The sequence below is a fragment of the Paenibacillus sp. N3.4 genome (assembly GCF_008017805.1).
Lineage (GTDB): Bacteria > Bacillota > Bacilli > Paenibacillales > NBRC-103111 > Paenibacillus_E.
Genome location: NZ_VRTT01000059.1, coordinates 1 through 44903 on the forward strand (window position 1 = coordinate 1; position 44903 = coordinate 44903).

39 protein-coding genes and 4 pseudogenes are annotated in these 44903 nt (G+C 43.8%); 35 read left to right on the forward strand and 8 right to left on the reverse strand.

What is annotated here, in order from left to right; translation table 11 throughout:
* Positions 1–247: 247 nt before the first annotated feature.
* A pseudogene (locus FU659_RS24630) lies at positions 248–1230 on the reverse strand (aldo/keto reductase).
* A 154-nt stretch (positions 1231–1384) separates the two neighbouring features.
* On the opposite strand from FU659_RS24630, the gene FU659_RS36495 reads away from it, so the two are divergent.
* Genes FU659_RS36495 through FU659_RS24645 form a run of 4 tightly spaced genes read left to right on the forward strand, consistent with a single transcriptional unit; the run spans position 1385 to position 2167 of the window.
* A complete protein-coding gene (locus FU659_RS36495; RefSeq protein ID WP_222708629.1) occupies positions 1385–1552 on the forward strand; it encodes a hypothetical protein in 168 nt (55 codons plus the stop codon).
* An 11-nt stretch (positions 1553–1563) separates the two neighbouring features.
* On the forward strand, positions 1564–1797 hold the full coding sequence (locus tag FU659_RS24635; RefSeq protein ID WP_261808025.1) for an MASE4 domain-containing protein: 234 nt from the start codon (positions 1564–1566) through the stop codon (positions 1795–1797).
* A gap of 41 nt (positions 1798–1838) precedes the next feature.
* Positions 1839–2039 (forward strand): MASE4 domain-containing protein, encoded by a 201-nt coding sequence (locus FU659_RS38975; RefSeq protein ID WP_187274369.1) that lies wholly within the window; start codon positions 1839–1841, stop codon positions 2037–2039.
* Positions 1955–2167: a PAS domain-containing protein gene (locus tag FU659_RS24645; RefSeq protein ID WP_147949988.1), complete on the forward strand. Its 213-nt coding sequence runs from the start codon at positions 1955–1957 to the stop codon at positions 2165–2167. Before FU659_RS38975 ends, FU659_RS24645 begins: the two co-directional genes overlap by 85 nt.
* Positions 2168–2319: 152 nt before the next feature.
* Here the strand turns inward: FU659_RS24645 and FU659_RS24650 are convergent, their stop codons facing one another.
* Together FU659_RS24650 and FU659_RS24655 are read right to left on the reverse strand one after the other, a co-directional pair.
* Positions 2320–4110: a PAS domain S-box protein gene (locus tag FU659_RS24650; RefSeq protein WP_315971354.1), complete on the reverse strand. Its 1791-nt coding sequence runs from the start codon at positions 4108–4110 to the stop codon at positions 2320–2322.
* Positions 4002–5192 carry a sigma-54-dependent transcriptional regulator family protein gene (locus FU659_RS24655; RefSeq protein ID WP_147949990.1) on the reverse strand — a complete coding sequence of 397 codons (1191 nt, stop codon included), beginning with the start codon at positions 5190–5192 and terminating at the stop codon, positions 4002–4004. Before FU659_RS24655 ends, FU659_RS24650 begins: the two co-directional genes overlap by 109 nt.
* 465 nt (positions 5193–5657) lie before the next feature.
* Here FU659_RS24655 and FU659_RS24660 point away from each other — a divergent pair, with 465 nt between their 5' ends.
* The 9 genes and pseudogenes from FU659_RS24660 to FU659_RS24700 all read left to right on the forward strand — a co-directional run bounded on the left by FU659_RS24660 (position 5658) and on the right by FU659_RS24700 (position 16197).
* Positions 5658–6107 carry a MarR family winged helix-turn-helix transcriptional regulator gene (locus FU659_RS24660; RefSeq protein WP_187274371.1) on the forward strand — a complete coding sequence of 150 codons (450 nt, stop codon included), beginning with the start codon at positions 5658–5660 and terminating at the stop codon, positions 6105–6107.
* The gene (locus FU659_RS24665) at positions 6104–7372 is read left to right on the forward strand and encodes an MFS transporter (protein WP_261808026.1); all 1269 of its coding nucleotides are present in this window, start codon (positions 6104–6106) and stop codon (positions 7370–7372) included. The genes FU659_RS24660 and FU659_RS24665 overlap by 4 nt, the downstream gene beginning before the upstream one ends.
* A 216-nt stretch (positions 7373–7588) precedes the next feature.
* Positions 7589–9091, forward strand: coding sequence for a sugar ABC transporter ATP-binding protein (locus FU659_RS24670; protein ID WP_147949992.1), 1503 nt, complete (start codon positions 7589–7591; stop codon positions 9089–9091).
* A gap of 16 nt (positions 9092–9107) precedes the next feature.
* Positions 9108–10100 (forward strand): ABC transporter permease, encoded by a 993-nt coding sequence (locus FU659_RS24675; RefSeq protein WP_187274372.1) that lies wholly within the window; start codon positions 9108–9110, stop codon positions 10098–10100.
* Between the two features lie 102 nt (positions 10101–10202).
* A pseudogene (locus FU659_RS24680) lies at positions 10203–11200 on the forward strand (substrate-binding domain-containing protein).
* A 45-nt stretch (positions 11201–11245) separates the two neighbouring features.
* A complete protein-coding gene (locus FU659_RS24685; RefSeq protein WP_261808027.1) occupies positions 11246–12919 on the forward strand; it encodes a response regulator in 1674 nt (557 codons plus the stop codon).
* On the forward strand, positions 12916–14682 hold the full coding sequence (locus FU659_RS24690) for a cache domain-containing sensor histidine kinase (protein ID WP_147949994.1): 1767 nt from the start codon (positions 12916–12918) through the stop codon (positions 14680–14682). Before FU659_RS24685 ends, FU659_RS24690 begins: the two co-directional genes overlap by 4 nt.
* 30 nt (positions 14683–14712) lie before the next feature.
* Positions 14713–15690 (forward strand): substrate-binding domain-containing protein, encoded by a 978-nt coding sequence (locus tag FU659_RS24695; RefSeq protein ID WP_261808028.1) that lies wholly within the window; start codon positions 14713–14715, stop codon positions 15688–15690.
* 108 nt (positions 15691–15798) lie between these two features.
* The gene (locus FU659_RS24700; protein WP_147949995.1) at positions 15799–16197 is read left to right on the forward strand and encodes a hypothetical protein; all 399 of its coding nucleotides are present in this window, start codon (positions 15799–15801) and stop codon (positions 16195–16197) included.
* A gap of 126 nt (positions 16198–16323) precedes the next feature.
* Here FU659_RS24700 and FU659_RS24705 read toward each other — a convergent pair whose 3' ends face one another.
* Together FU659_RS24705 and FU659_RS24710 are read right to left on the reverse strand one after the other, a co-directional pair.
* On the reverse strand, positions 16324–16680 hold the full coding sequence (locus tag FU659_RS24705; RefSeq protein ID WP_147949996.1) for a LytTR family transcriptional regulator DNA-binding domain-containing protein: 357 nt from the start codon (positions 16678–16680) through the stop codon (positions 16324–16326).
* 115 nt (positions 16681–16795) lie between these two features.
* Positions 16796–18532, reverse strand: a complete 1737-nt coding sequence (locus tag FU659_RS24710; protein ID WP_147949997.1) for a sensor histidine kinase — start codon at positions 18530–18532, stop codon at positions 16796–16798.
* 89 nt (positions 18533–18621) lie between these two features.
* On the opposite strand from FU659_RS24710, the gene FU659_RS24715 reads away from it, so the two are divergent.
* The 14 genes and pseudogenes from FU659_RS24715 to FU659_RS24765 all read left to right on the forward strand — a co-directional run bounded on the left by FU659_RS24715 (position 18622) and on the right by FU659_RS24765 (position 34615).
* The gene (locus FU659_RS24715) at positions 18622–19365 is read left to right on the forward strand and encodes an MBL fold metallo-hydrolase (protein ID WP_147949998.1); all 744 of its coding nucleotides are present in this window, start codon (positions 18622–18624) and stop codon (positions 19363–19365) included.
* Positions 19366–19418: 53 nt separating this feature from the next.
* Complete coding sequence (locus tag FU659_RS24720) at positions 19419–20438, forward strand: SDR family oxidoreductase (protein ID WP_187274373.1); 1020 nt, start codon at positions 19419–19421, stop codon at positions 20436–20438.
* Positions 20439–20473: 35 nt separating this feature from the next.
* Positions 20474–20893: an HIT family protein gene (locus FU659_RS24725; RefSeq protein ID WP_147950000.1), complete on the forward strand. Its 420-nt coding sequence runs from the start codon at positions 20474–20476 to the stop codon at positions 20891–20893.
* 683 nt (positions 20894–21576) lie between these two features.
* A complete protein-coding gene (locus tag FU659_RS24730; RefSeq protein WP_187274374.1) occupies positions 21577–26466 on the forward strand; it encodes a cadherin-like beta sandwich domain-containing protein in 4890 nt (1629 codons plus the stop codon).
* Positions 26438–26557, forward strand: a complete 120-nt coding sequence (locus FU659_RS36500) for an S-layer homology domain-containing protein (RefSeq protein ID WP_222708633.1) — start codon at positions 26438–26440, stop codon at positions 26555–26557. Before FU659_RS24730 ends, FU659_RS36500 begins: the two co-directional genes overlap by 29 nt.
* Before the next feature lie 254 nt (positions 26558–26811).
* Positions 26812–28080, forward strand: a complete 1269-nt coding sequence (locus FU659_RS24740) for a DEAD/DEAH box helicase (RefSeq protein WP_147950003.1) — start codon at positions 26812–26814, stop codon at positions 28078–28080.
* 435 nt (positions 28081–28515) lie between these two features.
* Positions 28516–28842 (forward strand): ArsR/SmtB family transcription factor, encoded by a 327-nt coding sequence (locus FU659_RS24745; protein ID WP_222708631.1) that lies wholly within the window; start codon positions 28516–28518, stop codon positions 28840–28842.
* Complete coding sequence (locus FU659_RS24750) at positions 28823–29281, forward strand: SRPBCC family protein (RefSeq protein WP_147950004.1); 459 nt, start codon at positions 28823–28825, stop codon at positions 29279–29281. Before FU659_RS24745 ends, FU659_RS24750 begins: the two co-directional genes overlap by 20 nt.
* Positions 29282–29524: 243 nt before the next feature.
* Positions 29525–29737, forward strand: coding sequence for a hypothetical protein (locus FU659_RS36505; RefSeq protein ID WP_222708632.1), 213 nt, complete (start codon positions 29525–29527; stop codon positions 29735–29737).
* 872 nt (positions 29738–30609) lie between these two features.
* Positions 30610–30951: a hypothetical protein gene (locus FU659_RS37575; protein WP_261808029.1), complete on the forward strand. Its 342-nt coding sequence runs from the start codon at positions 30610–30612 to the stop codon at positions 30949–30951.
* Positions 30930–31880 carry a serine hydrolase domain-containing protein gene (locus tag FU659_RS37580; RefSeq protein ID WP_261808034.1) on the forward strand — a complete coding sequence of 317 codons (951 nt, stop codon included), beginning with the start codon at positions 30930–30932 and terminating at the stop codon, positions 31878–31880. Before FU659_RS37575 ends, FU659_RS37580 begins: the two co-directional genes overlap by 22 nt.
* A gap of 17 nt (positions 31881–31897) precedes the next feature.
* Positions 31898–32536 (forward strand): hypothetical protein, encoded by a 639-nt coding sequence (locus tag FU659_RS37585; RefSeq protein WP_261808030.1) that lies wholly within the window; start codon positions 31898–31900, stop codon positions 32534–32536.
* Positions 32537–32592: 56 nt separating this feature from the next.
* Positions 32593–33266 (forward strand): annotated as a pseudogene (locus FU659_RS24760) (response regulator transcription factor).
* Entirely contained in the window at positions 33263–34615 is a 1353-nt protein-coding gene (locus FU659_RS24765) for a HAMP domain-containing sensor histidine kinase (RefSeq protein ID WP_147950005.1), read from the forward strand. Before FU659_RS24760 ends, FU659_RS24765 begins: the two are co-directional and overlap by 4 nt.
* Before the next feature lie 76 nt (positions 34616–34691).
* Here FU659_RS24765 and FU659_RS24770 read toward each other — a convergent pair whose 3' ends face one another.
* On the reverse strand, positions 34692–34871 hold the full coding sequence (locus tag FU659_RS24770) for a hypothetical protein (protein ID WP_147950006.1): 180 nt from the start codon (positions 34869–34871) through the stop codon (positions 34692–34694).
* 312 nt (positions 34872–35183) lie between these two features.
* Positions 35184–35395: pseudogene (locus FU659_RS37590) on the reverse strand (transcriptional regulator); the annotation flags it as partial.
* A gap of 256 nt (positions 35396–35651) precedes the next feature.
* Between FU659_RS37590 and FU659_RS24780 the strand changes: the two are divergent.
* The 5 genes from FU659_RS24780 to FU659_RS24800 all read left to right on the forward strand — a co-directional run bounded on the left by FU659_RS24780 (position 35652) and on the right by FU659_RS24800 (position 42382).
* Positions 35652–36347, forward strand: a complete 696-nt coding sequence (locus tag FU659_RS24780) for a stalk domain-containing protein (RefSeq protein WP_147950007.1) — start codon at positions 35652–35654, stop codon at positions 36345–36347.
* Positions 36348–36611: 264 nt separating this feature from the next.
* Positions 36612–38348, forward strand: a complete 1737-nt coding sequence (locus FU659_RS24785; protein WP_147950008.1) for an S-layer homology domain-containing protein — start codon at positions 36612–36614, stop codon at positions 38346–38348.
* Positions 38349–38470: 122 nt separating this feature from the next.
* Positions 38471–41608 carry a tetratricopeptide repeat protein gene (locus FU659_RS24790; RefSeq protein WP_147950009.1) on the forward strand — a complete coding sequence of 1046 codons (3138 nt, stop codon included), beginning with the start codon at positions 38471–38473 and terminating at the stop codon, positions 41606–41608.
* 61 nt (positions 41609–41669) lie between these two features.
* Complete coding sequence (locus tag FU659_RS24795) at positions 41670–42173, forward strand: quercetin 2,3-dioxygenase (protein WP_147950010.1); 504 nt, start codon at positions 41670–41672, stop codon at positions 42171–42173.
* Positions 42173–42382, forward strand: a complete 210-nt coding sequence (locus FU659_RS24800) for a recombinase family protein (RefSeq protein ID WP_187274376.1) — start codon at positions 42173–42175, stop codon at positions 42380–42382. The genes FU659_RS24795 and FU659_RS24800 overlap by 1 nt, the downstream gene beginning before the upstream one ends.
* A 129-nt stretch (positions 42383–42511) precedes the next feature.
* Here FU659_RS24800 and FU659_RS24805 read toward each other — a convergent pair whose 3' ends face one another.
* Positions 42512–42853 (reverse strand): winged helix-turn-helix transcriptional regulator, encoded by a 342-nt coding sequence (locus tag FU659_RS24805; RefSeq protein ID WP_147950011.1) that lies wholly within the window; start codon positions 42851–42853, stop codon positions 42512–42514.
* A 208-nt stretch (positions 42854–43061) separates the two neighbouring features.
* Between FU659_RS24805 and FU659_RS24810 the strand changes: the two genes are divergently transcribed.
* From FU659_RS24810 to FU659_RS37600, 3 genes are read left to right on the forward strand one after another with little or no spacing between them, the layout of a single operon-like run.
* Positions 43062–43523 carry a DinB family protein gene (locus FU659_RS24810; RefSeq protein WP_147950012.1) on the forward strand — a complete coding sequence of 154 codons (462 nt, stop codon included), beginning with the start codon at positions 43062–43064 and terminating at the stop codon, positions 43521–43523.
* 40 nt (positions 43524–43563) lie between these two features.
* The gene (locus FU659_RS37595) at positions 43564–43893 is read left to right on the forward strand and encodes a hypothetical protein (RefSeq protein ID WP_261808031.1); all 330 of its coding nucleotides are present in this window, start codon (positions 43564–43566) and stop codon (positions 43891–43893) included.
* Positions 43894–43895: 2 nt separating this feature from the next.
* Positions 43896–44198 (forward strand): carboxylesterase family protein, encoded by a 303-nt coding sequence (locus FU659_RS37600; protein WP_261808032.1) that lies wholly within the window; start codon positions 43896–43898, stop codon positions 44196–44198.
* Positions 44199–44903: the final 705 nt, after the last annotated feature.

Sequence of the window (44903 nt, forward strand, 5' to 3'; positions counted from 1 at the left end):
GATTCAAGCTGTAGCACTGAAAACCTGCTTACAGCAGGAGGAGAAAGGCGCAAACATCGGAAAAGGTGCGCTGTAGCGCTGTTTTTCCGGTCTTACAGACGGAAAAAGCCACAGGATCCCAACTGTAGCGCTGAAAAAAAACTGCGCTTACAGCAAGTGAAAACCGTGCTTACAGCCCCCCAAAACAAAGAAGCTCGCGATTTCTCGCGAGCTTTCTCCAAAACCAGCACGCATAAGCCATGCGCGCTTAGTAAGCCCCGCGAATGTGCTCGTGCACCTCGCTGGCGTACCACGCTTCCAGTCGGCGAAGCTCCGCATCGCTGAAGGAAGCGACGTTCGCGGCTTGCAGGTTGTCGAGCACCTGCGCGGCATTTTTAAAGCCGGGGATCACGCACGTCACGGCTTCGTGATCGAGCAGCCAGCGCAGTGAAGCGCGCGTCATGCTCTCGCGCCTTCGGCAATCCAAGCCAGCTGGCGGCTGAGCTCGAGGCCTTTGGCAAAGCCAAGGCCAGCAAAGGTTTCACCGACGTTGAACTGCTCGCCGTTCTCGTTAAAGCGGCGGTGGTCGTCAACCTCAAATTGTGTTTGCTCCTTGAATTTGCCTGTGAGCAGTCCACTGGCAAGCGGCAGCCTGGCCAAGATGCCTACGCCCTTGGCATGTGCAGCCGGCAGCAGTTCGGCGAACGGCTTTTGCCGGAAAAGGTTGAGGATCACCTGAAGAGCTTGCACATTAGGCTGCTCCAAACAGAACAAGCCTTCTTCCACGGTTTCTACGCTGACGCCGTAATGGCGGATTTTGCCTTCGGCTTGCAGCTTATCCAGAACTTCAAAAACAGCCCCTTGTTTCAAAATCTCAAACGGTGGACAATGGATTTGGTATAAATCAATCGCCTCGCGATTTAAACGTTTTAAACTGCTTTGACACAGCGCGCGGATACTTTTCTCCGAATAAGATTCGGGGTCATGAATGTCTGTGCTGCGGCAAAATTTGGTGGCGATATGGATCTTATCTTCACGTCCAGCGGTTGCTTTGGCAAGCAGCTCTTCACTGTGACCATTTCCGTACACATCAGCGGTATCAAAAAAATTAACGCCTTGCTCCATAGCTTGCTGAAGCGCATGCAATGAATCCGTATCATTCACATTGCCCCATGAGCCGCCGATGGCCCAAGTGCCAAAACTAATTTCACTTACGTTCAAGCCTGTACGGCCAAGTGGTCTGTATTTCATGAATATCCTCCTTGTAAACGCGCGTGCATTCCTGTTTACGATCATAATCCTCCGAGCCATCTCGCGTCAATCTTTCCCTAAAAGTTCCCAACAAACATCCGATATATTGAACAACACAGAGAGAGTAAACGTGTAGTCATGGGGGATGATGCAGATGAATAACTTTGTCAATCATACAGCTAACAAGAAGCATACGAGGTTTGTCCTACCTTTTGCTTTTTTATTAATACTCATTGTGGGTATTACTTTTCCTTATGCGAGGGAGGCAGGAACAACCGTACAGCCTTTTCTGCCTGCTTTTATCTCAGCAGTAGCCATTTGACATTCCTAGGTGTGTTTGCTGAGAAAGGACTGCTGCATGCAGGGAACCAAACGACTGTTTGGTTATGGTTTTTTTGGCATAGCGGGTATCCCGTATTCATTTTTGCGTATACATTAACGGAGAAATTTTTCAGACTGCATCAATTCACGCATAAACAAGCCAACCGCTTCATGCTGGCAGCCATTATTTCCACTATAGGCGTTGGTAAGTTTAGTTTTTCTATTGCGGAAAAAAAGTGTCGTTAATCTCTGGTTAACGTTTGACATTCTAGCTTCTTTTTTTGGATGTGACGCTAACGTTATTTTCAGGCACTCGCTATAGTATAGGTTGGTATGTAGCTCGGATGAACAGCATGATTTCAGCAGCAACGGTGTTGGCTGTATTACTTTATGAGATACGCATTTGTACGACCGGATTGTGCAGCAGGAACGGACATTTCGTACGGTATTTGAATTTGCGGCGGTTGGTATTACGCGAATCGATTTGAATCAGAGGCCGATTGAATCTAATTCCGCTTTCCAACGGATGTTGGGCTATGGCGAAATTGAAATGAAGAACAAGCCGCTATCTGGAATGATCATAAACAGACGAGCCGGGGTAATTATGCTTATATGATTGTCATGAGGGGGCATATGATCAAAAAAAATGTTCTGTAAATAATGGAGTGGATAAAATAAAGAGAGGCGACTTTGAGAAGCCGCCCCCACATATGGTGTACTGTGAGATGCTAACAAAAAAATCACCTAATTGAAAAGTTACTAGTGATTTCATTCGAAAACTGCAGAGCATTGGAGAGGCAAAATAATTTCAACTGTTGTTCCTCTACCAATTTCACTTGTAATTTGAATGGTTCCGTGATGCTCCTTGATAATTTTATTGCAAATCATTAACCCTAGGCCTGTCCCTTTTTCCTTGAGGCTGTAAAAAGGTTCTCCAAGGTGGGGAATTCTGTCTTGCGGTATGCCGCATCCTTGGTCGTGGACTCGAACAGAGACTGATTCCGTGTTCAGCTTGATCATAATTTCAATTTGTCCACCTTGGGTCATCGCTTCTATGGCATTTTTCAAAATATTGATAAACACTTGTTTCAGCTGATTTTCTTCGCATTCAATGAACGGTTCTCCAGATTCCGATTGTATCAAAATCTGCACATTGTGCATTGTCGCAAAAGGAAAGAGAAAAGAGGAAACCTGCCGTATCAAAGCTGCAAGGTTCTTCCTTTCAAGTTTTGCTGTTTGTGGTTTTGCTACGGTCAAAAATTGGTTGGTGATCCATTCCATTTGTTCAATTTCGGATAGCATCACTTCCAAATACCAGATGTTTTTATCAGAAGTTTGAGGCTTCAGTAAGCTAAGGAACCCTTTCAGTGCCGTTAGTGGATTGCGAATTTCGTGGGCAATCCCTGCTGCTAGTTGACCGACAACGGCAAGTTTCTCCGTTTTTCGTAGTAATTCTTCCGTTTGCTTTAGCTCCGTGATGTCACGGCCAATCACGATAAGACCTTTGCGATTACCATCCGCATGATAAATTGGAATTTTAATTACATCGAGAATCGCAGCCCCGCTTGGATTTGGAATGATTTCTTGGGTGCGAATCAGACTGCCTTTTTCCCAAGCCTGATGATCGGACACCATACATTGAAAATAGGTATCACGATAAAATTCATTACACGTAGCGAGTTCACTATCCGTCAATCCCTGATAGTCGGTAGGTTCTAACTGTAAACAAGCTAGTGTATTATCGTTTGCTTCGATCCATCTTCCCTGATCGTCCTTGAACACAACGAAGTCAGGAATGGAATTAATCAATGTCCGCAGTCGTTTTTCGCCTTCTACAAGCCTTTCTCCCATTCGTTTTAGTTCCGTAATATCTCTTGAAATTAACACATGCGCTATGGCATTGCCTTTACTGTCAAAGAGAGGAGAGGCGGAATTGCTGACATCGATCAGTCTGCCGTCCTTGCGCTGTCTAACGGTTTCATAAGGGAGTATATAACGGGAACTCAGCATGGTGTTGAGAATTTCATCGGTTTCCTTTTTTAGATGGCCAGGAATCGTTGGGAGCTCTTTTCCGAGCAGTTCCTGCTCTGTCCAGCCAAATATTCTTTCAAAAGATTTGTTGGCTTTTACGATATGAAGATTAGAGTTTATAACGACAATCGCATCCTCGGTATTATTGAAGTAAAACTCAAGCTGTTCTTTTGTAGTCTTCAAGTCTTCGAGAATTTGTTGGTGGCTTGGTTTAATATTCCGCAAGCTTTCATAGACGCCGACGATTTCATTTTCTACAATGATCGGAAAGCTTTTTAACTCGGCATATAGATGATGCCCCTTCTTATGTTGGAAAGTAGCTTCGCACTCTTGGTGTAAACCTTTCGCTGAATCGGAAAAAACTTTCAATTTTCGTTCTTTGTGTTCTGGGAGAGTTAAGTCTTGTACCTTTATGTTCCTTAGTTCACTCGCATCATAGCCAAACATTCTTTCTGCCGCCGGATTTGCGTCGATAAGAATCCCTTGTAAATTATAAGAGAAGATAGCATCCGGATGATGATCAAACAGCGATTTGTAAAATGATCTTTCGTTGAAACTCCATGAGTTTCAACAGCTTCTTCATCTTTTTTTAGTGGTGATGAGGCTGACTGGGATTGATGAAAATCTGGTGAATATTTGAAAAAGGCAATGTCCGGAGGAAGGACTGTTACAATTGATCCGATTGCCATTCCACCATAATAGTAAGGTGAGAGTTCAAATTGCCACATCTTATGGCTAGACTCAATTTCCCAACTCATTTTTGATGGGAAAAGTTCTCTTTCAGAAGATATATGTTTCATCCGATGATCGGGTAAGATCCAACCTTTTTCAAATAGCAGTTGGGATGCTTTGATGACTCGTCCTCCACGGTCTAGAACAGCAAACGGGAGGGTCGTTCTTTTGGTTAGCTCTACAAAATACTGAGACAGCTGGAATCGTTCAAATTTCAATTGGTTGTAAAGCATTTTCTCAATATCTTGGGTGGCCTCAACAACGGCATCAAGTGATTTCGGATCATTTACCGTCCAAAAGCCAGATAAATCGATTATACCGAGAACTTTGCCTGTCGCGGGATCGCGGATAGGGGCAGCGGAACATGTCCAGCTATGAATATTTTGGCAAAAATGCTCGCTTGCAAAAACTTGTTTCGGTACTCCAGTGACGAGAGCTGTTCCAATTGCATTCGTCCCGGCGCTACCTTCGCTCCAATCTGAGCCAGGTGAGAAGTTAATGTCTTCCGCTTTCAACATTAGGGACATATCGCCGTCATAATAAATCATTTCGCCGGCCGCGTTGCAATACGTTACAAGATAACCGGTATTTGGGGCAAGCTGCTTCAACTTTTTTATTACGGGTTCGACTAATCGAAATAACGGATCAGATGTGATATACTCTCGAATTTGATCCATGCCTAAGGTATAAGAGACGTTACTGTTGAGAGGATCTACCCCTTGTTCTATGCAACGTTGCCAAGAATTTTGCATGGAAGTCCTGATATTAAGCTGTGATGAGCATCCAGACATAAACTTTGCCCACTCACGTTCAATCGCTGCTTTATCCCTTTTTGGAGAACTGATACAACTGAAAGTGTCGAATCTGTTTTTTGGCATTATGCCTCCCAGTAAAATAATTGATCATTACGGCGTTGAGCAAGCAATGGCTTATTACCTTAAAGTTCTCCATTAACAAGATGGCTTAATTATATTAGGAACGAATTCCCACATCAATATAAAAAATGAGTGAAAAGTAAAAAAAAATACTTTGCTGCTTGTACACTGTTGGGCGATGGCAGCATAAGCTTAATCCTGGATGTGCAGAGCCTAATTAAAGAAGGAAATAAAGATCGTTAATCCAATGAGAGGAAGCTTTCGCCAATATAACAACAGAACGTGTGTCATCGTGATCGAAGGAATTGACGTCCGATAATTCGAAGCAGCAGGAAAATTTGGTGAAATGAATTATTAGTTGCATATGCAACTGATCGAGCGTATGCTATTATAGTGGCAAATGCAACCATTATTGCAATGTGCAGCTTTAGTAACCTTAAAATAGTCTCACGTAAAGGAGATATGTTGATGATCGATAATAGAAATTCAATTCCGAGGTGGGTTTCCCTCTTATACCGCTATGGCCAAATGTATATTGGCGAACATTTGAAACAGTTCGATATAGGTAGAGGTCAACATATCTTCATTAACGCTTTGTATAAGGAAGATGGTCTAACGCAGGAAGAAATAGCCGATTATTTGAAGATTGATAAAGGAACAACGGCGAAGGCACTGAAGAAGCTAGAGGAGCAAGGTTACATAACTCGCACTGTCAGTGAAAAAGATAAGAGATGCAACGAAGTCCATCTGACCGAGAAAGCGCTGCTGATCAAGGAGGATGTACGCAAGGTGCTGACGGATTGGCGAGAACGATTGACCTTTGGTTTATCGGAAGAAGAAAAACGATTAGCCTTAACCATCTTAGAGAAAATGGGCGATAATGCCGCCCGTTTTGCAGAGGAGCAGGTAGAACCATGAATATGAAGCTTGCAGGATCGTTGTTTATAGATCGTCATTTTCATGCTTTGACGCATCGCAACTATCGCTATCTCTGGTTCGGCCAATGCGTCTCACTGATTGGAACCTGGATGCAAAATATTGGGCAGTCATGGCTCGTGCTGACGATTACGGGATCCCCGCTCAAGTTGGGAATTGTCTCAGCGTGTCAGTTTCTCCCGATTCTCTGTTTTTCCTTATTTGCAGGTATTATTGTCGATAAATTCCCGAAGAAGAACATCCTTCTTCTCACACAAACTGTCGCTATGCTATTAGCTTTCACTTTGGCTATTCTAGTTTTGACCGACACCGTGAAATACAGCTACATCATCATTCTGGCACTTCTGCTTGGGCTAAATAATACGCTGGATATGCCGACTCGGCAGGCATTTAATATTGAGATTGTAGGGAAAGAGGATCTGATGAATGCGATTGCTCTTAATTCTACAACATTTAATATGGCTCGAATTGTAGGTCCGTCGATTGGTGCGGTAATGATGGCACTGCTTGGTGCCGGATGGTGTTTTTTACTTAATGGTATAAGCTTTCTGGCGGTTTTGTATGGCTTGCTGCATATTAAAGCGGCCCCTTACGTTCGGAAGAAGAGATCAAGCGATGGCATCATGAAAGAAATTAAAGACGGGATTCTCTACATCGCGAGGGACCCGTTACTCGCACAGACGGTACTGCTCGTGACGGTAATCGGTACGTTGGCTTTTAACTTCAACGTATTAATTCCCGTGTTTACCAGAAGTGTCCTGCACATGGGGGAAACCACCTATGGAACGCTGATGTCGTGTTTGGGGATTGGTTCCTTCGCGGGCGCGCTAACGATGTCTTTTCAAAGCAGGCGTGGTCCGAGGCTGAAGTTAAGCATCATTTGCAGTTTAGTTATAGCCGTGTGTCTGATTTTCAATGGACTAAGCAGCTCTGTTTGGATTTGTGGAGCGATGCTGGCTTTAACCGGCTATTTCAATATTTTATTTGCAACGAACAGCAATTCATCTCTTCAAATGCATGCCAAAGAAGAGTATCGCGCGCGAGTGATGAGTGTGTATTCTCTCGTATTTGCAGGCTCGACGCCCATCGGCAGTCTTCTGGCAGGTTTTGTGGCAGATCGCTACGGCGCGAACGGGGCGTTTGTTTGCTGTGGCGTGCTGACAGCTATTCTATGTCTGATTATTATTTGGAAATTTCGGAACCAGCCGAAGCCGAATCTGCTTGAAGAAGTTGGTTCAGACTCTTAATTTGCATTGACTTGCGCGTTTCCCATCAAAGACGATTTCTAAGGTCTAACAGACCGCTGGAATCGTCTTTTTCTATATTTTCATGTGAACTGAGAACCGAAGATCATAGATTTTTCTACTTTTTTACAGAGAATTATCCACTCTCTTTCTTGGGGAGAGTAGATAAAATAAGCACATAACCAAAGATTCATATTGACAAAGCAAGAGGTGAAAGCCATGAACGAAGCTCTGATCCGGATGGAAGGCATTGAGAAACATTTTCCTGGGGTGCATGCCCTCCATGAGTGTAGTTTAGAGCTTGCAGCTGGCGAAGTTCATGCACTCGTAGGTGAGAATGGGGCGGGTAAATCTACCCTCATGAAAATTGTAACAGGGGTCTATCAAAAAGATGCAGGACGAATTGTAGTGAAGGGGCGGGAGGTGGACATTCCGAATACGAGAGCCGCGCAGCAGTTGGGGATCTCGATGATCCATCAAGAGCTGAATCTGATGCCAGATTTGACTGTTGCTCAGAACATGTATATCGGACGGGAGCCGCGCAAAGGTGCTGGACTTTTCCTAGACGATCGTAAGCTGAATCAAGATGCCGAGCGGCTGCTTAGAGAAATGAATCTTCAGCTCGATCCACGAACGAAAGTATCGGAGTTAACCGTGGCCAAGCAGCAGATGGTAGAAATAGCGAAAGCACTCTCTTTCCAATCGGATGTTCTGATTATGGATGAACCAACAGCCGCGTTAACAAATGCCGAGATTGAAGAATTATTTCGTATCATCGAAGAACTGCGCGGACGCGGTGTGGGGATCGTGTACATTTCTCACCGTATGGAAGAGCTTAAGCGGATTACCGATCGAATTACGGTCATGCGGGATGGTCGCTATATCGATACCGTAAAAACATCGGATATAACGATCGATCAGATTATTTCGATGATGGTTGGCAGAGAGTTGTATGTGGTTTCTCAAGAAAAGGCTACACCAGTATCGGACAATAAGGTGCTTGAGGTCGTGGATCTTAATCGAGGATCTGCTGTCAAAGATGTTTCCTTTCATTTGGCAAAGGGCGAAATTCTTGGTTTTGCAGGATTGATGGGAGCTGGGCGAACGGAAGTAGCGAGGGCGATCTTTGGGGCAGATCCCATTGATTCAGGGTTCATTCGCATTCACGGGCAAAAAGTGGATATTCGGGCTCCGCATGATGCAGTTAAGCACGGCATTGGCTATTTGTCGGAGGACCGTAAGCGATATGGACTTATGGTGGAGATGGATGTCAAAACGAACATTGCGGTAGCTTCGTATAAGCAAGCAAGACGCCTGTTTGGCTTCATGCATGATGTCAAAATGGCGAAAACGGCGGAGCATTTTGTGGGAGCACTTCAAATTAAAACGCCGAGTATTCATCAGCATGTTAAATTTTTGTCTGGTGGGAATCAGCAAAAAGTCGTCATCAGCAAATGGCTGCATCGCGATTGCGACATTCTCATTTTTGATGAACCTACAAGAGGAATTGATGTTGGCGCAAAAACCGAAATTTATAAGCTGTTAGATGAACTGGCTGCACAAGGCAAGTCCATCATCATGATTTCCTCGGAGCTGCCCGAGGTTTTGCGAATGAGTCATCGCATCGTAGTCATGTGCGAAGGACGCATTACAGGCGAATTGACTCGACAAGAAGCTACCCAAGAAACCATTATGAAGTTCGCAACGATGCGGATTAGCTAGGAAGGATGAGCGTAACATGACGACATGGCCAGTGACAAAGAAAATAATGCCGATTCATTCTGGAGCGACACAGAAACTGCTTGCCTTTGCCAGTTTGATTATGCTGGTGGCTATCTTCTCTTTAGGCTCAAGTAATTTTTTTCAATTTGATAATATTGTCGCCATTATGCTTTCGACCGCCGTCATTGGTGTGCTGGCACTGGGTTCTACTTTTGTCATTATTACATCAGGGATTGATTTGGCAGTGGGTACGGTGATGACGTTTTCCTCGGTGATGGCGGGCGTCATGATTACGACGTGGCACCTGCCGATGCCGTTTGGCATTATCGGTGGTATCGCGACTGGGGCCATTTGTGGCTGTATGAGCGGATTGCTCGTAGCAAAAATGAAAATTCCACCGTTTATAGCCACGCTAGCCATGATGATGGTGACAAAGGGGCTTTCCCTGGTCATTTCAGGAACGAAACCAATCTATTTCAATGACACTCCCGCGTTTAGTCAAATATCGATGGGGTCTGTTATGAGTTCGATCATTCCAGGATTGGAAATTCCGAATGCCATTCTCATATTTTTTGGTGTAGCGATCATAGCGAGTATTCTTTTATCGAAGACGATTATTGGGCGCTACAATTTTGCTCTTGGCAGCAATGAGGAATCGACCCGCCTTTCCGGCGTTAATGTGGATTACTGGAAAATCGTCATCTATTCACTCACAGGCGTATTCAGCGGTATAGCCGGAATCATGATGGCTTCCCGTTTGAACTCTGCGCAACCGGCCTTAGGCTCAGGTTATGAGCTAGAAGCGATTGCAGCAGTTGTCATTGGCGGCACTTCCTTAAGCGGAGGGAAGGGTTCTATCCTTGGCACTGTCATTGGTGCGCTTATTATGAGCGTATTGACGAACGGGCTGCGCATTTTATCCGTGAAACAGGAATGGCAGACGGTCATCGTAGGTTTGGTTGTCGTCTTAGCCGTTTACGCCGATATGTTGCGCCGTCGCAAAAATTAAGCTTAGGTAGCTACTCCATTCAGGAGCTGTATACAATAATTGAGGGATAAGGGGAGATTAGAATTGAACAATGTCAGCGTAAAAAAAATCACTTGGATTAGCATGATACTATTGTTATCTACAACGGTTTTAGGGGCATGCGGCTCAAAAACTTCTGGAACGGCAAGCCCAGCTGCCACTGCAGCAGCAACAGCAGCAGCTACCGCTGCACCTGTAGCAGCGAAAGCGGACAAAATTTATATTCCTGTCATATCCAAAGGCTTCCAGCACCAGTTCTGGCAAGCCGTAAAATTGGGCGCAGAAAAAGCGGCCAAAGAATTTAATGTTGAAATTACGTTTGAAGGGCCTGAGACGGAAACGCAGGTCGATAAACAAATTGAAATGCTTCAGGCTGCGCTTGGCAAAAAGCCGCAAGCCATTGCATTCGCAGCGCTGGACAGCAAAGCCGCAAGTCCTCTTCTAGAGAAGGCCAAAGCGGCCAAGATCCCGGTTATCGGCTTTGACTCCGGCGTAGATAGCGATATCCCGGTTACAACTGCGGCAACGGATAATAAAGCAGCGGCCGCACTGGCAGCCGATAAGATGGCGGCCCTTATCGGAAATGAGGGAGAAATCGCGCTGGTCGTGCACGACAAACGAGCCGGACCGGAATCGATCGCAGAGATGGCTTTACGAACCGTATCAAGGAGAAATATCCGAATATCAAAATTGTAGATACCCAATATGGTGGGGGTGATCAGTTGAAATCCACCGATTTAGCGAAAGCAATCATTCAGGCTCATCCGAATATCAAAGGTTTCTTTGGATCGAATGAAGGCTCTGCGATTGGGGTTATCAACGCGGTGACTGAACTTAAGAAAGATGGCAAACTGACAGTCGTCGGTTATGATTCGGGTAAACAACAAATGGATGCCATCCGAAGCGGTAAAATGGCTGGAGCGATTACGCAGGACCCGATTGGTATTGGCTATTGGTCTGTAAAAGCAGCCGTTCAAGCCATTAAAGGGGAAACTGTTCCCAAATCAATCGATACAGGTTTTCACTGGTATGACAAAACGAACATCGATGCGGCGGATATTAAGCCATTGCTTTACGAATAGATTGAGCTGGGACTGTGCTTTCATAGGCAGTCTCTATTGCCGTTTATGGAAAGTACTGTGTACAATACAGGTAAGCGTATGATTTCATTCCGAAATGAAGGTGTCGACATGCACAGGATGGTCCTTATCGATGATGAAGATGAAGTCAGACAAGGCATTAAACAAAAGACAAATTGGGAAGCTTGCGGCTTTCAGCTTGTCGGTGATTTTGATAATGGCCGCGACGCTTTCGAAGCGATGGATGAGCTGCAGGCCGATGTCGTCATCACAGATATATGCATGCCTTTTATGGATGGTCTTGAATTAACGAAGCATATCGCTGCCAAATACCGGGATGTCAAAGTCATTATTGTAACCGGTTACGAAGATTTCGAATATGCGAAGCAAGCGATTAAATTAAAGGTGAAAGATTACTTGCTGAAGCCGATTAACTCCGCAGAATTCACTGAATTTCTTCATAAATTAAGGATAGAGCTCGATGAAGAACGCAAGCAAAAAGAAGATATTTCTTTACTAAAAATTCAGTTTCAAGAAAGCCTGCCACTGCTAAGGGAGCGTTTCTTAGAACGAATCGTCACCTCCTGTATGAAGCAAGACGAAGTGGAGCGTAAGCTGCAGCGCTTCAAGCTCTCCTTGGATGGCCCCTGTTATCGGGTCCTAATTGGAGATATTGATGAATTCAATCGAGTACCTTTTCAGGAGGGGGACGAAGAGCTTCTTCGTTTTGCCGCTTATAACATTATGCATGAAATTATTGAACAGGAGCATGGTGGGATTGTTTTTCGAACACGTGACGATAAGTTTGTGGGATTAATGAGCGGAGCTGCGGAAGAGCTTGAATGGATTTGCCAAACGTTGGCTGAGCAAAGCAAGCACAATATGGAAAAATATTTGAAGCTTTCCGTTACTTTTGGCATTGGAAGAATCTATGACGCGCTGAGACATATCCCCAAAACCTTTCAGGAAGCCTTGTCTGCATTGGATTATCGATTCCTATTGGGTACCCATAAAGTGATATCCATTCAAGATTTAGAATATGGTCGCAGCCTTGAAACGCTAAGCTATTCCCATTTTGAGAAAAAACTCATTGCTGCTATTAAAATAGGTGACAAAACATCAGCTGCACAAGGCTTACAGGATTGGATAGATGAATTGAAAATGTCATCTTGTTCCATGGAATCTTGCTATGGGAAGCTGCATAAACTTCTGGTTGTCCTCATGAATGTGATAGTTGAAACGGGCCTTGAAGAAACTAGGGTGCTCGGAGATCATTCCTTTATGCAAATGACAGCTAGAAAAACACTTGATGATGTTAAAGGCTGGCTGGAAGACATCTGTATTACGATGATCGATTTGCTTACCGTGAAACGAACAACCGTTTCCCAATCTCAGATGGAAGCAGCGATTCTGTATATCCACGAAAATTATACGGATGATCAGCTTTCACTTCAGCAAGTATGCAATCATATCTACATGAGTATGAGTTATTTCAGCGCATCGTTTAAAACGCATACAGGGGAAACCTTTATTGAATATGTCACGAGGGTTAGACTGCATACCGCAAAGGATTTATTAGCTTCGTCGTTTTTGAAAACGTATGAAATTGCTGACAAAGTCGGCTATAGCGACCCCCAATACTTCAGTGTTATTTTCAAACGTCATGTTGGCATGACTCCGAAAGCCTACAGAACGGCTCAGAAAGGTCATCTCACACCATGAGCAATTGGCGAAGCCCCTTTCAATTTCAGCGTATTCACACCAAGATTGCCCTGGCCTTCTCTTGTTTAATTTTATGCACAACGGTCATATTAAGCTATAACGCTTATCGTCTTTCCGCAACTGCGGTTACGGATACATCCCTGGACTACACCAAGCAGTTAATTGAACAGGTCAATAAAAATATACAAACCTATATCAGCAACATGGAGAGCATTTCTACGTTATCTTTAAGCAATATGGACTTAAAAAGGTATATGGAGCTCGCAGATCCGGCTGGTAAGGATGGTGAACAATTAGCCAAACAAATAAGCAATGACTTCCGTTCTATTGTTTCTTCTAGAAATGATATCGCTTCCATCGTATTTATTGGTTCCAATGGGGCTTTGGTGTCAGATCGCCCTTATGCTTTGTTTAAATCGTACTCTGAATTAATCAAACAAGAGTGGTATACGACGGCCCTTACAGGCAAAAGTGATGTCATTATTTCATCTTCCCATGTCCAGCATTTGTACCGAGATGAGTATAAGTGGGTTGTTTCTATCAGTAAACAAATGCCAATTCATTCTTCGAGCTTGGAAAATGGCGTTCTTTTGGTAGATTTAAACTATAACGTCATTAATGACTTGTGTAAGCAAATTCAACTGGGTAAAAAGGGATATGTATTTATTCTGGATCCACAAGGGAATTTGGTTTATCACCCTCAGCAGCAGCTCGTTTACTCCGGTTTGAAGGGGGAGGATATCCCTGCGCTTTTGCAAGCAAGTGACCGCTCATTTCCAATCCAAGAAGCGCAGCAAAGTAAGATCTATACGGTCCGTACGACCAATTTCGGTTGGAAAATTGTTGGAGTTACCTATCCGGATGATCTGCTTGGGAGCAAAAAGGATATGCAGGTATCATCCGCGATTTGGGGGCTTCTATCTCTTATTATTGGTCTTGCCATTTCTATTCTGTTATCTGTCACGTTAACCAGACCGATTAAACAGCTGGAAGCGCATATGAAACAGGTGGAAAAAGGGAATTTTGATATTCGCGTCGTTGTGGAGGGAACGAACGAGATTAGCAAGCTATCCCGAACGTTTAATTTAATGATTAGCAAAATCAAAGAATTAATGAGTCAAACTGTGCAGGACCAGGAAGTAAAGCGAATAAGTGAGCTTAAAGCTCTGCAAGCACAAATCCAACCCCATTTTCTGTATAACACGCTGGACTCGATCATTTGGATGGCTGAAATGGGAAAAGTGGATGAGGTCGTAATCATGACCTCTGCCTTATCCAAGCTGCTTCGATCCAGCATAAGCAAAGGGGAGGAACTGGTCCCTGTCGCTGTCGAGCTGGAGCACGTGTACAATTATTTGAAGATCCAGAATATTCGTTATCGGAATAAATTTACGTATTCGATTGAAGTTGATGAAGACATTCTGCCCTGCAGTATTTTGAAAATCGTTCTACAGCCGCTCATAGAGAATGCCATTTACCATGGAATGAAGCATTTGGCAGATCGTGGACACATTCGCTTAACGGGGCGAAAGAGGGATGGGATCATCGAAATCAAGATTATGGACAATGGTGTCGGTATGAGCGAGGAGCAGGTGATGAACTTAGTGCTCAAAGTTCGCCAAAAGGAAGCAGGCCAAAGCTTCGGACTTTACAACGTCAATCACCGCATTCAACTCTATTTCGGAGAAGGTTATGGATTGGCATTTGAAAGTGAGCTGGAAGAGGGAACGACGGTGACCCTACGTATCCCTGAACTGCCGTGAAGGCTAGGAGGAAAAAAGGGGGGGGATTCATTGAAATTCAGAGTGATCATTATGTTGGTCATCGTTATTGTTGGTGTTGTTTATGTTTGGAAGAGCTTTCTAGTTTCCAAGGAAATAGATAAACCTAGAACCATTATTATGATCCCCAAAACGGTAGATCGACGCGTAGAGTTCTGGCAAGTACTGAACCAAGGGGTAGTTGCAGCAGCCAAGGAGTACAATGCGGAAGTGACTGTCATGGGGACACCCGCTGAGTCTTTGGTTGATGAGCAAATAGGCCTGGTCGATGAGGCGATCGCTCTTAAGCCGAAAGCTATCATTTTGGCGGCTACGGACTATAATCGTTTGGTTCCGATTGCAGAAAAGATCATTCGTTCTGGCATTAAGCTGATCACGGTCGATTCGGGACTGGATGGCGACATTTCTTCTAGTTTTATAGCAACGGATAGCTATGCAGCAGGTCGTAAAGCCGTAGAAACCATGCGACGCAATGTGCAAGGGTCTGCGACTTTCGCCATTGTAAGTTTTGTTAAATCATCGAATACCCAACTAGAAAGAGAAAGCGGTGTGAGAGATACACTGAAAGATGATAGCTCCGTGCAAATTCTAGACTCCGTCTATAGCAATGGCTCGGAAGAAAGGGCCTACGAGTTAACGAAAAAGCTGCTAAACGAGCACGCTGAAATCCGCGGTATTTTCGGATTAAATGAGGTATCGACGGTTGGTGCAGCTAGGGCGTTGAAAGAATTGGACAAAGGCGGAAGCATTAAGTTAGTCGGCTTCGATAGCTCTATGAATGAAATCGGGTTTATTGAAGATGGTATTTTGCAAGCAACTATTGTTCAAAAGCCGTTCAATATGGGGTATTTAGCCGTGAAGACAGCACTCGAGGTGATGGATGGCAAGTTAGTAAAACCTAACATAGATACAGGCTCAGAGGTGATCACCAAAGATAATATGTACACGAGTGAAAATCAGAAACTGTTATTCCCTTTCGTAGAGAAGTAATATGTATGCTATTCGTTGTTATAAATATACAAATTATGGATTGTTAATTCATAGCGTATCGGCTACAATATGAGGTATATTCAATTCATACTCCGAGGGGGAATCCTGATGCTAGGGCTTTTGAAAAGATGGATGCATACGCCAAAGCAGGAACCTTCAGTCGCTGTGGATTACAAAACGATGGAAATCGATGTTGTCATCAAGTGCTTTGTCTCAGATAAAGATAAGCCGTTTCGTGTCATTTTTAAAGTGGACAAACAAGGCTCTTTCTTTTCCAAAGATATTTTCGTGAAAAATGTGGACCCAAAGACAACTTACGAACTGGTTAATAACTTCTCCACACTTGGAATGAACTACGAGGAGCTGAAGAAGTACGGCAGCACGGATCATGCTGAGTACAGCTTCGCGACTTTGGAAGAAGCCAAAAAGGTGAAAGATACAACAGTCGAATACATACGCTTTCTAATTCGGGAACATCAACAAGAAACACTTGCGAGAATTTCATAGGATATATGTAAAAGAACTAGCGATTACATCGCTAGTTCCTTTATTTAGTAAATATGTATATGTCGATACTTTTGCTTCGCATCTACCTTGACAAACTCACTCGTCCCTGAAGGACGACGAAGTCGTTTATCCTTGATTGGCAGGCTTATCTGATTGTTGCTGCTGAACCAATTCTTTTAGACGATGTTGGCGAAGCTTGGTTATCGTAGTGAATTTAGAATCGTTTCCTTTCAATTCGAAAAAAACCTTGCCATCCTGAATGTGTAAAACCTTGGTCGTATTGACATAGCAATCCATGTTGACCTTGAAGAAAGACTTATCTGCGATAATAACTTGAATTTGCTCGGTTGTCATACGTTTCTTGATATGATAGTTTTTCCCGTGGAAAGAGACAAGACCGTGTTCTCCAACTCGGAAGTACAGGATGTCTTTTTCAAGTACAAAGTTTTCGTACGTGTTTCGAGCATCGAGCGCTACATTCATTTTAAGTCCCCCTTTAAAAATGATAACGCTTATAATTTGATAACGCTTTCATTTTAACATAGTTAGACGAATATGAGAAGGGGGGGGGGATATGTCATATTTCCCCGGAAATGATTTACACTGGAATTGTAATCATGAAGCGTGTTTCATCCTCCGTAGTGATGAAATCGAGAGACCCATTATACTTAACGACGAGTTTCTTCACGATGCTTAGGCCTAATCCTGCATGAAACGCTGAGTCTGATTTGCTTGAAAATCCCGGTTCGAACAACCTCTTATGAAAATGTGTAGGGATGGGATCGCCGTTGTTGATGACCTCGAATCTGAGCAAACTGCCTTCCACATTCCCAATCAGAGTCACCTTTTTTTCTATATGTTTCGTTGAAGCAGCAACAGCGTCAAATGCATTATCCACCAAATTACTAATCATTTTTACCAAATCGGTTGCTTTAATGGCGCTAAGACTAATTCGATTTAAATTGCCAACTTCATGTTGGAACACAACTTTACGCTCTAGGGATTGTATAACCTTCGATTGGACGATCGCACATAAAGAGGGGACATCGATCTGAATGATATCGTTCAGGGCGTTCGTTTCATCGATAATTTCTCCAGTATACCGGTCAAGTTCCTCGTACTCTTTCAAATGAACGAGCGAATGAATGGTTGCTACATGATTATTAAAGTCATGCCTCTGCTCTTTCATGGAGCGAAAAAGTGAACCAATATTATCCACATACACCTCTTGAATACTTTCTGCCGTAGCTTCCCTATTTCGATTAATGAAACGAATGACGAAGAAGACGAGGAAGAAAGCCATGATGGCTGTAACGCCGATAATTAAGAGCAAGCTGGTTTGCTGCTGTTGAATGGCTCTTTGAACTTTCTCATAGTCTGCTGTAAGCCCAATAACGACAGGAAAGTCTAATTGGAGGGGGATAAACATTTTTAAATATGGCTTACCGGCAATGGTCGTTTGAAACTGTTTGCGTTCTTTGGTTTTCATTACAGCTTGGACATAAGCCATATCCCGGTCATCTTTCACTTCATAGGAGCCAAACAAAATATCCCGATCGGAGAACCATACGTAGCCTTCTTTCTCGAATTGTCCTTTTTCTTTAAGAAAAATAGGCGGGTTGTAAACGGTAATTTCTTTGGCACCATAGTCGGTATAACCGTTAATCATCTCACTGATAACAGCATCTACCCCCGTATCACGTTGATAATTTGTGAAGAATGCATCGTGGACGAAAGGATCTATAATGTAATTCGTTCGACCATCGTGGTAGTATCCCCATTTATCAATGAATTGCAGACTGGTCATGGATGTATTAAAGGGTCCCGACCAATAGTGCGGCAAGGCTTGTCCACTGTTCACTTTCACTTCTTGCTGATCCAGAAGTTGATTAAAGGCAGGGAACCAATCCCTCACCCACCCTTTGGTACTCATATTAATTTCCTTGGGATCGGATGATTTATAACCAATAATATCATCTTCGCTGCGCTTCATTAACGTGATGTGATCAACCATCAGTTCTTGGCTAAGGACAGCGAGATCCTCATTTTTCACTTGTTCAATGTCCGGATCAAGACGGTATTGAGCAGCTAGAGCAGCAGTTCGTAAATTTTGACCAATAAGATCCTCTATATATTTTTCGGTTGTTTTTGAATGTCTAATCGAAGTGGCTACATTGTCGGCAATAATTTGCATCCGCGTTTCCAGTTCAGAAGTTAGCATTTGTTTTGTATAATAGTAGAATACACTGTCAGTTAGTAGTACAATGATGAGCGAAACCATGAGGATAAAAATGGAATATCGCAGTTGAATTTTTGGTTTCTTAGGTGCAAGCATGATGTCATCTCCCAGAATTCTGATATATGTCATAGTACAATCATAAACCATTTATTTAGATGATTACATATAAAATCGGAGGATTTAGGATGAGAGTAACTTTTTTTGGCTGCGGTGATGGGTTTAGTGTACAGCAAGGTCATAATAGTGTTCTGTTAGAGTTCGAACAAACGAATCTAGCCATCGATTTTCCTGAGTCCAACCATAATGGTCTTCATCTCATGGGAAGGCAATTAAATGAAATCGAAAATCTCTTTATCACACATTTACATGAGGATCATATTAATGGTGTGCAGAAGCTGGCCTTATATCATCGTGTCTATCCCGGAAAGGCAAAGCCTAAACTCTATGTACCGGTAGGTCTTCAAGAGGACTTATGGCAAATCTTGCGTCATGGACTTGAACGGACCACACGCGGAACGTTAGCGTTCCATGATTATTTCGAAATCGTCTGTGTAGAAAATGAATTTACAATAGCAGGTATTAGGTTCGAGATGGTTCCAACTTTGCATATCCCCGGAATGCTCAGCTATGGCTTGCTATGTAAGCCTTATTTCTATTTCAGCGGGGATACGAGGTTGGATGAGCGTTTTATTCAGGATATCGCAGATGATGTTCAGATGATTTATCATGAGTGTCATATGCAGGAGGATCAACTCCTTTCGCATACTTCTCTGGGAGAAATATTGACTCTGCCAGGGACTATTCAGGAGAAGATGGTTCTGATGCATTACGTGGATGATTACTTGAGTACGGATCTTAGGGAACAGTTTCATAAGGAGTATAAGGTTAGATTAGCTCAGCCATTGGTAGGATACGAATCGAGGGATTGACATTAAAGCGTATACAATCTATTGTGAAACATAAAAAAAGGAGTGAGTACCCTTTGAAAGTATTAGTACTTGGTGGTACTGGCAACATTAGCCGGGCGATCGTTGCGCGATTGCTTGATCAATCCCATGAGGTATCAATATTTAATCGAGGCAGTAGGAAGTTGAACTTCTCTGATGATGTTCGCAGTATTGTAGGAGATAAAAAAGACAAAGAACGCTTCGAGGCGCAGATGCGAGAAGAATCATTCGACGCTGTTATCGATATGATTTCATTTAATGCTGAGGAGGCTGAATCAACGGTTCGCGCATTTGGCGGACGGACTGGACACATTGTCATGTGCTCCAGCAGCTCAGTATACAATCGTCCAGCTCAGACGCTGCCCATTCGTGAGGATGAAGAGGAATTGTTTAACGATCCGGGACATCCGTATGCCTATCATAAAGCCGACATGGAACGATATCTCAGAGGCGTGTATGAAAGAGACAAGCTACCGGTCACCATCATTCGGCCTTCTCTCACTTACGGTCCCGGAGGCTATAATATCGGAGTGCTTCGGCAAAATATGAACATTGTGGAGCGCATCCGTTCAGGTAAGCCGCTTGTCATGTTCGGCGATGGCACAACTCCTTGGAGTTTCACGTTTGCATCGGATTTGGCTAAAGGTTTTGTCGGTGTGCTGGGCAATCCGGCTACATTCGGTGAAGCCTATCATGTGACGAGTGAAGAACCGCACATATGGGAAGACCTATATTCAACTTTCGGGGAGGTGCTAGGTAAAGAGCCTCACATCGTGCATATCTCTTCTGACCTGCTCATGACGGCAGCGCCGAAATTATGTTCTCATCTATTTTATGAAAAAACGTATGCAGGACTGTACGATAATGCCAAAATCAAAAGCGTTGTGCCTGACTATCACTCCGAGGTTTCGCTTCATGCTGGGATTAAGATGATGATAGAATGGTACGAACGCGAAGGCTGCTTAGTGGATTTGGAAAAAGATGCGTTTGAAGACCAACTGGTACAGTTCCATCAATCATGGTCCCGGCAAATTGCTAACATCTATATGAAATAGCAAACGCAATCAACATAAGAAAAGGAGAATGACCTATGAGCCAAGCATGTATCTATTGTACTAAAAATGAGGTTTTATCGAATTTAATGATCGAAATAGGCCAGATGAGGGTATCTACATTATTTTTATTTAAAGAACAAACGTACAAGGGGAGATGCATTGTCGCGTTGAATGAGCATCATCATGAATTTTTCCATTTGTCTCAGGACATGCAGGATGCGTATATGCGTGATGTCGCTCAAGCGGCTGCTGCTGTAGAACGAGCTTTTGCACCTGACAAAATTAATTATGGTGCTTTTGGAGATACGATGCCTCATGTCCATTTTCATATTGTACCTAAATATAAAGACGGACACACATGGGGGAAGATGTTCGAGATGAATCCGTCCGACAATAAGCAGTTGACGGAAGAAGAGTATGGAGAAATCATTAATCAGTTGAAACTTCATTTATAAACTTAGATTATCGTCAAAAAATCCCTTATTCGTAAATCCGGATAAGGGACTTTTTGACGCTATGGCGAATTTCAAAGGGACAGAGACAGGTTAGTCACCCTCAGAGTTATGGAAGTTCTTGACTATATGAACAATGGTGGTATAATTCAAATATCAATGCTGTTTTTTTGAAATACAAGTGCAAGAATGATGACTTAGATTTTTTACGCAAATGAGTAAACGTTTACTTGAAGTCGGGATCATTGTTTTAATATCCATAGGAGTCTGTTGTTCTCATGAGGCTTTGACGAGATCAATTCATAAAAGGGGGCAGAAGCAAGGGTACGAGCTGTTTAGAAATTTTATATTTCATTATGTGTAAACGTTTACTTGGAGTGTTGTGGAATATCACGAGAGCAAATCATAATAGGAGGATGGAAGGAAGAAAAATAGACGCTTATCATCTATTTATTCTATTATATGTAAACGTTTACTTGAATTTGATGTTTAGTGGAGTTTTCGTATGAGACTATTCTTGTCGTTCTCAAAATGAAATTTTGATTTATACATTCCATAATATGTAAACGTTTACCTGTGTGGAGGTGATTCAGTGGGAACAGTGGATGAAATATACCATGGAAACACAGTTTGAGAGGAAAAATAGACAAAAATCAATCCCGAATTCGTATAGGAGGAGTGAGAACATGTATAAAAAAGCATATAGAGTACTGAGTCTTATGTTAGCAATCCTTATAACATTATCATCGCTTCAATTAACCATGGGTACAACCGCTCAGGCTGCCAGCGACACGTTTGACGCGGCGACAGGGACGTTAACACTGACGGGTTCTTTTGCTGTGAATACGCTAAAGACTCCAATCGATGCTGTTATTAACCCCCTAAGCAAAACTTATGGAGATATTAAGACATTAATAATCACTAATGGAATCGTTGGTGCCACTGATGCGTCAGGCATAATTCCACAGTTAATAAATCTTGAGGATTTTCAACTTGTAGATAGTGCCACAATCCAAAGCGGTAGCGCGAAGAACACTACGATGAAAAACCTTTTTAGCGGAACAACAAACACCAAATTAAAATCTGTTACTCTAAATAATGTAACGACAATAGCCGCAAGTACTTTCAGCGGTATTGCCAGTTTGACAAATTTAGTCATCCCAAGTGTGACAAGCGTTCCAAATACAAATGCCTTTACGGGTGTTACAAAACTTACGTCTATTACGTTGGGCGCAACGCCTCCACCAGCCGCAGCCGGACCCGCTATGTTTCCAACAAGTGCGACATTCTATGTACCGGTGGACAAAGTCGCAATTTACAAGGCGGATACTGTTTGGAGCAGTGTAGCAAGCCGAATCAAAGCCATCGGAGATACACCTGGCGTTGCAGATGGGAATGCTGTTATCACGTTTAACAGCGGAGGCAGTCTTCTCGATCTATTGGCGGCAGCAGGATATGACAGCACAGATTCCACGCAAGCTGCTAGCTTGAAGACGATTGTCATAAAAGCAGGCAGTACAAAGAAAGTGTTTGCGAATTCCGACTTTAACTCCGGGGCTAAATCTTTTAGCAAGTACATCAATCTTACATCCTTCAAAATAGAAAAACCGGATGATCCTAGTTATCTAACATGGAATGGAAATAAAATGCCAAATAGCGCCCTTAAAGGGCTTGTAAAACTGAAAGAAGTGAAAATAGGAATTGATACTTCTTACATTGGCGCATCGGCATTTGAGGGTGATTCCCAACTTGAAACTGCCGAGTTTGGCATGACGCGAACGCTGGGTCCGTATGCTTTCAAGGGAGATACCAGCCTTAAATCCATCACTTTTAACAAAACATATCTTCCGGTTGGTTTTGATGATGATGCTGGACCGCCTGTAGTACCGGGTGACTGGTTTCACGGTGTCAACACCGACAGTCTTATCATTTACGTACCGACAGATGGGGTCGCTGCCTTTCAAGATGATGATGGCTGGAATAGTTTTGGTGATAACGGCATCACCATTATGTCGAATGGCGATAACACTTCGAAGGATGCCGACGTCGGAGCACCTGCAACGCAAAATGTTATCATAGATACGTTTACAACTAAATCTTTGCAGACTGCCATTAACAACTCTAATTTTAGGGGCACCGATTATGGGGATATCAAAGTTCTTACCATCAATGCAGGCGTATTAGACCCTATTGACTGTACATTTATTGCTACCAGTCTTAAAAAGCTTGAGGAACTTTATATTATTGGTTCGGCAAATTTCGCAAATGGGACAATTCCCAAAAATGCCTTTGAAGGCAACAGATACCTAAGAATAGTCAAAGCGGATAACGTAACGACAATCGGAGTGAAAGCGTTCAATTTATTTGAAAGCTTGACCGAGGTTAACTTTCCGAATGTGACAACGATAAGCTCACAAGCATTTGCACAAACAAAGGGCTCTAGTGCCAGCAAGCTTACGACAGCAAAATTTCCAAAAGTTCAAATTATCGAACAAAGAGCATTCTATTTTTGTGTGAATTTAACGGATCTATACTTGGGAAGCGTACCTCCCAAGCTTACTGTTCCTGAGGGCAAACAAGGTTTGTGGTTCAATTTTGTAACACACATGACCATACATGTGCCAAGCTTGGATGTATATAATGAGTATATCAAACTTGAAAATAGTGATCAGATTGACTGGAGCGCGATGACTTTTGTCGCAGACAACGGAGATGCGCTGCCTGTAATAACGCCAGCGGCTCCCTACGTTGATGCTGATTATGATTATCTGCGTGTGGATCAACCTGTACCGTATTATGACGGTGATTACAAATTAAGCCTCAACATGTATACCCTTAACATGAATATAAACTCATGGCTGCAAGGGCGTACATCCCCCGTCCCGATGACGACGCTTGAAGGGATTAAGTGGGCGCACGATAACGGATTTGACGCCGTCGACGTCACGTGCTATTACATTCCGGGGTATAGCAATACAGCCATGCCGACACCTGAACAACAGGTCGAAATTCATAAATATGCCAAACAAATTAAAGATCTAAGCAGCAGCTTGGGTATTGCGATAAGCGGTACAGGCATTCAGAATAACTTTGCCGACCCCAATCAGTTGAGACGTGATGTGGATATTGAGCGTATTAAGTTTTGGATTCAGATTGCGGCTGAAATGGGCGCACCTGTTATCCGTGTATTTTCCGGTCCTCCCCCTGTTGACATTACGCGTACAGGCTGGGCGGCTATCACGCAGGACCGAATTGCGCCTGCCATACAGCAAGTTGCGGATTTTGCAGCAGCCAATTATCCGTCCGTTCAAATTGGCGTTCAAAACCACGGCGATATGCTGGCGACGGCCAACCAAGTACTGCAGCTTGTGAAATGGATCAATAGATCCAACGTGGGCGTTGTAAACGACACGGGTTATTACAGAGATTTTATGAATACTGACGCGACACAGTATGATTGGTACAAGGATATTTCACTTATCCTTCCTTATTCAAACAACTTTCAAGTTAAGAAAAAGCCTGCTGGCGCTGAAACAAGCGAGTTGATGGACTTGAATAAATTGTTCGGGATCATCAGAAATAGCCCATACCGTGGTTATATACCAGTAGAACTGTTATGGCTTCCGAATGACGATGGCTATCCGGGCAAACTGAACACACCGCCTTATGATGAAACAAAAGCGTTCCTTCAGTCAATGAGAACGGCGATGAAGGACACGAAGCATATCGCATCAACGGAAGATACAGATTTGAGCAGTATTCGTTTGTCATCGGGCGCGTTGAACGAAACTTTTACTGCGGCAAAAACGAGTTACACGCACCAAGTTGCGAATAACATTGAAAGCCTGACATTAACACCGAAGGTAGTATATACGTCCGCAAGTGTGAAAGTGAATGGAACGACTGTTATAAGCGGACAGCCGAGCGAAGCGATTGCGCTTAACGTAGGTGTGAATACCATATCGGTGGTTGTAACGGCAGCGAATGGTTCCATGAAAACCTACACGATTCAAGTCACAAGGGTCAGTAACAATGCGCTGTTGTCCAGCATGGCTGTCGATCAAGGAATGTTATCACCGACATTTTCGCCATCAGGATTAAATTATACGTTAGACGTGTTGAATACCATTTCTAATTTCAACCTTTTCTTAACGAAAGCAGAACCTAACCAAACGCTTACGGTTACAGGTGCTGTATACAGCAATGTAACGAACAATGTGTATGCTTATCAAGTCTCTAACTTGAAAGTCGGCTCTAACTCAGTTCAGATTGCAGTATCCGCGCAGGATGGAACGAGCAATCCGTATATGCTCACAGTGAACCGCGCACCGGCAGCAAGCAGCAACGCAGACTTGAGCTCATTGACGCTGTCGAGTGGTGCCCTAAGCCCTGCATTTGCATCTGGTAAAACGGATTACAAATCCAGTGTGGCTAATGGTGTATCGAGTCTTAGCGTAACGGCAAGTGTATATGATAGTAACGCCACGATGACTGTGAACGGAACTCCGATCATCAGCGGTCAAGCAAGCGGAGCTATTAATCTGGCTACAGGTGACAATACGATCACTGTCGCAGTGAAGGCGCAGGATGGTACAACGAAGACCTACACAATAACAGTGAACCGTGAATCGAACTATGTTAGTTCAGGTGGCGGTTCAACTCCAAACGACACTAAAGTGAACGCAACGGATGGCAAGCTAACGCTTCCCGCAGGCAGGACGGGAGAAGTTAGTCTAGGCGATGAAATCGTGGTCTCTATTCCGGCCAATGCAATAGAGAAAGAACTGAAATTAACGATTGACAAAGTGGCGGACACTCAAAATCTTCTTAAAAATAAAGAGGTTCTGGCCAGCTCGATATTTGAGATTCTGAAAAACTTCTCAGAGAACTTCAGTCATCCGGTCACGCTGACCTTCGCTTTCGATCCAGCAAGCTTGAAGAATGATCAAACGGCGGGTGTCTTCTACTATGATGAAGTGAAGAAAGAATGGGTAGGAGTCACAGGCAGCAAGATTAACGGAAATCATATTACTGTAGATGTAAATCACTTTACGAAATATGCGGTATTTGCCGTAGATAAAGTGACAGATAAGCCAATTACAGAGCAACCTACAGACACGAAACCGGCTGTTCACTTGAGCGATATCACTGGACATTGGGCAGAGGTGAGCATCAAGCAAGCCGTAAGTAAAGAAATCGTCAATGGGTATCCAGATGGCACATTTAAGCCAAACCATACGGTTACTCGTGCAGAATTTGCTGTGATGCTGATGAATACGTTGAAGCCGCAAGGAGAGGGAACGGCGTTGACTTTCACAGATACAGGAAAGATTGGCGGCTGGGCACAAAAAGCAGTCGCGCAAGCGTTCAAAGCCGGTATTATTAAGGGCTATGAGGACGGAAGCTCGTCCGGATGCAGAAATTACACGCGCAGAGATGGCCGTGATGCTTGCCAATGCTTGGGGGCTGACTGTCGAAGCAGACACTGTAACCGGCTTCGCGGACGACAAAGATGTTCCGGCCTGGTCGAAAGGTGCTGTAGCTGCGATGAAAAAACAAAAAATTATCGAAGGTAAAGGCGCCAACGAATTTGGTCCTATGGCCGCAGCAACGAGAGCTGAGGCTGTAACGGTGCTGCTTAACATGCTGGCCCAAAAGGGCAAGTAACGATTCAATCAATCGTAAAGCGAAATTAGGATTATTCCGCAGGTAGTCGAACAGGCTGCTTGTGGGGTAATCCTTTTTTTGTATAAAAAATGGTTGCTTGGCAATTACAATAGGAGCTGAGAAATTCTCGCTTTTTTTGTGTGTTCTTTTGTGCTATCCTTATTTGTTACGATTTAATAGCAAGGTTTGTGAAAAGGTTGCAAGAAATATGAAATTTACACGTTTCATCTATGTAGGTAAATGAAGGAGACAACATGACATTTAATGACTTGAATATTATACCGGCAATTCTAAAGGGTTTAAGCAAGGAGAACTATACGACCCCCACACCTATACAGGAACAGGCGATCCCAGCTGTGTTAGCAGGCAGAGATTTACTGGGCTGCGCGCAAACGGGAACAGGGAAGACGGCTGCATTTGCAGTACCCATTATCCAACTATTGAGCGAACAGAAGAGCAGCTCCAATACTGGACGCCGCATTCGTTCATTGATTTTAACACCTACGAGAGAACTTGCTATTCAGATCTCTGATAACATTAAGGCGTATAGTCAATATACGGAAGTACTATGTACGGCTATCGTTGGTGGTGTTTCCCAAAAAGCGCAGGAACGGGCGCTGAATCAAGGCGCAGACATTATCATCGCAACGCCGGGCAGGCTCATCGATTTAATCAATCAAAAGCGGGTTGATTTACAATATGTCCAAATATTAGTGCTTGATGAAGCAGACAGAATGTTGGACATGGGCTTCATTCATGATGTGAAGAAAATCATCGCTAAAATGCCGAGCAAAAGACAAACGCTTTTTTTCTCGGCAACGATGCCTCCGGAAATATCTAAAATGGTTAAATCGATACTTGTTAATCCTGTAAAGGTAGAAATTACTCCCGTTTCATCCACTGTGGATCGCATAGAGCAATCCGTCTATTTGTTGGAAAATGGAAACAAGCAAAATCAATTGAACGAGCTGTTACAAGATAAATCCATAGCTTCGGCATTGGTATTTACCCGTACGAAACGTGGCGCTGACCGCGTTACGCGTGAACTGGCCAAGGTGAAAATTTCTGCAGAGGCGATTCACGGAAACAAATCCCAAAATAATCGACAAAATGCATTGAGCAATTTCAAGAGTGGTGTAACGCGAGTGCTGGTTGCGACGGATATCGCAGCAAGAGGGATTGACGTCGAAGAGCTTTCGCATGTGATCAACTTCAACCTCCCTAATATTCCAGAAACTTACGTTCATCGAATTGGCCGTACGGGCAGAGCCGGACATAGCGGTACAGCTATCTCTTTTTGCGAAATGGAAGAAATACCTTTTCTGAAGGATATTGAGAAACTGATCGGGAAAACCATCCCGGAAGTGAAAGACCATTCCTATCCGATGCTGAACGCGCCTCAGCCTTCTAAGGTAAATCAAGCATCGACTACAGGAGCCGGTAAACCTGCCAAACCTAAAGCAAACCCTGCGCGCAAGCCTAAGGCCCAGTGGTATAAAAAGGGAAATAAGACAAGCAAATAACATTAAAAATAGTAAAGATCACCCTCCGCCATCACTTGGCGGAGGGTTCTTTATGTTAATGTAGGATGGACTAGATGATGACGATAATGGGAAAGGTTTACATTGCGCTTAACCGGTAGATTATTTGAGTATATGGAAGAAATAAACAAAAAATGATAGACGAGAGACAATATAAGAACTATCATTTGTAACTATTAACATTTTTAAAGAGCAGTCCAATAGTGATTACTTCCCTATTGGACATTTAAATTGGAGTCAAGATGGCGTCAAGCAAGAACAAAATTTTTCATATCGTAATGATGATAAACTTCACATCAAAGCTAAGAATAAGGAAGAAGAAGACCTTTTTGATATGCCCGAGGTAGGTTTTCCTAAAAGTATGCAATAATCATTAATTAAGTTGACACTTAATTAAGTGTCAACTTAATTAATGTCATGATTGATAAAGCCATACAAGCGATAACGGAACCTAGGCGCCGAGATATTTTACATCTCGTCCGTGATGGGGAACTGACCTCTAGCGCTATTGCGTCGCATTTTGACATTTCAGCCCCAGCAATTTCACAGCATCTGAAAGTTCTTGAAGAGGCCGGACTTGTCGTTGTTAGGCGAGCAGGCACCAAACGATTTTATGGCATTAGGAGGGAAGGGTTCGCCGAGTTGATGCAGTATATCGAGAGCTTCTGGGATGACAGCTTGATGCGCTTGAAGGAAGCCGCGGAAGAAGAGGAGAGGAGAAAACATGACTTCAATCAGCAGTAGTGACACGATCAAGAAAGAAATATTTATCGAATGCCGTCCGGAGACATTGTTCTCATTTTTTACCGACCCTGACAAATTGGTTCGTTGGATGGGACGCCACGTTTTGTTAGACCCAAGTATCGGTGGCAAATATCGCATCGATGTTAATGGAAGCGACATTGCGATGGGCGAGTATAAGGAAATTGTCCCAAATGAGAAAATCGTAATGACATGGGGATGGGAGAAATCGAAGGTGGTTCCTCCCGGATCAAGTACAGTTGAATTCAGCTTGACCCCCAAAGATAACGGCACTCTCTTAGTGCTGACGCATTACGATCTGCCGGCAGCGGAAGTTGCCTCACATGTTCAAGGCTGGACGCATTACATGCCGCGCCTGCAATCAATAGTGCAAGGTCAAGATCCCGGCGCCGATCCGTGGTCTGAACAAGCGATGCATTAATTCCTGCAACTGCGGATTTAACGCAACAGACGAAAACAAATATAAAGTAGAATCTGTCATGTGGCATCATGCCTTTCAAGATCACTCGGAAATGCTGAAAAGTATGACTGTTGATATGTGGAGCAGTGGCTCATGAACAAGGACGAGCAGATAAAGGAGGGTGCATTACGATGAGTACAGCGGTTCATCAAGAAATAACGTTTAGAGCTAGTCCTGAGCGTGTTTACAATATCCTTATCAGCAGTGAGCAATTTAGTGAGGCGTTTCGCTGGAGCGGATCTGATTATCGGCACAGAGGACCAGCAAGTCGATATTCATGGAGATTATGCCGGAGTTAATGGGGACTATCTCTTTATATTGCAGGATAAGAGGCAGCCCCGGCAGAGAGTTGCTGAGGAAGGGTATCTACGGAGTAAGGAAAGAAATTACTCCGTGGATGACCCTTTGCTTTTTTAGAGGCAATTGGGAGTTTTTGAATTAGCTAGTTAAACGAGCTGAAGCCATTTGGCTCTACCATAAAAGCACCCCATGGGCTAATAAATGGAGCTTTTTAGTTCAGCGCTGCTCTTAAACTGTAAGAGTGCAGTTATTTTCGATAGTAATCGTTTTTTAGTAGGGAAATCTTGCAAATCTACAGGTATTCCGCTTCTTTATTGTCCTAACTTGAGATAGGGTGAATGAAAACATGTATTTTCGCATGAATGATGAGCTGCTGGATACATGGAGTTAATTAGAAATGTACAATTGCAGTTTTTCTCCAACTACAGTCCCTGCATCGCACTTCGCCCAAGCTCATACCGTACAACGTGTTTGCCTTCCGCGCCGGTCATCGGATGTAAGTCGTCGAATTGATCTCGGAGTGGCCACCATAAGTTGCGGCAAATAACTTTTCAGCATCCCGGTGTCCCCGCTCTAGACGACCTCTTCGTTCTCCTGTTCTTGCCTGCATATGGTATTGGATAAATGGATGACAGTGAAGAGCCTAGGAATCAATCCTCAAGCTGAGATCGGCATGCAGAGAACTTGTCCCGCACCCTAAAAAATACTTCCGTAAGTCGCCAAAAACTGCGAGGGCTCGATCCTGTGCGGTTTTGGCTTAATGAAGTCTCATCTCGAAACCGATTAAAGGCATCTCGAGAAAGCTGCGCATGTCAACATTTCCGATATTCCAGGAGCCTGTAATCATTACGAAGGCCATCCAGGTTCACTCTCCGTTCATATTTTTTTGATATGCTTTCAAATGTAAGTCGAGACTTAGTTATCAAAAATATGCAGAATGTCGGAGGTTAATCATGTCATCGTCTATGAGGAAGATATCTTGCAAAATAATGTTACTGGTGTTATTGGTCGTTGGGGGGACGAGTTTGTTTGGGGGACAGCCGCCCGTATCAGCCGCGAATTCCACTTCTACATTGCCTTCCTCCAAATCGGAGGGGGCAGCGGATTTGAATGACGCTGCTGGGCTATCGGCATTCATTGATGGTATCATGAAAGGGCAAATGGATAATTTCAAAATTCCAGGAGGGGTCATCACGATCGTCAAGGATGGGAAGACTCTGCTTGCTAAGGGCTATGGTCACTCGAATATCGAAATGGTACGCCAGTCAACCCAGAGACCAGTTTATTTCGGATCGCTTCGACAACGAAGCTGTTTACTTGGACGGCCGTGATGCAATTGGTCGAGCAGGGCAAGCTCGATCTCGATGTGGACGTCAATACCTATTTAAAAACAGTGAAAATACCAAAAACCTATCCGCAGCCCGTTACTTTGCATCATCTCATGACCCATACCGCTGGGTTTGAAGAGGGTGGAGTCGGCTATCAAATCACGACGGATCCAGCCAAACTGCCGGTGTCGATTTCGGAAACGCTTGCTAAGCATATGCCTGCGCTTGTTCGGCCTCCAGGCGAGATGACGTCTTATTCCAACTATGGAGCCTCGTTGGCAGGACTTATTGTCGAGGAAGTTAGCGGCATGGCTTATTATGACTATATACAGAAAAATATTTTCGATCCGCTCGAAATGAAATATGCCACAGTGGAGGAGCCTATTCCGGCATCTTTAGCGCCGAATGCGATGCTAGGCTATGCTCGAGAGAATGGCCAGTTCGTAGCCAAACCACCTACGTTCGAGGGAGGTTTCCGTCCCGCAGGATCAGGGGCTGTCTCGGCGCTCGATATGGCCCATTTCATGATCGCCCATCTTCAGGACGGACGTTATGGAAACAAGCAACTTCTTAAACCTGAGACCGCCAAATTGATGCATTCGCCGGCGTTTCAGTTTGACGAGCGATTACCGGCTATGGATCTTGGCTTTTATGAGTTGAGAATGAACGGACTGCGCGTTATTTCCCACGGGGGCGCTGACACGCTATTCAGTACGGAGCTATATCTAGTGCCCGATAAGCAAATTGGCATTTTCGTTTCCTTTAGCGGGGGAGATGGAGGGCTGCAGCGACAGGGATGTCGAAAGCCTTTTTCGATCGTTACTATCCGGCACAAGAAGTCAAACTGCCTCCTGTGTCCGAAGAACTTGAGAATGCCGTGCAGAAATACGCTGGTTCCTATCAGTTCACGCGCCGTAACCACACGGATATAGATAAGTTTTTTAGCTTTTTGACCCAGATCAACGTTGCGGTTTCTGATAACCGCCTATCCCTTGGAAGCGGAGCCGAGCAGCAAATATTCGCTCCCATTGCGCCAAATTTATTTCAAGAAGTTGGAGGCACGCATCAGATTGGATTCCGCACCGATGCATCAGGAAAGGTCACTCACCTGCTTCTTGATATTTTCCCTGAAATGCCGCTAGAACCCACGCCGCTGCTCGATCAATCTAAGTTTTGGTTTCTTCTGATTGGTATCTCGTCCGTTCTGTTCATCAGCGTATTGACTGGGTATGCCTATAACAGGCGTGAAATTAAAGCCATGCCTAAAGCTCAAAAGTGGGCAGTTCAGCTGTCGGCAGCTACCGCAGCTTGGACGCTGGCTACCTTAGTTGCTACGTTCGTCGTAGTGTTGAACATGGAACTGTTGGATCGTCTTAGCCGCGTTACGCTATCTTTAAATCTCTATCTGTTCATGCCCATTCTTCTTGTCTTGTTGACCTTGGCGATGATGGCTTTAAGCGTAATGGCTTGGAAGAACAAGTATTGGACAGCGTTGAAGCGCGTGCATTATTCCCTAGTGGCGTTATCGGCAGTAGCGATGAGTTTATTTTTCTATCATTGGAATCTATTGGGATGGCATTTTGGTTGAAGCAACAATCCGTCCGTTCGGGCGGAACACGATAGAGATTGGAGACGTGCATACTCATGGCCAAAATCCTAATCGCGGATGATGATGCGCACATTCGTGAGCTGATCACCTTATTTTGCGGAATGAAGGATATGAGATATTGGAGGCGAAAGACGGAGCGGAGGCGCTGGCGATTGTTGAAAATACTCGCATAGATCTAGTTATCCTTGACATTATGATGCCCCAATTAGATGGTTGGGAATTGTGCAGAGAGATCAGGCGCATAGATTCGAATATCCCTCTCTTGATGGTTACAGTCAAGGGAGAATCAGCACAAAAGGTGAAGGGATTTCAGCTTGGAACAGACGATTACTTAACGAAACCGTTCGATCCGTTAGAGCTTGTGATGAGAGTAAAAGCGTTGTTAAAGCGTTATATGATAGTCTCTTCACAAACCATACAGCTGGGTGGCATTGTGCTGAATCGGCGAAGCTTTCAAGTGATTCGGGGGAATGAAACGCTTAATCTGCCTTTAAAGGAATTCGAACTGCTGTTTAAGCTGGCTAACCATCCAGGACAAATTTTTACCCGGGAGCAATTGATTGCCCACATCTGGGGAATGAATTACGAAGGCGATGACCGAACCGTTGATGTTCACATTAAGCGCCTAAGGGAAAGGTTTGCCGGAGATGCGCAGCATTTTCAGATTGAAACGGCTCGCAGTCTGGGATACCGGTTAGTAATAACATGATCAAAACCTTATACGTCCGAATTATTTGCACGTTTCTGGTCGTCATTATATTCAGCTTGTTGTCTGCTTTCTTTATTGGGTTCTTTTTCTTCAAGAAAGAAATAAATCATATCGGACAGAACGACATGATTGCAGTAGGAGAAGAAATTATACGTTTCTATGAACAAACGAGCCCTAATGATCGGGACGCGTACATCATGCGTATGGTGAAGATATCCTCCTATCCGGTTCATATCTATGACCATTCCGGCAACATGAAGTTCTATGTTTTAGATAAGACAGATAATATCAAAATCGCGCCGGAAGCGGTTCAACAGGTGCTGCGTGGACAATACTATCGTTCTCCCAGTGAAGCAGAACAAACTTTCGTTGGTCTTCCTTTTCCAATTGATGGGGAGCCGCATGCTATGTTTATGCAGTTTTCCACGCAAAACGAAAATATTATAAATCGGATGATGCTGCTTGTACTGGTGCTCGGTCTAGTCATTGGAAGTCTGTGCATTCTCATTGCCGCCAGGTATTTGGTGAAACCCATCCAAGTATTGACAAAAGCAACTAAACGACTTGCAAAGGGCGATTTCAACGTGGAAATAAAAACGAAACGCGCAGACGAAATCGGAGCTTTGACCCACAGTTTTAATGAGATGGCTAGCGAGCTTAAACAGTTGGAGCAGATGAGGCAGGATTTCGTTTCGAACGTCTCTCACGAAATTCAAACCCCGCTAACCTCTATTTCCGGCTTTGCTTTGGCCATGAAAAACAGTAACTTGGTAGCGGAAACCGATCGGAATTATTACCTGGATATTATTATCGGGGAGAGCGGGCGACTATCCAGGCTCAGCGATAACTTGCTAAATCTCGCTTCCTTAGATTCAGAGCATCATCCATTTGAGGCAATTACGTATAATCTCGACGAGCAAATTAGGCAAATCGTTGTTACCTGCGAGCCGCAATGGGCGGCCAAAGGCATTCACATCGAATTAGAATTGGCTCATGCTGTTAAAATAACGGCAGATCGGGATCAGCTTAATCAAGTATGGATGAATATAATAGGCAACGGCATCAAGTTTACCCCTTCTGGAGGGCATATCGAAATACGCATGAAGCGTTCGACGAATGAAATCTTAATCGCGATAACCGATTCAGGAATCGGAGTAGCGTCGGAGCAGCTCGATTATGTTTTCGAGCGATTTTACAAAACGGACCGATCGCGGAACCGCAGCATTGGCGGTAATGGCTTGGGTCTTGCCATCGCTAAGAAAATCGTCACTCTTCATCATGGAAGCATCGAAATGAAAAGTCAGCTAGGTCAAGGTACGACAGTGATTGTGCATTTGCCTACTCGATAATGTTAAGGCGTATTTCCATCTTCAAATCCCTCGATGATCAGCTAGATTAACTGTAGTACCAGCATGCTTGGGGGCCTTAGCTCATCTGGGAGAGCGCATCGCTGGCAGCGAAGAGGTCAGGGGTTCGCCCGCGCGGACGGAACGGATGAGTAACCTCCAAAGAAACTACTTCAAGTGCAGGAGCACGGCGTCTGAATCTACCGCTAAGCTTGTCTTCATCGATTCTGCTTCGTAAGCCATTTAAATCAAGATTCATAAATCCCCCTAGGCTCCATATGAAAAATCCGCAACCAACATGGTTTGCGGATTTTTCCGTTATGGAGCCACGGGGAGAGAACCCCTTTGGGTTCGCCCGCGCGGAACACCACAGACGTTATTTAAGCAAACTAATCAAGATTAAGTACCTTACGGACATAACGTACGCTATATGCGTATAACCCCCCCTATCTCTTATCCATTATGACAAATAGCGGAACCTATGTCCGTAATGATTTTAAAAGCTAGATAATTTATCAAATAAGCGCTCTCATGTCCGTAACTCAATGATATTTACTGTCATCTCAACCTGAGGTCCATATCCTTGTATCTCAATACCTCCTTTTGCGCCACCTAGTATATAGGCGAGGTCAAGATATCTATAGCCATTATTGAAATCACGAACCTCCCATTCTGGATAAAGATTATCAAAGTTGCCCATTACCGGAAACCATATTTTTCGCAAAACTCGATTGTTCCGTGACCAATTCTTCTTTTAAGTAATTCTCTTCTTCTGTGGTTTTTTTATGATAAGATCGAGGATTCTTTTTTAACCTTGCGAACTCTGAAACGATTTTGAAACGTCAAATGATGCATAATGATTACATCAAGACAATTAAAAGATAGTGGAGGGATTTTTTGGGTAGAAGTGCACCACTGACTTTATGGCGGGAATAAGAAGGTAATACATTGTTGTGATACAATATGTGTTTTTCGAAACAATTTGTATAGTAAGGATGTCTTATTGCCGCAAAATAATTCCAATTAGAGGAGGAATAAGATGAAAAAGACAAGTATAATTCTGTTGGTTATCCTTACAGCAGTATTCTCTCTTGCAACAGGTGCTTTCGCTGCCAGCAAACTTACCACTATACAAGCGTATTTAAACGGAGAGGTGAAGTTTCTCAAAGACGGCGAGAGTTGGCGCCCGACGGACGATAAGGGCAACGAGGTTTTACCAATTACCTACGATGGAACAACCTATCTGCCTCTTCGTGTTGTCGCCAACGTTCTGAATATTCCTGTATCGTACAATGATGCGGAAAAAATAATTTCGCTTGGTGAGGGCAAAAATGTCTCCTTGTATAGTAAAGAGATGAAAACGGAATACTCCAGCGCGAAATTTTTTGATGTAATCGACAAAAAGCAGCTCATTTTCGGCGGAAAGCAGTACAATGGAGCTTTTGCATTCTCAGCAAGCCCTGGCGAAAGTTATAGCCTAAAAATTGACTTTGGCCAAAAATACAGCACCCTGCATCTCATGGTCGTTGCCAAAGCCACTATGAAAATGAAAGTATACAATGGTGCTAAGCAGCTGCTGTCTGATGAAATTAGTGTCGTGGAGGGTGAAGTTAAAGAAGTAGATGTTGATCTGAAGGGCAGCCAATATGCAGAAATACATCCCTATTATGGCTATGACTCAAATTTAAGCGACTATCCGCTGCTTTATGTTCTGAAGGACAGCTATGTAAAATGATAGAGGATTATTCCCCTTTTGATCTTGAGGAATGTTTCGTTCCTTTTGTCAATGGGGGGGGGTTCATATCTCTGATTGTAATGGCCGGCTTCACAGTATAGGGGCTCGCCATCCGATGTCGCTGCCGACTGTGAACAAGGACAATTCCGTAACTCTGGCTTGGAATGACAATTCCAACATGGAGTCGTACTAAGAAGCTTAAAGCGAGAAAATAGAGCAAAGATAATGCATACAAATGTGCGTTAGAAAGAGGAGGGTTTCTACGTGGGTGCAGCCAAAAAGCTACTTCTACTGTTTTTTGCGTGTATTTTGTTTTTGAGCGTCCTTTTGCCAATGCCGATTACTTATGCGGAAGCACATGTTACTAAGTTCGCCATTCAAGATGCAAGCTCAGATTTAATCGCTGGAAAAGAGTATTTAGCGATGTTAGAGACCGACAGGGCAAATGGCACTTTTATTGGTGTAGAATATAACTATTCTACCGATGGTGGAGCAACGTGGATCGGTTCGTCCATATTTCTTAACCAACAGGATTCTATAAATTCATCTTTTGTATTGCCCATTGACCGGCAGTTGACATCAGCAATGTTCCGCGTCCGTGTCGATTTCACACCTACCTTTGGAAAAGATAGCCACTCCGAGAAAACGATCGGCCCTTATAAAATCCTGCAGCCGGGCTCGCCATCCGATGTAGTTGCGGTGGCGAATAAGGACAATTCCGTAACCCTGACCTGGAATGACAATTCGAACATGGAGACTTATTATACCATTTTCCGCGATGGACCTGATGGCTCCAAACCCTTTTATGTAACGAATACGAAGGATCACTTGGGCCTGCTCAGCTACGTGGATAAAACAACAAATCCAACTGAAAGTATAATTTATGCCTATTCGTTGTATACCGTAATTGACCAATACGCCCTGCCGGATAACATCAAGCCGGGGCCGGTGAGCGTTCTTGTAAAAACGAAGCAGCTGGCACCGAAGATCACGGATCCAATCAAGAACAACACGGATCTTTTCAAGCTTAGCGACCCTCAAAAAACGATAACAGATTCGCCTAAAGGCTTATTGTCAGATAAATATGCAGCTAAATTAAGCCAGTATATCCTTGACGTCGATAACGTTGCTGTGAAAAGTGTAGAGTTGAATAAAAAATCATTGGCACTGAATAAGGGTGAAAGTCAAACGCTAAACGCAGCCATTTCTCCTTCCAATGCGGTCAAACAGCAGGTAACGTGGAGCAGCGATAATCCAAAGGTTGCTACTGTAGACAGTGCCGGTAAAGTTACGGGCATTTCTGCGGGAACGGCGATTATAAAGGCGATGACAGCAGATGGGCTCACCAGTATATGTGTCGTAAGAGTAACCGAAGATCCGCAAGCCAATGAGCCGACTCCAACTCCGGCTACGCCTAAACCTAAGGCCACCAGTGCGCCAACTCCTACTATGCCCAAGACAGATTTCACGGATATAGCCGGACATTGGGCGTATGAGGATATCACGCAAGCGGTGGAATTAGGCTTCGTCAACGGCTATCCGGATGGCACATTTCGCCCGGACGGAAGCGTCACCCGCGCCGAATTTGCCAACATGCTCATGAATGGGATAAAGCCGACAACAGAAGGCGCGGAGCTTCTCTTCAAGGATAAAGACAAAATTGGCGCATGGGCGCTCCAATCGGTTTCAAAGGCATTTAAGTTAGGGATCATCAGCGGGTATTCGGACGGTACGTTCCAACCGAGTGCCAACATTACACATGCAGAAATGATTGCAATGATTGTTCGCGCTTCCGGTCTCCCCATGGATAATACGCAGCCGACCGGTTATGCGGATGATGCGGACATTCCCAAATGGGCGAAGCCCGCCGCTAAGACGGCTGAATTGAATGGGATCATTATCGTCTCGGGTATTACAGGCAAAGCATTCGCACCACAGACGTTATCTACCCGCGCTGAAGCTACGTCGGCTATTGTTAAGATGCTGAAGATTGGAAAATAGAACAAACATGCAGTTAAGAAAGTGGTGTCAATGCGTTAATAGAAGGTGATTTGTTCAAGCCATTCAGACTAACTCTTGACGATAATCGTTGCAATTGTTATTTTGGAAACAAGAAGGTGATTATGATGACAGGATATCGCATTCAATTGCTGGGAACGTTTCAATGCTTTTACAACGACAAGCCGTTTGAACGTATGCTTACAACCCGACAGCAGCTGTTGTTTGCTTATTTTTTGCTGCATCCTGATATCCCTATAAATCGGAAGCATCTGGCCTTTATGTTTTGGCCAGATACTTCGGAACCGCAAGCACTGACTAATCTGCGAAAGCTTATATATGATTTAAGAAAGTGTTTGCCTATATCGGACACATTTTTAGAGATGAACGGCAGTCAGATTACATGGCATTCGCTTGAACAATGTAGCGTCGACGCGTTAGATTTCAACCAGATGGCCGAAAGTGTGGAAATAGCGGATTTAAAACGCGCTATTGCTTCCTATCAAGGGGAACTGCTCCCTGGTCACGACGAAGAATGGGTACTGGAGCTTCGCGAGAAGCTATCTTTTCAATATGCAGTATTACTGAAACGGATAATAACGATCTGCGAAAATAAAAGAGACTTCCACTCCGCTCTGGACTATTCCATTCGTTACCTTCACTTGGACCGTTATTCAGAATCGGCTCATGTACGTGTAGCTAATCTCTATGCATGCAATCATAATTTAAGCGCGGCTTATAGGCAGTTTGAAGAAATGAAGACGATGCTTAGCAAGGAATTGGGTGTGCTCCCTTCTGTTGATACTATGGAGAAATTCAATCAGCTTTCCACGATTGCCCGCTCGGCTACTGTGAGAGAAAATAAAATGCAGGTGCCGTTCGTTGGCCGCGAGCACGAATGGAATCGGCTGCTGGAATGTTGGGATAAAGCTATGCGTGACCGCTCGATGTTAGTCGTATTGGATGGCGAAGCTGGAATCGGCAAGACACGTCTAGCCGAAGAATTCGGATTTTGGGCGCAAATTCAGGGCATACGGGTTTATACCTCTTTTTGCTATTCATCAGACAGCATTCCAATCCCTCATGAGCCTCTGGTCTCCTGGCTGGAGCAAGCTGATCTTCAGCATATGGACACAGCAGGTTTGGTGGAGATGTCCAGAATGCTGCCCAAGCTGAAAGAGCAATATCCTGAGCTGCCTCCTCCCGCACCTCTCAGTGAAAATTGGCAGATCCGTATCTGGCATCAGGCTAACCTTGACGCACTGTCCGGCGGAAAGTCGACAATTTTAATCCTTAATGACCTGCAATGGGTGGATAAAGAAACGCTGCATTTGCTAAGTTTTTTTCTTCGTCCAGAGCATTCTTCAGCCTTGATGATGATCTGTACCTTGCGGACGGGAGAAGGCTTTATGCCTGATCATGTTAGAGAGTTTATCGATGCTCATCGTTACCAGAACAAGCTTGCGCAAATTGGAATTCCCTTCTTATCGAAGCAAGAAACGAAACTGCTGGCAGCATCATTGCACCAATCGAAATGGATCGCAGCTGAAATTGCTCAACTGTACGAGGAAACCCAAGGAAATCCACTATATATCGGGGAAGTCGTGCGATCGATTCAATTCAATACCCGCCATGAAAGCTATGGTACTACAATCCTTTATTTGATGATCCATCGGCTAGCCATGCTGCCTCCTTCCTACCATCCTCATGTTCACCTTTTGACGATTCTCGGCAAACCTGCACCCATCCCTTTTTTGACCGGAAATGCCGATCTGCCTGACCAAGCTGCCGATCACATTGAGGCACTCATCCAATCACGCATATTGTCCGTGACAGATCATGGGATGGTGGACTTTTATCACAAAAGAATGAGAGAAGCCTCGATGCTCCGGATGAACCGATCCGTGAGACTCGCTTGGCATCAGGTAGCTGCCAAAGCTATGATGCAGCATGAAAATGAAAGGTACTTTACTTTCGCAGAGATAGCTTATCAGCTTGAAAATGCCGGACTGCACCTCGAAGCCACAGAATACTATATGAAAGCGATCGAGGAGGCAAAACGGGTTTGTGCGCATGATACCATTATCGAATATGGAAGCTCAGCGCTTAGAGCGGCAAACCCGGAACAGAAGTTTAAGCTCCTGTCCTCTATGGCTCATGCGTATCGAATGACCGGTCGATGGTTGGATATGGAGAACACCTACAGGATATTACTGCAGCAATCTGAACATGCTGTTCCATTGGAGTTAAAAACCATGTACGAAGTCGGATTGGCGAACTGCTTAAGACTGCAAGGTAAATACTTGGAAGCTTTAGATTATTTGGAAAAATGCCTGCATCGCTTTGAACTGTTAAATGACAGCAAGGGGCTTGCTGAAACATGCGGAAATCTGGGCCTTATTCACCAATATTTGGGTAATTTTGAAGTAGCCGCCCGCTTTTTGCAGCAAAATATAGAGCTTAACCCGGAAGGCAGCGAAAATGAGCGGTTCATAGTTATTTTGGGCAATCTCCTGTACGATCAAGACCGGTTTGAGGAATCGATACACACCTTCAAAAGGCAAATTCAACTTGCAAGCGAGCGCCATAACCGAATTGATCTAGCCAAAGCACTTGGAGGCATCGGGCTGAACTTCCTGGAGACGCAACAATTCGACCGCGCCTATACGTCGTTTTGCGAAAAATTAGAGGTAAGCCGACTGCTTGGTGACCGGATGGGTATGGCGATTTCCATCGGATTAATTGGAAAGTGGCATATGAAAGTGGGCTTTTATCAGGAAGCTCATGACTGTCTTCTCTATTGCTTAGATGAAGCGCTTAGGATTGGCGACATGCGAGTTGTCGGTATTATGCTGGGTTTGATCGGGCACACCTTTGGAGAGAGGGACAAAGAGAACGAAGCACTGTGGATTTTGCAGCAAGCAGAGCATGTAACGGAATATCTTAATGTCCCTTTTTTTGTTTGCGATACTTACTATTATCGTGCCTATTTCGAACTCAAGCGCAAAAGGTGGCAAGAAGCAGAAGTGTATATTGATCGAGCGCTTAACCTGTCTGCCAAGCTTAATAGAAGCAAATTACACGAAGCATTGTCTAGCTTTCTTATACTTTGTCAGAATAAGACCGAGGATTCTATTGTTCTTCGCACAATAAAGCATGTAGAAACGGCTCCAGTTATTCCGAACGAAGCCTCTTCCCATTCTCGCACTTTTGCAGAATTACAAGAATCGATTACGGCCCTGCGAGCTCAGAAACACTTTTGAAACGTCGGATGATGCATAATGATTTAGTCAAGACCTATTAAATGATAAAGGAGGGATTTTTTTGAGCGCAAGTGCACCAGTAACATTATCACGGGAAGAAGGAAGCCATATTTGGTATACCGGAGGTTTGTTAACAATAAAAGCCGGGTCTGAGCACACCGGAGGGCAATATAGCTTGGTTGAAGAGCTTTTGCCGCCTGGGATGTCGACTCCCTATCACATTCACCGCAACGAAGATGAGACCTTCTATCTCATTGAAGGGGAAGCAGAGTTTATTATAGAAGGAACTGTGCAATTGGCGAAAGCGGGCGCTTTTTTATTCCTTCCACGCAATATCCCGCACGGATTCCGGGTTACAGGAAAGCACCCCGCGAGAATGCTGAACATGGTCAACCCCGCTGGATTAGAGCGATTTTTTATTGAACTTAGCCAGCCGGCTGCAGAGCTTGTCATTCCGCCTTCTGCAATGCCCGACATTCCCAAGATGATCGAAGTGGCGAAGCGTTATAACATTGAAATACTCGGCCCTCTCGAACATTTCATTAATGGTAGTGAATTGGGGTAGTGAAACTAACCATTGCGGGAGAGCGCATCGCTGGCAGCGAAGAGGTCAGGGGTTCGATCCCCCTATATCAAGACAAACATGGGAAGCCTTGGGCATCGAACTCGGTAAGTTTTGTTCTTCGTAACCCTATGTACAAAGGATATATGGTGTATGATATTTCGGAAACGGACAAGGTTTTATCGCATAGCTCACTTGTGGCTAATGCATAATTCATAAATTGCGTAAAATACTCTTGAGTGTCTAATATTGATCGTACTAAGAGAATAAATGAGATATAACAGTTTTAAGTTAAAGAAAGTTAAAGGACAGTTATGCTCAATAAAAAAGGCATGAGAAACTCAGCTAAAGTTCTGACTCTCGCTTTCAGTAATTAGCTGATCCTTATACATTCCGCCCCACTCAGCAAGTGTCACCAGAATGGGATGAAGTGAAACTCCTAGTTCGGTTAACGAATACTCTACTTTCGGGGGCACTTGATTGTACATTGTCCTCCTTACGATCCCGTCATTCTCCAATTCTCTTAACGATTGTATTAGCATTTTTTGCGTAATATTTATCACGAGTTTTTGTAACTCATTCGTTCGCTTTGGACCAAAATGCAAGTGATACAGAATGAGACTCTTCCACTTTCCACCAATTACTTTTAGGCAGATTTCAAGCTCGTTATAACAAAATTTCATCGGGATCAACTCCTTTACCTTTGCTATTAATACTTTTTGGTTACTATAACACAAATTAGTGTGTACTTCTCAAATCTTCATAATTAATATACCATTGATTTGAAGCCGCTTCCATACAGAGTGAGGGATCGCGAAAAAGCTTTGAACGGTGACCATAATAGTCCATTTTTTTTGGCTACTCATACGAATTTTGAAAGGGGAAGAGGGATTGAGCGAGTTAATTTTTAAACAATTTGAGATGACAAGAGGTTCTTTTATTGAAACTGTAGAATCAATCTCGAAGATAACAGCAGATGTTCAGCCAGAAGGATTTAACAACACGATCCATTGGCATATCGGTCATGTATTAACGATTACGGAAGGGGTTATAAGCTATCCCCATCCAATAACGACCCATCTCCCGGCAAACTATATTGAATTATTTGGTACAGGAACAAGACCAAGTGAATGGAAAGGAGATGTCCCTTCTGTAGATAAGCTCATCTTAATGCTAAAGGAACAATTGGTTCGTTTACAACGAATTCCATCTGGAAGGCTAAATCAGAGGCTGGAAGAACCTTTTATGGGACTTGAAACCATTGCAGAATTCGCGAGTATCGTTTTACTGCATGAAGGAATCCATATAGGACTTATTGATGCGATGAAACGTGTCATTAAAGCATCAAATTAATGAACTAATAAAGGAATATTAGTTATAGGGGGAAATTACAATGACTCAAATAGATGGCAAGTTAGATAAAAAAGGGATTAAAGTAAATTACTTGCTCTATTTATCGGATCGCATGAAGACTAATCAAAAGTTTCCACTTTTACTCTTTCTCCATGGTGTGGATCAACGAGGAGATGATGTGGAGTTTATTAGACATTTTGCTCTTCCGCAAATCTTGGAAAGCAAAACTGACTTTCCTTTTATCGTCGTTTCTCCACAATGTCCTGGTCATTCATCTTGGGATAAGGAAACTAATGCAATAATAACTTTACTAGACGAAATTAATTCTATATACCCAGTGGACCCAAAAGGGTGTACCTTACAGGTATAAGTATGGGAGGCTATGGTGCTTGGGATTTAGCAATTAAATATCCGGAAAGATTTGCGGCACTTGTGCCAATCTGTGGCGGTGGGACACCTGAAAAAGCACAGATCTTGAAAAATACCCCGGTATGGGCTTTTCATGGTGCTAAAGATGATATCGTACCTTTGCATGAAACGCTTAATATGGTCGAGGCTTTAAAACAATGTGAAGGAAATGTAAAGTTATCCATCTACCCAGATGCAGGCCATGACTTGACAGAAACGTATAACAACCCGATGCTCTATGATTGGTTCTTACAACATACAAGGTAACCTCTCACCCCAGATAACTGATATACAATAGAGCGGGATTTCATCTGGAAGTCCAGCTTTGATATATTGATGAGCTTTATTAGCCTCACCCATTATGATTTTTTGTTACCTGTTACCGCTTTTGCTTGAGAAAAGGCGCTTTCAATCCCAGTACAAAGTGAGGTACTCGATAAGGAATGTCCACCCATTTTTGGGTGTGTAATACCCCTATGTGGAAGAGCGCTTCGCTGGCAGTGATGAGGTCAGGGGTTCAGTCCCGCGAGGACGGAATGTTGAAGTGGCTTCGAAGAAGAGCTTCAAGTGCAGGAGCACGGCGTTTGAAGCTACCGCTAAAATCTCGATCCGAGTAAGGCTTCGACAACCTTCCAATCAAAGATTCATGCATTCCCCTCTCGACTTCACGAAGTGAAATTTGTGCTACCTTGCAGGTTTCTTGGCTACTTCTAGTAACTTTTGGTCTTTCTATCCTCCAAATCGTCCATATAACGCGATTCAATTAACGTACTTACCAACAAAAGCTATATTAACAACCAAAATAAAACTTAACGGACACCAAAGACGTTATTTTAGCAAATTATTCAAGATTAAGCATCTTACGGACATGTGGAGGCTGTCGATTCATTGTAGATATCTCAGTCCCCAAAACTACTGTTGCGAATAGATCAAATACTACGAAAAATTCAATACTTTAACTGGTTTTCTCCC

Coding starts and splice junctions, on each gene's coding strand:
- FU659_RS36495 (WP_222708629.1), top strand. CDS start 1,385: ATGAATAACTTTGTCAATCATACAGCTAACAAGAAGCATACGAGGTTT.
- FU659_RS24710 (WP_147949997.1), bottom strand. CDS start 18,532: ATGCTTGCACCTAAGAAACCAAAAATTCAACTGCGATATTCCATTTTT.
- FU659_RS36500 (WP_222708633.1), top strand. CDS start 26,438: ATGAAAAAACAAAAAATTATCGAAGGTAAAGGCGCCAACGAATTTGGT.
- FU659_RS24805 (WP_147950011.1), bottom strand. CDS start 42,853: ATGAAATTTTGTTATAACGAGCTTGAAATCTGCCTAAAAGTAATTGGT.
- FU659_RS24790 (WP_147950009.1), top strand. CDS start 38,471: ATGATGACAGGATATCGCATTCAATTGCTGGGAACGTTTCAATGCTTT.
- FU659_RS24725 (WP_147950000.1), top strand. CDS start 20,474: ATGAGCCAAGCATGTATCTATTGTACTAAAAATGAGGTTTTATCGAAT.
- FU659_RS24655 (WP_147949990.1), bottom strand. CDS start 5,192: ATGCCAAAAAACAGATTCGACACTTTCAGTTGTATCAGTTCTCCAAAA.
- FU659_RS37595 (WP_261808031.1), top strand. CDS start 43,564: ATGACTCAAATAGATGGCAAGTTAGATAAAAAAGGGATTAAAGTAAAT.
- FU659_RS24660 (WP_187274371.1), top strand. CDS start 5,658: ATGATCGATAATAGAAATTCAATTCCGAGGTGGGTTTCCCTCTTATAC.
- FU659_RS24700 (WP_147949995.1), top strand. CDS start 15,799: ATGCTAGGGCTTTTGAAAAGATGGATGCATACGCCAAAGCAGGAACCT.
- FU659_RS24685 (WP_261808027.1), top strand. CDS start 11,246: ATGGAAAGTACTGTGTACAATACAGGTAAGCGTATGATTTCATTCCGA.
- FU659_RS24770 (WP_147950006.1), bottom strand. CDS start 34,871: ATGAATCTTGATTTAAATGGCTTACGAAGCAGAATCGATGAAGACAAG.
- FU659_RS24765 (WP_147950005.1), top strand. CDS start 33,263: ATGATCAAAACCTTATACGTCCGAATTATTTGCACGTTTCTGGTCGTC.
- FU659_RS24705 (WP_147949996.1), bottom strand. CDS start 16,680: ATGAATGTAGCGCTCGATGCTCGAAACACGTACGAAAACTTTGTACTT.
- FU659_RS37600 (WP_261808032.1), top strand. CDS start 43,896: ATGGGAGGCTATGGTGCTTGGGATTTAGCAATTAAATATCCGGAAAGA.
- FU659_RS24750 (WP_147950004.1), top strand. CDS start 28,823: ATGACTTCAATCAGCAGTAGTGACACGATCAAGAAAGAAATATTTATC.
- FU659_RS24740 (WP_147950003.1), top strand. CDS start 26,812: ATGACATTTAATGACTTGAATATTATACCGGCAATTCTAAAGGGTTTA.
- FU659_RS37575 (WP_261808029.1), top strand. CDS start 30,610: ATGTTACTGGTGTTATTGGTCGTTGGGGGGACGAGTTTGTTTGGGGGA.
- FU659_RS24780 (WP_147950007.1), top strand. CDS start 35,652: ATGAAAAAGACAAGTATAATTCTGTTGGTTATCCTTACAGCAGTATTC.
- FU659_RS24665 (WP_261808026.1), top strand. CDS start 6,104: ATGAATATGAAGCTTGCAGGATCGTTGTTTATAGATCGTCATTTTCAT.
- FU659_RS24715 (WP_147949998.1), top strand. CDS start 18,622: ATGAGAGTAACTTTTTTTGGCTGCGGTGATGGGTTTAGTGTACAGCAA.
- FU659_RS24745 (WP_222708631.1), top strand. CDS start 28,516: ATGATTGATAAAGCCATACAAGCGATAACGGAACCTAGGCGCCGAGAT.
- FU659_RS24675 (WP_187274372.1), top strand. CDS start 9,108: ATGACGACATGGCCAGTGACAAAGAAAATAATGCCGATTCATTCTGGA.
- FU659_RS24690 (WP_147949994.1), top strand. CDS start 12,916: ATGAGCAATTGGCGAAGCCCCTTTCAATTTCAGCGTATTCACACCAAG.
- FU659_RS24730 (WP_187274374.1), top strand. CDS start 21,577: ATGTATAAAAAAGCATATAGAGTACTGAGTCTTATGTTAGCAATCCTT.
- FU659_RS24670 (WP_147949992.1), top strand. CDS start 7,589: ATGAACGAAGCTCTGATCCGGATGGAAGGCATTGAGAAACATTTTCCT.